Source organism: Flagellimonas rhodophyticola, from assembly GCF_049332665.1.
GTDB lineage: Bacteria > Bacteroidota > Bacteroidia > Flavobacteriales > Flavobacteriaceae > Flagellimonas.
In genome coordinates, this window is record NZ_CP186326.1 from 579,216 (window position 1) to 636,886 (window position 57,671).

The 57,671-nt window shown below is 39.2% G+C and carries 51 protein-coding genes (2 of these 51 cut by a window edge); 27 read left to right on the plus strand and 24 right to left on the minus strand.

From position 1 onward, the window contains the following. Together ACOKFG_RS02650 and ACOKFG_RS02655 are read right to left on the minus strand one after the other, a co-directional pair. Positions 1 to 176 carry the beginning of a helix-turn-helix domain-containing protein gene (locus tag ACOKFG_RS02650; protein ID WP_298792636.1) on the minus strand. 937 nt of this gene lie to the left of the window's left edge, so only the first 176 of its 1,113 coding nucleotides appear in the window; its start codon is at positions 174 to 176; the stop codon falls past the left edge of the window. 97 nt (positions 177 to 273) lie between these two features. After that, positions 274 to 1,386, minus strand: coding sequence for a helix-turn-helix domain-containing protein (locus tag ACOKFG_RS02655; protein ID WP_298792637.1), 1,113 nt, complete (start codon positions 1,384 to 1,386; stop codon positions 274 to 276). A gap of 271 nt (positions 1,387 to 1,657) precedes the next feature. Between ACOKFG_RS02655 and ACOKFG_RS02660 the strand changes: the two genes are divergently transcribed. After that, positions 1,658 to 3,250 (plus strand): arylsulfatase, encoded by a 1,593-nt coding sequence (locus ACOKFG_RS02660; protein WP_422861808.1) that lies wholly within the window; start codon positions 1,658 to 1,660, stop codon positions 3,248 to 3,250. Here the strand turns inward: ACOKFG_RS02660 and ACOKFG_RS02665 are convergent. From ACOKFG_RS02665 to ACOKFG_RS02675, 3 genes are read right to left on the minus strand one after another with little or no spacing between them, the layout of a single operon-like run. Beyond that, on the minus strand, positions 3,247 to 5,316 hold the full coding sequence (locus tag ACOKFG_RS02665) for a TonB-dependent receptor family protein (RefSeq protein ID WP_422861809.1): 2,070 nt from the start codon (positions 5,314 to 5,316) through the stop codon (positions 3,247 to 3,249). The two genes, ACOKFG_RS02660 and ACOKFG_RS02665, sit on opposite strands and share 4 nt — an antisense overlap. 33 nt (positions 5,317 to 5,349) lie before the next feature. Continuing rightward, positions 5,350 to 6,456 carry a Gfo/Idh/MocA family protein gene (locus ACOKFG_RS02670; protein ID WP_298792643.1) on the minus strand — a complete coding sequence of 369 codons (1,107 nt, stop codon included), beginning with the start codon at positions 6,454 to 6,456 and terminating at the stop codon, positions 5,350 to 5,352. 43 nt (positions 6,457 to 6,499) lie between these two features. Beyond that, entirely contained in the window at positions 6,500 to 7,054 is a 555-nt protein-coding gene (locus ACOKFG_RS02675; RefSeq protein WP_298792645.1) for a cysteine hydrolase family protein, read from the minus strand. A 98-nt stretch (positions 7,055 to 7,152) separates the two neighbouring features. On the opposite strand from ACOKFG_RS02675, the gene ACOKFG_RS02680 reads away from it, so the two are divergent. Both ACOKFG_RS02680 and ACOKFG_RS02685 read left to right on the plus strand, forming a co-directional pair. Further along, the gene (locus tag ACOKFG_RS02680) at positions 7,153 to 7,917 is read left to right on the plus strand and encodes an exodeoxyribonuclease III (protein ID WP_298792646.1); all 765 of its coding nucleotides are present in this window, start codon (positions 7,153 to 7,155) and stop codon (positions 7,915 to 7,917) included. Positions 7,918 to 7,980: 63 nt separating this feature from the next. Beyond that, complete coding sequence (locus ACOKFG_RS02685; RefSeq protein ID WP_298792648.1) at positions 7,981 to 9,021, plus strand: aldo/keto reductase; 1,041 nt, start codon at positions 7,981 to 7,983, stop codon at positions 9,019 to 9,021. A 2-nt stretch (positions 9,022 to 9,023) separates the two neighbouring features. On the opposite strand, the gene ACOKFG_RS02690 is transcribed toward ACOKFG_RS02685, so the two are convergent. Continuing rightward, a complete protein-coding gene (locus ACOKFG_RS02690) occupies positions 9,024 to 11,186 on the minus strand; it encodes a PQQ-binding-like beta-propeller repeat protein (protein WP_298792650.1) in 2,163 nt (720 codons plus the stop codon). A gap of 158 nt (positions 11,187 to 11,344) precedes the next feature. On the opposite strand from ACOKFG_RS02690, the gene ACOKFG_RS02695 reads away from it, so the two are divergent. After that, complete coding sequence (locus tag ACOKFG_RS02695; protein WP_298792652.1) at positions 11,345 to 12,799, plus strand: hypothetical protein; 1,455 nt, start codon at positions 11,345 to 11,347, stop codon at positions 12,797 to 12,799. Between the two features lie 3 nt (positions 12,800 to 12,802). On the opposite strand, the gene radA is transcribed toward ACOKFG_RS02695, so the two are convergent. The 5 genes from radA to panC are packed head-to-tail and all read right to left on the minus strand — an operon-like array spanning position 12,803 to position 17,558. Then, positions 12,803 to 14,164, minus strand: coding sequence for a DNA repair protein RadA (gene radA, locus ACOKFG_RS02700; protein WP_298792653.1), 1,362 nt, complete (start codon positions 14,162 to 14,164; stop codon positions 12,803 to 12,805). A gap of 43 nt (positions 14,165 to 14,207) precedes the next feature. Next, positions 14,208 to 15,350, minus strand: coding sequence for an alpha/beta hydrolase-fold protein (locus tag ACOKFG_RS02705; RefSeq protein WP_299170908.1), 1,143 nt, complete (start codon positions 15,348 to 15,350; stop codon positions 14,208 to 14,210). 27 nt (positions 15,351 to 15,377) lie between these two features. After that, positions 15,378 to 16,343: a lysylphosphatidylglycerol synthase transmembrane domain-containing protein gene (locus ACOKFG_RS02710; protein WP_299170910.1), complete on the minus strand. Its 966-nt coding sequence runs from the start codon at positions 16,341 to 16,343 to the stop codon at positions 15,378 to 15,380. Between the two features lie 2 nt (positions 16,344 to 16,345). Continuing rightward, a complete protein-coding gene (panD, locus tag ACOKFG_RS02715) occupies positions 16,346 to 16,696 on the minus strand; it encodes an aspartate 1-decarboxylase (protein WP_298792658.1) in 351 nt (116 codons plus the stop codon). 13 nt (positions 16,697 to 16,709) lie between these two features. Beyond that, the gene (panC, locus tag ACOKFG_RS02720) at positions 16,710 to 17,558 is read right to left on the minus strand and encodes a pantoate--beta-alanine ligase (protein ID WP_422861810.1); all 849 of its coding nucleotides are present in this window, start codon (positions 17,556 to 17,558) and stop codon (positions 16,710 to 16,712) included. A gap of 102 nt (positions 17,559 to 17,660) precedes the next feature. On the opposite strand from panC, the gene ACOKFG_RS02725 reads away from it, so the two are divergent. From ACOKFG_RS02725 to ACOKFG_RS02750, 6 genes are all read left to right on the plus strand, one after another. Next, positions 17,661 to 18,470 (plus strand): glycogen/starch synthase, encoded by an 810-nt coding sequence (locus tag ACOKFG_RS02725; RefSeq protein WP_298792661.1) that lies wholly within the window; start codon positions 17,661 to 17,663, stop codon positions 18,468 to 18,470. 5 nt (positions 18,471 to 18,475) lie between these two features. Next, positions 18,476 to 20,284, plus strand: coding sequence for a DUF4270 domain-containing protein (locus tag ACOKFG_RS02730; protein ID WP_298792663.1), 1,809 nt, complete (start codon positions 18,476 to 18,478; stop codon positions 20,282 to 20,284). A gap of 126 nt (positions 20,285 to 20,410) precedes the next feature. After that, complete coding sequence (gene glmS, locus ACOKFG_RS02735) at positions 20,411 to 22,258, plus strand: glutamine--fructose-6-phosphate transaminase (isomerizing) (protein WP_298792666.1); 1,848 nt, start codon at positions 20,411 to 20,413, stop codon at positions 22,256 to 22,258. Positions 22,259 to 22,464: 206 nt separating this feature from the next. Continuing rightward, a complete protein-coding gene (locus ACOKFG_RS02740) occupies positions 22,465 to 25,224 on the plus strand; it encodes a TonB-dependent receptor domain-containing protein (RefSeq protein WP_298792668.1) in 2,760 nt (919 codons plus the stop codon). Positions 25,225 to 25,387: 163 nt separating this feature from the next. Next, complete coding sequence (gene atpD, locus ACOKFG_RS02745) at positions 25,388 to 26,896, plus strand: F0F1 ATP synthase subunit beta (RefSeq protein ID WP_422861811.1); 1,509 nt, start codon at positions 25,388 to 25,390, stop codon at positions 26,894 to 26,896. A gap of 6 nt (positions 26,897 to 26,902) precedes the next feature. Further along, positions 26,903 to 27,181, plus strand: coding sequence for a FoF1 ATP synthase subunit delta/epsilon (locus ACOKFG_RS02750; protein WP_298792672.1), 279 nt, complete (start codon positions 26,903 to 26,905; stop codon positions 27,179 to 27,181). 47 nt (positions 27,182 to 27,228) lie between these two features. Here the strand turns inward: ACOKFG_RS02750 and ACOKFG_RS02755 are convergent, their stop codons facing one another. Beyond that, positions 27,229 to 27,759, minus strand: coding sequence for a GNAT family N-acetyltransferase (locus tag ACOKFG_RS02755; RefSeq protein ID WP_422861812.1), 531 nt, complete (start codon positions 27,757 to 27,759; stop codon positions 27,229 to 27,231). Further along, positions 27,760 to 29,556, minus strand: a complete 1,797-nt coding sequence (locus tag ACOKFG_RS02760; protein WP_422861813.1) for a M61 family metallopeptidase — start codon at positions 29,554 to 29,556, stop codon at positions 27,760 to 27,762. A 62-nt stretch (positions 29,557 to 29,618) separates the two neighbouring features. Here ACOKFG_RS02760 and ACOKFG_RS02765 point away from each other — a divergent pair, with 62 nt between their 5' ends. Genes ACOKFG_RS02765 through bioD form a run of 3 tightly spaced genes read left to right on the plus strand, consistent with a single transcriptional unit; the run spans position 29,619 to position 31,767 of the window. Then, positions 29,619 to 30,770, plus strand: a complete 1,152-nt coding sequence (locus ACOKFG_RS02765) for an 8-amino-7-oxononanoate synthase (RefSeq protein WP_298792678.1) — start codon at positions 29,619 to 29,621, stop codon at positions 30,768 to 30,770. Continuing rightward, positions 30,770 to 31,156, plus strand: coding sequence for a DUF2007 domain-containing protein (locus ACOKFG_RS02770; protein WP_422861814.1), 387 nt, complete (start codon positions 30,770 to 30,772; stop codon positions 31,154 to 31,156). Before ACOKFG_RS02765 ends, ACOKFG_RS02770 begins: the two co-directional genes overlap by 1 nt. Further along, on the plus strand, positions 31,153 to 31,767 hold the full coding sequence (bioD, locus tag ACOKFG_RS02775; protein ID WP_298792682.1) for a dethiobiotin synthase: 615 nt from the start codon (positions 31,153 to 31,155) through the stop codon (positions 31,765 to 31,767). The genes ACOKFG_RS02770 and bioD overlap by 4 nt, the downstream gene beginning before the upstream one ends. On the opposite strand, the gene ACOKFG_RS02780 is transcribed toward bioD, so the two are convergent. Beyond that, complete coding sequence (locus ACOKFG_RS02780) at positions 31,759 to 33,243, minus strand: ArnT family glycosyltransferase (RefSeq protein WP_422861815.1); 1,485 nt, start codon at positions 33,241 to 33,243, stop codon at positions 31,759 to 31,761. The two genes, bioD and ACOKFG_RS02780, sit on opposite strands and share 9 nt — an antisense overlap. A 52-nt stretch (positions 33,244 to 33,295) precedes the next feature. Between ACOKFG_RS02780 and bioA the strand changes: the two genes are divergently transcribed. The 6 genes from bioA to ACOKFG_RS02810 all read left to right on the plus strand — a co-directional run bounded on the left by bioA (position 33,296) and on the right by ACOKFG_RS02810 (position 39,991). After that, complete coding sequence (gene bioA / locus ACOKFG_RS02785) at positions 33,296 to 34,591, plus strand: adenosylmethionine--8-amino-7-oxononanoate transaminase (protein ID WP_422861816.1); 1,296 nt, start codon at positions 33,296 to 33,298, stop codon at positions 34,589 to 34,591. A 7-nt stretch (positions 34,592 to 34,598) separates the two neighbouring features. Beyond that, entirely contained in the window at positions 34,599 to 35,756 is a 1,158-nt protein-coding gene (locus ACOKFG_RS02790; RefSeq protein WP_298792687.1) for a beta-ketoacyl synthase N-terminal-like domain-containing protein, read from the plus strand. Positions 35,757 to 35,821: 65 nt separating this feature from the next. Then, positions 35,822 to 36,400 carry a hypothetical protein gene (locus tag ACOKFG_RS02795; protein WP_422861817.1) on the plus strand — a complete coding sequence of 193 codons (579 nt, stop codon included), beginning with the start codon at positions 35,822 to 35,824 and terminating at the stop codon, positions 36,398 to 36,400. Positions 36,401 to 36,404: 4 nt separating this feature from the next. Further along, on the plus strand, positions 36,405 to 37,838 hold the full coding sequence (locus ACOKFG_RS02800) for a flotillin family protein (protein WP_298792690.1): 1,434 nt from the start codon (positions 36,405 to 36,407) through the stop codon (positions 37,836 to 37,838). 120 nt (positions 37,839 to 37,958) lie between these two features. Next, entirely contained in the window at positions 37,959 to 39,059 is a 1,101-nt protein-coding gene (bioB, locus tag ACOKFG_RS02805; RefSeq protein WP_422861818.1) for a biotin synthase BioB, read from the plus strand. Positions 39,060 to 39,121: 62 nt separating this feature from the next. Beyond that, entirely contained in the window at positions 39,122 to 39,991 is an 870-nt protein-coding gene (locus ACOKFG_RS02810) for a cupin-like domain-containing protein (protein WP_299170938.1), read from the plus strand. A gap of 10 nt (positions 39,992 to 40,001) precedes the next feature. On the opposite strand, the gene ACOKFG_RS02815 is transcribed toward ACOKFG_RS02810, so the two are convergent. The 4 genes from ACOKFG_RS02815 to ACOKFG_RS02830 all read right to left on the minus strand — a co-directional run bounded on the left by ACOKFG_RS02815 (position 40,002) and on the right by ACOKFG_RS02830 (position 45,048). After that, a complete protein-coding gene (locus ACOKFG_RS02815) occupies positions 40,002 to 40,484 on the minus strand; it encodes a regulatory protein RecX (protein WP_422861819.1) in 483 nt (160 codons plus the stop codon). A gap of 1 nt (position 40,485) precedes the next feature. Beyond that, complete coding sequence (locus ACOKFG_RS02820) at positions 40,486 to 42,918, minus strand: glycogen debranching protein (RefSeq protein ID WP_422861820.1); 2,433 nt, start codon at positions 42,916 to 42,918, stop codon at positions 40,486 to 40,488. 18 nt (positions 42,919 to 42,936) lie between these two features. Continuing rightward, positions 42,937 to 44,484 (minus strand): ribonuclease E/G, encoded by a 1,548-nt coding sequence (locus ACOKFG_RS02825; protein WP_298792697.1) that lies wholly within the window; start codon positions 44,482 to 44,484, stop codon positions 42,937 to 42,939. A gap of 273 nt (positions 44,485 to 44,757) precedes the next feature. Then, positions 44,758 to 45,048, minus strand: coding sequence for an HU family DNA-binding protein (locus ACOKFG_RS02830; protein WP_036380395.1), 291 nt, complete (start codon positions 45,046 to 45,048; stop codon positions 44,758 to 44,760). A gap of 122 nt (positions 45,049 to 45,170) precedes the next feature. Between ACOKFG_RS02830 and mutY the strand changes: the two genes are divergently transcribed. From mutY to gldD, 4 genes are read left to right on the plus strand one after another with little or no spacing between them, the layout of a single operon-like run. After that, positions 45,171 to 46,208 carry an A/G-specific adenine glycosylase gene (gene mutY / locus ACOKFG_RS02835; RefSeq protein WP_298792709.1) on the plus strand — a complete coding sequence of 346 codons (1,038 nt, stop codon included), beginning with the start codon at positions 45,171 to 45,173 and terminating at the stop codon, positions 46,206 to 46,208. 23 nt (positions 46,209 to 46,231) lie between these two features. Beyond that, the gene (locus tag ACOKFG_RS02840; protein WP_298792712.1) at positions 46,232 to 46,687 is read left to right on the plus strand and encodes a single-stranded DNA-binding protein; all 456 of its coding nucleotides are present in this window, start codon (positions 46,232 to 46,234) and stop codon (positions 46,685 to 46,687) included. 24 nt (positions 46,688 to 46,711) lie between these two features. After that, positions 46,712 to 48,040 (plus strand): gliding motility-associated protein GldE, encoded by a 1,329-nt coding sequence (locus ACOKFG_RS02845; protein ID WP_299487076.1) that lies wholly within the window; start codon positions 46,712 to 46,714, stop codon positions 48,038 to 48,040. Next, a complete protein-coding gene (gene gldD / locus ACOKFG_RS02850) occupies positions 48,030 to 48,584 on the plus strand; it encodes a gliding motility lipoprotein GldD (protein WP_299487074.1) in 555 nt (184 codons plus the stop codon). Before ACOKFG_RS02845 ends, gldD begins: the two co-directional genes overlap by 11 nt. A gap of 5 nt (positions 48,585 to 48,589) precedes the next feature. On the opposite strand, the gene ACOKFG_RS02855 is transcribed toward gldD, so the two are convergent. The 6 genes from ACOKFG_RS02855 to ACOKFG_RS02880 all read right to left on the minus strand — a co-directional run bounded on the left by ACOKFG_RS02855 (position 48,590) and on the right by ACOKFG_RS02880 (position 54,744). Beyond that, positions 48,590 to 49,015, minus strand: coding sequence for a hypothetical protein (locus tag ACOKFG_RS02855; protein ID WP_299170950.1), 426 nt, complete (start codon positions 49,013 to 49,015; stop codon positions 48,590 to 48,592). Then, positions 49,012 to 49,749, minus strand: coding sequence for a PepSY domain-containing protein (locus tag ACOKFG_RS02860; RefSeq protein ID WP_299487072.1), 738 nt, complete (start codon positions 49,747 to 49,749; stop codon positions 49,012 to 49,014). Before ACOKFG_RS02860 ends, ACOKFG_RS02855 begins: the two co-directional genes overlap by 4 nt. Positions 49,750 to 49,797: 48 nt before the next feature. Next, positions 49,798 to 50,817: a transporter gene (locus ACOKFG_RS02865; RefSeq protein ID WP_299487070.1), complete on the minus strand. Its 1,020-nt coding sequence runs from the start codon at positions 50,815 to 50,817 to the stop codon at positions 49,798 to 49,800. A 76-nt stretch (positions 50,818 to 50,893) separates the two neighbouring features. Continuing rightward, positions 50,894 to 51,268: a hypothetical protein gene (locus ACOKFG_RS02870; RefSeq protein ID WP_298792725.1), complete on the minus strand. Its 375-nt coding sequence runs from the start codon at positions 51,266 to 51,268 to the stop codon at positions 50,894 to 50,896. Between the two features lie 79 nt (positions 51,269 to 51,347). Continuing rightward, positions 51,348 to 53,420 (minus strand): M16 family metallopeptidase, encoded by a 2,073-nt coding sequence (locus ACOKFG_RS02875; protein ID WP_422861821.1) that lies wholly within the window; start codon positions 53,418 to 53,420, stop codon positions 51,348 to 51,350. 1 nt (position 53,421) lies between these two features. Continuing rightward, positions 53,422 to 54,744 carry a M16 family metallopeptidase gene (locus ACOKFG_RS02880; RefSeq protein WP_422861822.1) on the minus strand — a complete coding sequence of 441 codons (1,323 nt, stop codon included), beginning with the start codon at positions 54,742 to 54,744 and terminating at the stop codon, positions 53,422 to 53,424. Between the two features lie 179 nt (positions 54,745 to 54,923). Between ACOKFG_RS02880 and ACOKFG_RS02885 the strand changes: the two genes are divergently transcribed. The 4 genes from ACOKFG_RS02885 to ACOKFG_RS02900 form a co-directional block, all read left to right on the plus strand. Further along, a complete protein-coding gene (locus tag ACOKFG_RS02885; protein WP_298792731.1) occupies positions 54,924 to 55,370 on the plus strand; it encodes a DUF4199 domain-containing protein in 447 nt (148 codons plus the stop codon). Positions 55,371 to 55,473: 103 nt separating this feature from the next. Continuing rightward, positions 55,474 to 56,019 (plus strand): 50S ribosomal protein L21, encoded by a 546-nt coding sequence (gene rplU, locus ACOKFG_RS02890; RefSeq protein WP_298792733.1) that lies wholly within the window; start codon positions 55,474 to 55,476, stop codon positions 56,017 to 56,019. A 22-nt stretch (positions 56,020 to 56,041) separates the two neighbouring features. Beyond that, a complete protein-coding gene (rpmA, locus tag ACOKFG_RS02895; RefSeq protein ID WP_298792735.1) occupies positions 56,042 to 56,302 on the plus strand; it encodes a 50S ribosomal protein L27 in 261 nt (86 codons plus the stop codon). Between the two features lie 180 nt (positions 56,303 to 56,482). Beyond that, positions 56,483 to 57,671, plus strand: the start of a protein-coding gene (locus ACOKFG_RS02900) for a TonB-dependent receptor (RefSeq protein WP_422861823.1). It continues 1,625 nt past the right edge of the window; 1,189 of the gene's 2,814 nt are visible here — the first part of the coding sequence; its start codon is at positions 56,483 to 56,485; its stop codon lies beyond the right edge, outside the window.

Genomic DNA, 57,671 nt, shown 5'->3' on the forward strand with positions numbered 1-57,671 from the left:
CTGTTATTATAGGTCCAATACAGCACATTATGAATAATGTCCAATCCGAACAATAATAAAAAAATGGCCCAAATTCTATTTGCTTTGCTGTTGTCGCTTTTTTTCGCAAATAGAAATGCAGCATACAAAATAGCTTGAAACGAAAAACACAATAAAACAATGCCCAATACCCTCATAAACTAGTTTGATACAGTTAAAAATACATAAATGGGGTGGCGGATTTTGTAAATATCCGTCGGAATTAACAATCTATTAAATCAGAAAGGGAATAAATTACGAAGCCAAGTTCTGGTTTCGAAACTCGGTTGGAGTGATCCCGATATTTTTTTTAAACGCATTGTAAAAAGAAATACGGTTGTTGAAACCAACCTGATATGCAATATCTGTAATGTTCATTTCGTGCTCCTTGTCATCAACAAGTAATCTTTCCGCTTCTTCAATTCGGTACTTATTGATAAACTCATAAAAGCTCATTTGAAAGCATTCGTTAATTATCTGCGAAGTATTGTGCCTGGAAAGATTCAACATTGAGGCCAAATCGGTAAGCTTCAGTTCGCTTTCCAAATAAAGAGATTTGGATTCCATAAGATTAAGAAGCTTCACCTTGTAATCGTTTAGAACACTTTTAGAAAGCCCCGATTTTTGATATTTTATTATTGGGAATATCTTCTTTAAAGCCTTCCCATTGAAAACACCACTGTGGTAAAAACCGAAATAGGAAGTGAGTCCAATAAACACCCCCATCATTATGGTAATCGAATAATCCTGAGATTGATTTATGAGCCCTGCCTGGAACAAAGTAAAATAGAAGAGCCAAGAAATGGCAAAAAAACCAAAGCCCACAGAAATTAGCTTTAACCATAATTTCATTTCCTTGTCATCAGCATATCTGTTCTTGTTAGTGAAATAGGATGCCAAGGCATAAAGAATGGTTGATGCTATTAAAAAATAGAAAACATTGTCCGCTGAGATAAAAATGTAATTATTGGGAGCAACCATCCCTTTTTCTATCATCAGTTTTATCTCCACGGAAAGTGTATAATAACGAATGAAATTTAACAATACCAAAACCGGAATTGTGATGTGGAAAAGTATTTCTGTGGCCTTCGGCCTTTTCTCAGAAACCAAAGTCTTGACATACATATAAAACAGCGGTCCATAAAGAGAGAATGGAACATAATAAAGCATATTTAATGCGCTTACCGTATCGTTGTCTCCATATAGCCAGAATGAAACATTGTATAAAATGTTTAGTCCAAAAAGGAAAAGGAAAATTGCCCAGATGGTATTTGCTTTTCTTACCCTGCTTTTTTTAAATAATAGAAAGCCCGCATAAACAAATGCTTGAAAGGCAAAACACACTAGTATGATTTCTAGAATTCTCATTACGTAGGTTAATTTACTTAAAGTTACGACTAAATTGACCTAGGGCTTGTTAAGGTTCGTCGGGATTAAGGTTAAAGATGTTCGGGAACAGAAAAAACTACAGTCTACTTCTTGAAACGCATAAAAAATAACTCTCCTATCAATATTGAGGAAAGTGACAAATCTGCATTTATCTTGAATTTTATTTTGAACGTTGATGCTTTACATGAGATATAAGAAAACCTTATCTTGAACAAGATGTAAACCACATCCAACTTATCTGATTGGAAGCATGAAAAAAATTTACAGGTCCATATGTCCTTTTAAAATAACCGCACTGCTGTTATTCTTTGCTCTCGGAGGATGCAAAGAAGGCGTCAATGAAACGGTTAGTATTAAAAAACCTAACATCATTTACATTTTGGCTGATGATCTAGGATATGGTGAATTGGGTGTTTATGGACAAGAAAAGATTGAAACTCCCAATATAGATGCCCTGGCACAAAGTGGAATGTTATTTACCCAGCATTATACAGGCGCACCTGTCTGCGCTCCCGCCCGGTATATGTTTCTAACTGGTAAGCATGCCGGCCACTCCTATATACGAGGGAATGACGAATGGAACGAGCGTGGTAACGTTTGGGATTACCGCGAAGTAATCCTCGACTCCACATTGGAAGGTCAACGGCCACTGCCAACCTCTACAGTTTTATTTCCGCAGTTATTAAAAAAAGAAGGTTACGCCACAGGTATGGCAGGTAAATGGGGTCTTGGAGCACCGCATACGAATTCTATTCCTACAAAAATGGGCTTCGATTTTTTTTATGGATACAATTGTCAAAGACAAGCCCATACCTATTATCCTGTTCACTTGTACAAAAATGAAAATAGGATCCACCTCAACAATGACACCATCCCTCCCCACACAAAACTATCCGAAGAAGCTGACCCGTATGACCCTTCCAATTATCAAAAATTCAATTTAAATGATTACGCTCCAGATTTGATATTTGATGAAATGATGGGGTTCATATCAGAGAACAAAGACAATCCCTTCTTTTTTTATTGGGCATCTCCCATTCCACATAACGCAATACAAGCACCTCAAAAATGGGTGGATTACTATAAGGAAAAATTTGGTGATGAAGAACCCTATTTGGGCCAAGCAGGATATTTTCCGCATCAAAATCCAAAAGCAGGATATGGCGCTATGATCTCATATTTCGATGAAAATGTAGGGAAATTAATGAGCTATTTAAAAGATAATGGACTCTATGAAAACACTCTAATAATGTTTACTTCGGACAACGGAGTAACTTTTACTGGCGGCACAGATGGAGAATTTTTCAATAGTTCTGGAATTTTTGGTGAAGAGCGAGGACGAGGTAAAGGCTTTGTTTACGAAGGAGGTATTAGGGTTCCCATGATTGCTTCTTGGCCCAATCATATTAAGGCAGGGAGCAAAACCGGCCATATATCCGCACATTATGATATAATGGCTACATTATTTGATATTATCAATTTAGAAAATCCGATAAAGACTGATGGCATCAGTTTTTTGCCCACACTATTAGGTCAAGAAGGTCAGACAGAGCATGATTTTCTATATTGGGAGTTCCCTGAATATGGAGGACAAGTAGCCATTCGAATGGGCGACTGGAAGGTAGTCAGGCAAAATCTTAAGAATCCGACAGAAGAGCCAACCCTGGAACTTTATAATCTTGTTCAAGATCCTGAAGAACTCAATAATATTGCGGATCAAAACCCTGAAATTATAGCAAAAGCAGCCGAAATTTTTGCCAAGGAGCACCGCGATGCTGAGGTGGAAAGGTTTAGAATACCTTTAATCGAGAAGGGATTGTTATCGGATATACAGAAAGACTAAAAGAGATACCCTATCTTAAGACCTCCGTAAAAATTTCTGTCGTTCCCCGGATAAAAGTATCGGGGCAATGCACCTCCAAAACCAACCGCATTGATTAAGACACTTTGGGCATATCTAGTGTCGAATACATTATTCACCCCTATATTCAATCCCAACGAAAAATGGTTAGAAATTTCCGTCCTATAACCTAATTTGGCATTGAACACATTAAAAGATTCGCTGTTTAGGCTATTAGCATCCGTGAGCGGGATTTCATCCACAAACTGGTGAATTAAATTTAGCTGCAATCCATTAGTGTGTTTTACATCCAACCCAGAACTAATTCGATTTTTGGGCACTCCAGTGAGTGGATTGCCTGAAAAATCATCGTCCTCATCTACAAAATCCACAAAACTATGGTCGCTCAAGGTATAATTTAGATAAGGATACATCTTTAAGTCTTTGCCAAGTGAGAGCCAAGACCTAATGCTTAGTTCCAAGCCTTGGTGTCGGGTTTCTCCGGCATTTCTACCGATAAATTGGTCCTCGCCAACGCGTTGGGCTACCAATAGATTATTAATGTTCATTCTGTAAAGCGACCCATCCAAAAATAAATGTCCCTTGAATAGGTTAATGTTTCCCCCTAGTTCGTAATTAGTTCCTGTTTCTTGGGCAATATCAGGATTGATTATCCCATCAGGCGTTAAAGTTTCCTCTAAACTTGGGTTGGAAAATCCTCGACTTACATTGGCAAACAGTTTTCCTCCCACGAAGAGATATTGCAATCCGAAGCTGGGTAGCAAAATGGCATCAAAATTTCGGTTGGCAGAAGTGTTTGCATCTCCTTGATTGAATAAATCCCGAAAATTGTAATTGGTCTTGTTCAGGTTAAGTCCTATCTGGGCAGAAAAACGTGATGTAAAAGTCTGCGTTAGTGTTCCGAACAAATTAAATTGTCTTCGAAATTCGCTATTATCACTTATGCGGTCACCTTGCAAACTACCATTGCCGTTGTTATCTCTAAAAAGATTCTGGAAGGTACCCCAATGGTATTCATCTTTGTACAGTTCTCCTCCGAAAGTATACTCTGTAGTTCCTGTAATGCCTTTAAATTGACTTCGAAAACCATATCCATTAGTGAACTCATCCAAAATATTGAAAGGACGAGGTTCATAATGATCCAGATAGGTGTAAAAAATACTTGTGGTGTTTTTGAAGGTGTGGTCAAACTCATACGTATGGTACAACCCGGCAAGCACATATTTGTTGGCTTCGAAACCTTGAGCGGCCAACCAATTGCCCGCAGCTCGTGTTGGGTCTTCGTCAAAGTCGGTCTGGTTCAATGAACTAGGAATCTGTGCCGTATAATCAATATAATTCACTAATAGACCTAAATCACTTTTTTTACCCAATGTAACATTGGTATTCAGCAAGAAACCATCTCGATCAAAACGATTGTTCTGCCGGTAACCATCAGTTTCAAAATGGTTGTAGCTAAAAGTGAGATTGAAATTTGCTTCGGAGTGTTGAAAGGATAGATTTTCCTTTAGCATATTATATGACCCCAAAGTGAACGCATTGGTTAATCTAGTTTCATTTGCTTCGGGACTTTTGGTGTCCAAAAGAAGAGCTCCTCCCAGGTTGGTGCCAAATGAGGTGCCTTTTGGGCCTTTTATGACTTCAATCTTACCTAGATTTTCCATATCAAAAGCTTCTATGGTCGAAGACCCTGTTCCATTAGTTACGGGAATTCCATTGAAATACATACGAAGCTTATCAGTTCCGAAAGGTGTACGCGCTCCAATCCCACGGATGGTAATTCGGTTAGTGTTGAGTGCACCTGAAAGTACATAAACACCAGGAATCTGATTTACTGCTGAAGAAATGTCAATCGGATTAAACTTTTCGAAGGTTTGTTCATTTACAATAGCATAAGGTGTAATTCCTGTGGCATTTCTCACAGTAATATCTTCAATCAGGATGATTTCATCCAATTGGTTTACTGAATCTTTATGCACTTCCTGAGCAAAAAATGAAACTGTAACAAATAAGAAAACACAGATGTAGGGAGCTTTTGAAAATGCCATTGATTTTGTAGCAGTTGAGATTAATTGATGAAATTATTTTGTCAAGGTAATTGTTTTACCATGTTTGGCACTCTCCCTTGCTGCGTCTAAGATTTCCATGACCACCAAATTGTTCTCCAAAGATGTAAGACTATAGGGCCGAAGCCGAATTTTATTCTTTATAACTGCGGCCATCATGCTAAAGGGATCGTTATGCGGAGATGGTCTTTCTTTTAACGTGAATTTTTCTTCATGATAACCGTCATAGCCCTCGGCTATCCGAAGGCGTAGCTCATTTCTATTGTCAGCGTAAAGGGCACCTGTCAATCCATACAGTTCCATGTCCTTGCGACCAATGGGCCAATTCCAAGAGGCTTGGATAATGGCTTGGGTATTATCATAAGTCAGGATTATAGTGGCCTCGTCATCCACTTTTGGGTTGTTCAGAGGCTGAAATTGTTGGGTAATTGCAGTAACCGAATTAGGCCGTTTCCCATTCATGAGCCATGTGGTCAAGTTAGCTCCATAACAACCAAAATCGGTAATAGCCCCGCCACCATTTGCCTCAGGGTCTTGCAACCAGTCTAAAAACTCTCTATTGACACCTATTTTTACGGGACCTTTATGTCCATCTCGAACAATCACCTTTCTGAGTCTACCTATTTTACCATGATTCAAAAATTGTTTGGCCATATGGTTTGTAGGGTACCATGTAGTTTCGTAATTGGTCAATAAATGGATGTCATGTTTTCTAGCAAGTGCAGCCATTTGTTTGGCGTGATCCAAACTTACTGCCAATGGCTTTTCAACCATTACATGAACACCTAAAGGTGCACAGGTCTCTACAACTTCCAAATGATCATAAATGGTTCCAAAAGCTGTCACCGCCTCGGGCTTGGTTGCATAGATCATTTCTTCCAATGTATTGAAGACCAAATCCATGGAAAACCCATGTTGCTCTGAATATCGCTGTGCCAATTCACGATTTGGTTCAACAATACCTACAATTTCAATATCCCCTATATCTTCTCTTCCCAAAATCCAGTGGACATGGGTGTGGGTAAGCCCAGCAACACCTACCCGTAAGGGTTTTTCTTGAGATAAACATGGGAGGATATTAAGTGCAAGACAAAAAACTAGGGTTACAATAGTGCGTAGCATAGGTTGTTTTGATACGTAACAGAATATCCTATAAAAATAAGAACTAATCCTGAAGCTGTTGTAATAAGGAGGCAGTATCTTTTATAGTGGCAAACTCGTCCTTAAGATTGGCTAGTTCAATCGTATGCACCAGTTCCGCTTCTATTTTCTGTCCGTCAATACCCGTTTTATTGAAAGCTGCGGTCGCATCGGAAATCAGGGTAACTATAAAACCTAAATTAGCGGCCATTCGAGTGGATGTTGAGATGCAATGCTCTGTGGTTAGGCCAACAATGACAACATTTGTAATGCGATTATGTTCAAGTTGTTCCTTTAAGTTGGTCCCAATAAATGCGCTGTTTACATTTTTTTGAATGATCGGCTCACCATTTCTTGGAGCAATTCCCGGATAAAAATCATGAGTAGGTTTCGTTGGATGCAAAGGTGATTCCAAGTTGGTTGAACAATGTTGTACATGATATACGGGCCAATTCTTTAGGCGGAAAGCCGTCAAGATTTTGGTGCAATTTTCTTCCGCTCCAGGATTGTTACGCTCGTCACCGTAATACCCAGTTTCTTGAATTCCCTTTTGTATATCTATTAATAAAAGTGCTTGCATCTTAAAGTAAGTCGAAAATAAGATTTTTATATGAGATGATTTGAGAACTTATTTTTTAAAGATTGAAGAGTTTCCATACTTTAGTCAAAAGCAATAAAATGAAAATTGTTACCTATAATGTAAACGGTATTCGAGCTGCCCTAAATAAAGGTTTTATTGAGTGGCTTACGGCTGTAGATCCAGATGTGGTTTGTATCCAAGAAACTAAAGCTATGAAAGAACAAGTTGATGTTTCTTTGTTTGAAGCAGCTGGGTATAAGCACCACTATTGGTTCAGTGCTCAAAAAAAGGGTTACAGCGGTGTGGCTTTACTCTGTAAGCAACAGCCTGACCATATAGAATATGGAACAGGCATCGACTATATGGATTTTGAAGGGCGAAACATACGAGCAGATTATGGAGATGTTTCAGTCATGAGCATGTATCTCCCATCAGGAACAAACATTGCTCGTTTGGAGCACAAGCTGAAGTATATGGCGGATTTTCAGAAGTATGCCGATGAACTTCGAAAAGAAAGACCGAACCTCATTGTTTGTGGGGATTATAACATTTGTCACGAGGCAATTGATATCCACGATCCTGTTCGTAACAAAAATGTCTCGGGTTTTTTACCTGTAGAACGCGAGTGGATCGGTAATTTTATTAAAAGTGGTTTTATAGATAGTTTTAGACACTTCAACAAAGACCCGCATAATTATACCTGGTGGAGTTACCGTGCCAATTCACGAGCAAACAATAAAGGATGGCGATTAGATTACGGTATGGTCAATGATTCTTTAAAAGATAGATTAAAACGTTCTGTAATTCTTGCCGATGCCAAGCATAGCGACCATTGTCCTGTTCTTCTAGAGATAGAAAAATAACAATTCCTTTAACAGACCGACATAAGGATTGAGTATTTTTGCCAGTTCAAAGTTAATACCTAGATGAAATATACCAGACTGCCGCACACCAATATCAAGGTCAGTAAAATCTGCTTGGGTACTATGACCTGGGGTAGACAGAATACCGAAGAGGAAGGTCATAAGCAAATGGACTATGCACTTGACCAAGGTGTAAACTTTTTTGATACGGCTGAACTATACCCCATACCTCCCAAGAAGGAGATTTATGCTGTAACCGAAGAAATCATAGGTAATTGGTTCAAAAAAACTGGAAATCGCGACAAAGTTGTGCTCGCCACAAAGATTGCAGGTAGAGCTGATTTCGCTAAATACATTCGAACAACTGGATTTAGTAAGGACTCCATTGTTAGTGCTGTGGAAGGTAGTTTAAAGCGCTTACAAACCGATTATATTGATTTGTACCAGTTGCATTGGCCTGAGCGTAATACCAACTATTTTGGACAAAGAGGATTCAATGCCCATTCCATTGATCCTTGGGAAGATAACATACACCAGGTATTGGAAACCTTAAGGGATTTGATTTCAGAAGGAAAGATCAGACATGTTGGACTTTCCAATGAAACACCTTGGGGAGCCATGCGCTATTTGGAAGAAAGCAAGGTGCACCAAAGTTTACCAAGAATGCTTACCATTCAGAATCCCTATAGTTTATTGAATCGCTTGTTCGAGGTTGGGCTTTCCGAAATTTCAATGCGAGAAGATATTGGCCTTTTAGCCTATTCTCCACTTGCTTTTGGTGTTTTAAGCGGAAAATATCTGGATGCCATTGCACCAAGAAAGGCCAGATTATCCTTGTTTCCACATTATGATCGCTATAGTGGAGAGACAGCAACAGCAGCAACTCAAAAATATAGTGAATTGGCAAGCTCGCATGGTATGAGTTTAGCACAAATGGCATTGGCATTTATAAACACGAGACCATTTATAACCAGCAATATCATAGGTGCAACAACTATGGAGCAGTTAGAGGAAAATATAGGCAGCATAGATATAGAGCTTTCCGATGAAGTATTAAAAGGGATTGAAGATATTCACAACTCTATTCCTAATCCAGCTCCTTGAGTTTACTCTAAAGCATACACCCTATATTCATCACCAGATGGAGTGCCCATTTTACCGCCCCCGCATGCAATGACCAAATATTGTTTGCCGTCAACTTCATATGTGGCTGGAGTGGCATAGCCCCCAGCCGGTAGTTTATCCTCCCATAACATTTCACCGGTTTTCATATTGAATGCACGGATTTTTTCATCTTTAGTAGCCGCTATAAACAGTAATCCCCCAGCTGTAATTACCGGACCTCCATAATTTTCGGTGCCTGAAACCTGAACTTCAGGGTCATTCAATGCATCCTCATGTCCAAGTGGAACTTTCCAAAGATATTCGCCTGTATTCAAATCAATCGCATTAAGTGTTCCCCAGGGCGGCTTTACCACAGGAAAACCACGGTCATCTTTAAACCGTCCAAATCCACCCACCGCATATGGGACTTCAATCTCGGTTTTTTCCGCGCGATGATCGGTCTCTCCCTCAATGCCCAAAAGGAAACTGGCAATTCCTGATATTTCCTTATCAGATAGGTTGGGCATCCCAGGCATAGCCCCTTTTCCATTTTTTATGATACTTGAAATGGAGTCCTTTGAAAATTTTTCCTCTAAGTTTTGAAGATTCGGAATGGCTCCTAACCCTTGGAACTCACCGCCATGACAACGCGCACAATGAATTTTTGCAGAAGTTGTTCCGAAGTTAGTCCCATCTCCGTTTTTACCGCCAACCTTCGACATCCGCACAATCCAAGCCATCTCATTTGAATTCACATACATTACTCCATTGTTTGGGTCTAGGGCAGCGCCACCCCACTCTGCTCCGCCATCTGCCCCTGGATATAAAATAACCCCTGTGGTGTCAATAGGAATGAACTGTCCGTTTGAGGTAATTTGTTCAAACTTTTGTAATACCGAAGGAGGGTCAATGTTTTGATCCTTGTCCACAAAATCATCAACAAAAGCTGCCCTTTCTGGCTCGTATAAATCCTCCTTTCTTAAGATTTGCCGCGCAAAAGGTTTCGGTTTCAAAGGTAAAGGTTGTGTTCTATGTGTTATCTCGCCTTCAAGTTTAGAGGCAGGATATTCCCTTTCTTCGATTGGGAAAAGTGATTCTCCTGTCAACCTGTTAAAAATAAAGACGTGCCCACTTTTGGTAACTTGGGCAACCGCCGGAATCTTTTTTCCACCTCTTTCCATTTCAAATAAATTTGGAGGAGCAGGTAAATCTCTATCCCACGTATCATGATGGACCATTTGAAAATGCCAAATACGTTCCCCAGTAGAAGCATCCAGAGCTAATAGCGTATTGGAAAATAAATTTTCTCCTTCACGGTCTCCACCATACCAATCAAAGGCTGCTGATCCTGTTGGAACATATGCGATCCCATTTTTTTCATCCAATGCAATCCCTGCCCAACTGTTTGAACCCCCAACTGTTTTATACACCTCTTCGGGCCAAGTATCATATCCGAATTCACCTGGTTGGGGAATGGTGTGGAAAATCCATTCTATTGCCCCAGTAACTACATTATAAGCTCTAATATGTCCGGGTGAAGAGCCAGGTCCTTCGCCAACACGGGTCCCCATAATGAGTAGATTCTTATAAATAGCCCCCGGGGTATTGGCCATGACCGATAGCTTTGCGGGGGCTCTCCCCAAACCATCTCTTAGGTCAATACTTCCATTTTCTCCGAAGGAAGAAATTACCTGACCCGTTTCAATATTCACAGCATACATCTTCGGTCCTGAAGAAAAGAATAATCTACTTTCTTCATTGGAATCCGATTCCCAAAAACTCAGTCCCCTATTTAACCCAAGTCCTGAATTATCAGAGGCGTTAGGCTTAAATTTCCAGATTTCATTACCTGTTCTTGCATTAAGGGCAAATAGTTCAATAGCCGCATTTACGCCATATAGCACATCTCCTATAATCAAAGGGTTTGTTTGAATTTGCGTAGTTCTGTCCTCTTCAATACCTCCGCTTTTATAGGTCCAAAGGAGTTTAAGTTTCTCAATGTTTGAAGTGTCAATTTGATTCAATGTCGAATAATGAGATCTTCCTGGGTCCCCCAGATAGTGTTGCCATGTGGTGTGATATTCTTTGACAAGCGTATCTTTTTTGGTTTCGCCACAGGATGAGAGAAGAAAAATCAGAAAAACAAAAGGTGCAAAGTTTTTCATGGAGATGTTTTTTTAAATATAGTTGATAAAACGCAACCTTGGAAATAGTTAAATAGGAGCATACTTTGACTTATCGCTCATTGAAAAGACCTGTTCCCTCATTTTGATTGGAATAATTATTGTGTTGAATTTAATATTGAACCATAAAGCCGATCATTATGAGAAATTTTATTTCTACCGTTCTACTGTTATCCTCCTTTTTTACATTTTCCCAAGAGTTCAAAACATATGAAAATGGACTGATTTATTCTCCGTATGCCATGAAGCAACTTAAAACTATGGTTGGAGAAAAAAACGAAGAATTTAGAGTATGTGACCTAACCAAGGAGTTCAAATCCCTGGAGCAGACAAAAGGAAGGGTGTTCGACCTAAACAAACCCGATCTGAAAAAATTGAAAGCAGATTTGACGAATAACATCTCCCTTGATGTATTTGTTGCGAAATATGGTACTTCTGATAATGTCGAATTGTTCTTGTTGACAAAAACGTATTATTCCAATCGCGATGGGGAAAAAGCCATTGGAATACGACAACAACCCGATGGCGGAAGACTGGAAGTCTTGGAGGAATCATTCGAAAGTTCCAAAAACGGTAACTGGATATGGGATTTTTCGAATCCTAAGTACGTGGATGTAGCCTACCTGGATAAGCCTTTTTACAGTAGAGCAATACCTGAAAGGTATTCACGAATGCTCATGTATTCTGAATGCTTAATCGATACCACCAGTCAAATTTTCAATGAAGGGGCGTCCAAAAAAAGATGGTTTTTACATAAAGACAAATCAAAAACGAAACAGAATAGGTTTGTTAAGTATATACAAACAAGGTACGGAAAGAAAAAACCACTTACGTACCCTTTGGAAAATTGGACAAGGGAACAGATGATGGCTAATATTGACAGCCTTAAGCATTGGGAAAAATCAAAAAAGGAATTTATTGACAATGTACTTTCCGAGGATGCCAAATTTCATGAGTTATTGAACGAAGCTTATTCCGAGGCTCTTCATAACAAGAATTCCAGTAACGAATTTGAGCAATATGTGACCAGATTTTTATCAACTGAAAAAGCACTTAAACTTAAGAGGAACAGGGTGGTTGTAGGACAATGCAGTATGGATAACAGCCCTAGAATTCATGCCATGAACATTGCTCAGCTTGCTGGAGAATCCTTGAATTGGGATATTTTTCTTCGGGCACACCTGAATGTATTGAACGATAAAGTAAGTAGGGTCTCAGATGGTAGTTGGGCATGGGAGGGCCGGCAAACCTATATAAAGGAACTCGAAGAATTGGATATCAATATTCCTGAATTGATTTTCGGAACTGCTTTTCGAAGTAAAAACGTAGCTGAAAACCACTATTTTGGAAGTATTGGCAGAATGGGAAGAGCGATAGCCGAAAGCAAGGATTTGGTAATTTTTGAAGATGAACTCCCCTTGATGATTTCCGATGAAAACTTGGATGACTATAACAGGTTACTTATGTTCTATTTGCTTGATAACTTGTACTATCAAAAAGATGCTACAAAAGACAAACTGGCCTATAAGAATAACCGTGAAAAAACACTTTCTTTTTTACCAAAACATCTTCAAAGTGGTATAATGGAAGATTAGGGTTTAAATAAAAAGCTTGCTAACCACATCCTCAATTTTCGACACCAAGTGCACTTGGATTGAGGTGTTTTTTAAACCAATCTTATTGTTTTTAGAAACATAGATGTCAGTGAATCCCAATTTTTCAGCCTCAAGAATTCGCTGGTCCACTCGTTGAACAGGCCTCACTTCTCCGGCCAATCCTATTTCTGCAGCAAAGCAGACTCCTTTTTCAATCGGGATATCTGCATTGCTAGAAAGAATTGCGGCCACAACGGCTAAATCTGTTGCAGGGTCATCCACCGAAATACCTCCGGTAATATTTAAAAAAACATCTTTAGCTCCCAACTTAAATCCAGCCCTCTTTTCCAAAACAGCCAAAAGCATGTTCAACCGTTTTGCATTGAATCCGGTTGCTGAACGCTGGGGAGTACCATAAACCGCTGTACTTACCAAGGCTTGAATTTCAATAAGTAATGGGCGCATTCCTTCAACGGTTGCGGCAATTGCGGTTCCACTTAGGTCTTCTTGATTTTTGGAAATCAACACCTCAGAAGGATTATTTACTTCACGCAATCCACTTCCTTGCATTTCGTAAATACCCAGTTCCGCGGTAGAACCGAAACGATTTTTTAAAGAGCGAAGGATTCTATATACATAGTTCCTATCACCCTCAAATTGCAAAACCGTATCGACCATGTGCTCCAAAATCTTTGGTCCAGCAATTGTGCCATCTTTTGTAATATGGCCTACTAGAATTACCGGAGTATGGCTCTGTTTAGCAAATTTGATGAGTTCAGCTGTACATTCTCGAATTTGTGAAATGCTCCCGGCAGCGGATTCGATATAATCAGTATGCAAGGTTTGGATGGAATCAATCACAAGAATATCTGGATCCAACTTTGCAATTTGCTGAAAGATATTTTGTGTTTTGGTTTCGGTAAGGATATAGCAGTTTTCACTGTCGGGATGAATGCGGTCTGCCCGCATCTTAATTTGTTTCTGGCTTTCCTCTCCCGAAACATATAAAGTCTTGTAAGATAGCTTTAAGGCTATCTGCAATAGTAGTGTGCTTTTTCCTATTCCCGGTTCTCCCCCTAATAGCGTTAACGACCCTGGAACCAAACCACCTCCTAAAACTCTATTAAACTCCTGGTCTTTTGTGTCTAACCGCAGCTCTTTTTCATTGGTAATTTCAGAAACTCGAAGAGGAACAGACGCTTTTTTGGGGGCGTTGGAACTACTTTTCCAATCGCGCTTTTCTTCTTTTTGAACTACTTCTTCCACAATGGTATTCCATTGTTTGCACGAAGAACATTGCCCTATCCATTTCGGATGTTGGGAACCACAGTTTTGACAAAAAAAAGCAGTTTTGGTTTTGGCCATTCGTTTTTTAAGAAGAGCCTAAAGATATGCAATATCAAACTATCTAATATCCGAAGTCAGCTTTTAGGGCATCGATTTTTTCCAGTGCCATATCCTTGGTCAGAAAGTCGATTTCCTCCATTTGAAATGCCTTTTCGAAAGTCTTGAATGCTTTTTTGGGTTCTCCCAACTGTTCGTAATATTCTCCTTCAAAATAGAAGCCCATCATCGTGTCGGGGAACTGCTTTTTACAAACCTCAGCAAGTGGTTTTAGGGATTCAAAATCTTCTTTTTTCAGCGAGGCTGCATAGATTGCCATGATATCATTAAGTTCCACAGGTTTTCTAAAACCAAGCAAACTCTCAATCATATCGTATCGATCTTGTAGATATTTAAATACAGGTTCGTCCGAAGCAAGAATTTCCGTTTTGTATTCTTTCGGCGTAATCGGTCTAAAAATCTTAAAAACATTGTCAAATGCTTTACTTATTCCATACGCTGCAATGGAAACATGATCCGCGTCCTTATATTCATCAAAAAAGTAATGCAACGATTCTTTATCGATAGACTTAATTGCGTTATTCATCTGCAGAATTCGTTGCCTTTCTTCTGTGGGTTCTTTTTCCAACACCACATTGTAAAAAATTTGTTGATCTAAATCTGACAGCCTTGCAGGCACCCTGCTTTCCATTTCTGTGGCAAGCACCGGCGATATGGATAGGTATGAATTGAACAACGATTTGTCTTTGAACAAAAAGTAGTTTCCAAAATTGGCAGTTATGTCATATCCTATGAACATTTTAAAGGGAGCGACATTATATTGTGTTTCCAAATAAGGTATAAGCTCTGTCCCCAAAAATTCATAAAACAGAGCACCTTTTTCTGTTGGTAATCCCGAGGTCTGATCAAAGTCGCAATCTTCCCATCGCAAATCGTTCTCAGCTTGATCAACACCAACAATTATGGCTTCGGGCATTCTATGGTGCCTACTGTAAAATTTGGCATTGGCCACAACAATATCAAAAAGATATTCTGCATCTAGCACAACCAAAAGCGGATATTTTTTATCCTCAGAATAGTCTTCAGGAAAATAATAGGAAACATCCCTTCTTTCTTGAAGCTTAAAGGACTCGAAGATTTCTTTTTTCACTTGGGCTCCCAGATTGAAGCACAGTAAGCCTATTAAAACAAATAGACATTTTTTCATTTTGGTAAAGTTTTATGTGGTCGGGGTCTACCGATTTCTATTCAATAACGGCAAGATGATAAAGGATATTGTCCCAAAAACAACCACCATTAAGGTCTGGGCGGTCCACATAATCCAGCCATAAGCATCACCTGATGTTTTACTAACACCGTAAACAGATAATGCTGCTGTAACCACTATCGGAAACAGTCCCAAGCCACCGTTGGTTGTGGCCATTGCAAATGCTCCAGCAACAAATGCTACCAAAAATGCGCCAAGAGGAAGTTCGGTGGTTTCGGGGACGGTGAATTTTATCACCCAAAACATAGCTATATAGCATGCCCAGATAAAGAAAGTGTGAAAGATAAAAGCTCCTCTTCGCTTCATTTTGAAAATACTGAGGACTCCATCCAAAAGGCCACTTAGAAAGGTTTTTATTTTCACTGCTAGTTTGGAGGACGACTTTTTAATGAGTCGGATGGAGATAAAAAGTCCTAAAACCCCTACTAGAAGTAATATTAGCGAGCCAGCAAGGCCAATTCCATTTTCCTCTAAAATGCCCAATATTACATCGGTTTGTACCAAAAGTGCCGCAGTTATTATTAGCAACAGCATTATTACATCGATAATTCGCTCTGTAACAATGGTGCCAAAACCTTTTTCAAACGGGACGTCTTCGTAGGTATTTAATGCAGTAGCCCGAAGAAATTCACCAGATCGCAGTACAAGGGTATTTGCAAAATAACTGGTAAGGATAATGAGTACATTGTTGACTAACTTTGGTCTGTATCCCATTGGAGCCAAAAGGTAATTCCAACGTATAGCTCTCGAAATGTGACTTAGTACGCCAATAAATATGGATAAAAATACCCAAAGAGGGTTTGCATTTTTAATTGCTTCGAGAATTCTAGCCCTTTCTTCGGGTGTAGTTGAAGTGTAGGAATAAAAAACAAGTCCCAAACCAATAAGGATTGGGATTAGAATTTTAAGTGTCTTTTTTAGAGAACTGCTCAAAACTAGTTTAGAAGATTGGTTTCCTCATTTGGGAATACCAATGCCGGATTGAATGATTTGGCTTCTTCAATATCCATCAATGCATAGGTAATAAGAATAAGAACATCGCCTACCGCGACTTTGCGCGCAGCTGCTCCATTTAGGGTGAGTTCGCCTGAACCTCTTGGTCCAGGAATAGCGTAAGTTTCCAAACGCTCTCCGTTGTTGTTGTTCACAATCTGTACTTTTTCACCTCGGATTATATTTGCCGCATCCATTAAATCTTCATCAATGGTAATACTACCAATATAATTGAGGTCGGCCCCTGTGACCTTTACTCGGTGAACTTTAGATTTTACAACTTCTACTTGCATGGTGCAAAATTAGTTAATTCAGTCTTAGATTGTCTATAAGCCTTACGCCTTCGGCATAAACGGCAATAAACGCTCTATATTTTTTGTTCTTGTCTTTTCTTGAGATTGGAGATAAGGTTTTTTCATCTGAAATCATAAAATACTCCAACTCAAATGTTTCTTTTTCAGTGAATTGGGCAATAGCCCAATCCGTTATATCATTAGCACTTTCCGTGCCAAATTTGATTTTGGCAGTCTGAAGGATTTTGTAAATAAACCCTGCCTCTTTTCTTGTCATTTCAGACAACCGTTCGTTACGCGAACTCATGGCCAATCCATGGGGCTCACGTTCTATAGGACATGGCACAATTTCATAAGGTAAATCCTTTAGTTGAACCATTTTTCTAACGATTTGAAGTTGTTGAAAATCTTTCTCCCCAAAATACACCCTGTCCGGTGATACGGCTCCCAATAAAAGCCCTACAATTGTGCCTACACCATCAAAATGTCCTTCTCGATATTTTCCTTCCATCACTTTATCCAATCCGTCAAATTCATAGGATTCGGATTTAACCGTGCCATCATAAATTTCATCCGCAGATGGATTAAATACTAGAATGCTTTTTGAAACACTATTTAAACGTTTGACGTCGTCATCAAGATTCCTTGGATATTTTTCGAGATCATCCTTTTTATCAAACTGTGTGGGATTCACAAAAATGCTCACAACCACAACCTCATTTTGTTCAAGTGCCAACTTTACCAGTGAAAGATGCCCTTGATGCAAAGCTCCCATAGTGGGGACCAACCCTACACTCTGATTTTTATCTTTTTGGGTAGAGAGGAATGAAATTAAATCCTTTTTTTGATGAAATACTTGCATACTGCGATTCAAAAGCGTGCAAAAATACTATAAATACTGCTAATCGGCATAATTTTTGTACTTTTGCAGCTACGTTTTTCAGATAAGCAAAAGAAAGTGTTTATGAATGGTAAAAAGATATTGTTTGTATCTTCTGAATTAGTGCCCTATCTCCCAGAGAACCCAGTTTCCTTAATGTCATACGAAGCACCTAGAATGGTCAACAGCAACGGTGGCCAGATTCGCATTTTTATGCCAAGATATGGAAACATCAATGAAAGAAGACATCAATTGCATGAGGTAATTCGATTGTCGGGGATGAACTTGGTGATCAATGATATGGATATGCCACTTATTATTAAAGTAGCTTCTATTCCTAGGGAACGCATTCAGGTTTATTTTATTGATAACGAAGAATATTTTAAGCGGAAGGCCACATTTGAGGATGCCGACGGGAATTTGTTTCCAGACAATGATGAGCGAGCTATCTTCTTTGCAAAAGGAGTAGTTGAAACTGTAAAAAAGCTGAACTGGTCCCCTGATATTATCCATGTGCATGGCTGGATGGCATCATTGCTTCCCCTTTACCTGCGCAAATATTATGCTGATGAACCTTTGTTTGTGGATAGTAAAATTGTAACATCTATCTATGATAGAGGATACGATGGAGAGCTTGATGGAGGTATGATTGATAAAATTGCTTTTGATGGCATTGACAAGGAAAGTATTTCTTCCCTTTCAAGCCCTGACTATAATAATTTGTTAAAAGTTGCCGCCGATTATTCCGATGCCATTATTTTAGCCTCGGAAGAGGTGTCGGAGGACTTGAAAAATCATATTGCAAATCTTTCCAAACCAGTATTGCCCTATGTCTCTCTTCAAGAGGCAGAGGAAGCATACACAAATTTCTATCAAACAGAAGTTTTAAAATAAATTGCATGAAATTTTCTAGGATTTTAAAAGTTTCGACTTTGTTTGGAGCTTTATTTCTGATCATTACTTCTTGTGAGGAAGAGTTGGGTACAATCGGGGAAGGTGTTGTAGGTGGTGAGCCTTTCACCACAGGAAAGCAGTCATTTGATGTTTTCGCATTCAACAAAGGTATAGCGACGGTACAGACCAATCAACTACCATTATATCAGTTGGGAACATTTAATGATCCCGTTTATGGTAGAAGAAATGCATCTATAGTTACACAAGTTACGTTGCCTAACAACGGGCAAGGAAATCCAACTTTTGGTGATTCTTCGCAGGAAACTGAAGATAATGCTGATAGTGATGGTTTGGAAAGCACAATTCCAGAAAATGAAACTGTAAAGACAGTTCGTCTGTATCTCCCGTTTCAGTTGCCTCCTGCATCCTTGCGGGATAGTGATGGTGATGGTGTGGAGAATATGTTTGATGACGACTCTACCGATCCAAACACCGATGAAGATGGTGATGGTGTTAGCGACAACGACGAACGTATTATTGGTTCCAACCCATTTGATCCGAATGAAGATGGAACTGGAGATGATTTTGTAGCGAATACTTTCCCCAAAAGATTCGATTTAGATAGTATTTATGGAGACCGACTACAAGAATTCAATTTAAGGGTCGCTCAAAATACATTTTTCTTAAGGGACCTGGACCCAAATACAAATTTTGAGGAAGCCCAAGAATTTTTTTCCAACCATGATTTTACCTCTTTTGAAGGAGAGGTGTTTTTTGAGGGTCCAATCACCATCAGTGATGAGGAGATACTATTTTTTAATGAGGATGATCCCGAAACAGACGATGTGGATGAATCAACCACTGTTAGTACCCGTCTTAACCCAGGGATTTGGGTTGAGTTGAATCCCGATTTTTTCCAAACAAATATTTTGGACAAAGAAGGTCAGTCAGAGCTGTTGAGCCAAGCAAATTTTAGAGACTTTTTTAGAGGGTTACGTATATCGGGGCAATCAGATATGGAAGAGCTTATGTTCTTATTTGATTTGACGCAGGCCAATATCACAATAACCTATGAGTTCCAAGATTTTAATACAGCCGATGACGTAATAGAAACGGTTGAAAGAGATTTTGTGCTTAATTTTCTGGTAAACGTCAATGGTAATATTCAGGGCAATGCGGTAAACTCCTTTGTTAATGATTCTTTTCCTCCTGAAATAATCAGTGCTTTGGACAATGGAGAAAATGCCTCGAGAATATATATGAAAGGAGCTGGGACTATTGCAGAGATACGATTGTTTGAAGATGTTGAGAATGGAGGTGCAGATATTATTAATCAAATACGTTCCAATAACTGGATAATTAACGAAGCCAATTTGGTGTTTTATGTGGACTCCGAAGCAGGTGTTGTTGAAGAGCCCCCGCGTCTCTATTTGTATAATGGTGAGACAAATCAGGTTATATTTAATCCGGCCACTGAGAATAGTGTAACTAATGAGCCTTTAGGATTGTTCCTTGATTATGATGGTATCTTGGAAGAAGAAAATAATCAAAGTAAGTATACTGTTCGTATAACTGATCATATCAATAATATAATTGTTAGAGACTCAACGAATGCCAAGTTGGCGCTTGCCTTAACCTCAAATATTGGTGATGGAACGGTATCTGAAGCTGTCGGAACAGGGGAACCAGTTCTAGATGTTCCTATTCTGTCAAATATAAACCCTTTAGGGACAGTGCTTTTTGGGAGCAATGTTGCTCTGGCTGACGAGGATAAAAAGCTAAAGCTGGAGATTTTCTTTACCCAGGCTAACTAACCATACACTATTTACTACCATTTACAGAATTTTTCTGCATTAGAACCCTTGAGATACTAATTATCTCAATTGTCGTGCTAAATTTGCAGATAACTCAAACTATTACAACTACTTAAAATTATTCTTATGTGTGGAATTGTTGGATATATAGGCCATAGAGATGCATATCCCGTTATTATAAAAGGGCTACAACGTCTAGAGTACCGTGGCTATGACAGTGCTGGTATAGTATTGTTCGATGGAAATGAAACCCATCTTTCCAAAACCAAAGGCAAGGTTGAAGACCTAAAGAAAAAATCGGAGGCCACTATAGATACCAACGGAAAGCTAGGGCTTGGACACACGCGTTGGGCGACTCATGGTGTTCCAAACGACACAAACTCCCATCCACATTATTCCAATTCCGGAGATCTTGTTATCATTCACAACGGTATCATTGAGAACTACGAGTCCATTAAAAAAGCTCTTATAGAACGTGGATATACCTTTGAATCAGATACAGACACTGAAGTACTGGTTAATCTTATCGAAGAAGTAAAGAAAAAAGAAGATGTCAAATTAGGTAAAGCGGTACAAATTGCATTGAACCAGGTTGTAGGAGCATACGCCATTGCCGTTTTTGACAAGAACAAGCCAGATGAAATCGTAGTTGCAAAATTGGGAAGCCCATTGGCAATAGGAATTGGAGAAAATGAATACTTCATCGCTTCAGATGCTTCACCATTCATAGAATTTACGAATAATGCCGTGTATTTGGAAGATGAGGAAATGGCAATTGTCCGTATCGGAAAAGAAATCAAATTGCGCAAGATAAAGGACGATGCGATTGCTTATCCTAACATCCTCGAACTTCAGTTAAACCTTGAAGAAATCGAAAAAGGAGGTTACGATCATTTCATGCTCAAGGAAATCTATGAACAGCCAAGAGCAATTTTAGATACCTATAGAGGAAGATTGTTGGCTGATCAAGGCATCATCAAGATGGCTGGAATTGACCAAAATTTGGAAAAATTCCTGAACGCTAATAGAATTATAATAGTTGCCTGTGGAACCTCCTGGCATGCCGGTCTTGTGGCTGAGTATATTTTTGAAGACTTGGCAAGAATTCCTGTTGAAGTAGAGTACGCTTCTGAATTCCGATATCGAAACCCTGTTATTAACGAGAACGATGTCCTAATTGCAATTTCCCAGTCTGGAGAAACTGCAGATACATTGGCTGCTATTAAACTGGCAAAAGAAAAAGGTGCATTCGTTTTTGGTGTTTGCAATGTAGTAGGTTCTTCCATTGCACGGGAAACCCAAGCTGGGGCTTATACCCATGCTGGACCGGAAATAGGTGTTGCTTCAACCAAAGCATTTACCACACAGATTACGGTGCTTACCCTAATAGCATTGAAATTGGCACATGAAAAAGGTGTTTTTTCTGAATCAAAATATCATGAATATCTAGCAGAATTGGAAAGTGTTCCCGCCAAAGTGGAAAAAATGCTGGAATCCAATAATGTTGTTGAAGACATTGCGAAGATATATAAAGACTCAACCAACTGCCTTTATTTAGGTCGTGGTTATAATTTCCCTGTTGCATTGGAGGGAGCGCTGAAGTTAAAGGAAATCAGTTACATACATGCAGAGGGATATCCCGCCGCAGAAATGAAGCACGGACCCATTGCATTGATCGATGAGCAAATGCCAGTCATTGTAATTGCTACCAAAAAAGGACATTATGAAAAGGTAGTGAGCAACATCCAAGAAATAAAATCCAGAAGTGGTAAGATTATTGCCATAGTTACCGAAGGAGATGTATCCGTAAAGGAACTGGCAGATCACGTAATCGAGGTGCCCGAGACTTCTGAAAGTCTATCACCACTATTGACAACGATCCCATTACAATTGCTTTCCTATCATATCGCTGTGATGAGGGGCTGTAATGTGGACCAACCTCGTAACCTAGCTAAATCGGTTACCGTAGAGTGACTTGGTTTAATCAATATAATTAAGAAAAGGCGTCGAAATCGACGCCTTTTTTGTTAAAACCACAGATAAACCACGTTTTTTTTAGCAAAAAATTACTATGCATGCATAATTTTTTTCAATTTTCTGGTAACCAAATGAAAAAAAATGTATCTTCCGACCTCCAATACTTAGCAGATCTTTAACTAATTAACTCTAATATATAACTGATGAGAAGATTAATGATTATTTCCCTCATGCTGTTTGGTGTTATCGCTTATGCACAAACCACAGTACAGGGAAAAGTAGTTGATGAAAATAACGAACCAATACCAGGAGCAAATGTTGTCTTGGTAGGAAAGGCAGAAGGAACCACTACAGATTTCGATGGAAATTTCACCTTCAACACTTCTGAACAACCCCCCTTTCAACTACGATTTACCGCAATTGGATTTTCTGATTTCCTTGCTAGTGTAACATCGAATAATCAAACGCTTTCCATAACCCTTTCTGAAGCATCCACCCTTTTGGATGAAATTGTAATTTCTGCTTCCAGAACACCAGAACGTATTTTTGAATCTCCCGTTTCCGTGGAGAGATTTGGATTAAAGGAAATAAAAAATACAACTGCTGAGTCTTTCTATGGAGGGTTACAGAATCTAAAGGGAGTTGACATCAACACGAACAGTTTAACTTTCCAATCAATAAACACTAGAGGTTTTGCCACTTTCGCAAACAATAGGTTTTTGCAATTGGTTGATGGAATGGACAACTCCGCGCCAGGTCTAAACTTCGTTTTAGGAAACTTGGTAGGTATGTCAGAGCTTGAAGTACAGAGTGTGGAAATTCTGCCAGGAGCATCATCGGCTCTGTATGGAGCTGGAGCTTTTAACGGTATTCTTTTCATGAACAGTAAAAGCCCATTTGATTTCCAAGGAATAAGTGCTTATGGAAAAACAGGAATTACTTCTCAAGATGCGGCAGGAGACAACAATTACTATGATTTTGGAATTCGTGTAGCCCACGCTTTCAGTGATAAACTGGCTTTGAAAGCGAACCTTTCCTTTTTAAAAGGAGAAGATTGGCATGCCGTAAACACCCTCGATCTAAACAATCCAGGTGCCGATAGAACAGATCCAAACTATAATGGTTTAAATATATATGGTGATGAAGTTACAACCTTATTGAACTTTGATGCTGCTGCAGGACTGCCTACTGGAACCGTAGGTACAGCTAATGTTTCTAGAACAGGTTATGCTGAAAATCAATTACTTGATTATGATGCTGAAAGTGTTAAAACAGATTTTTCAATTTTCTACAGACCTTTTGCAGATGACTTTGAAATCATATATAATGGAAGAGTTGGACGTGGAAATACAATTTATCAAGGTGCAAACAGATATTCTGTAAAGAATTTCATTCTTCAACAGCACAAAATTGAATTTAGAAATAAAAACTTTTTCCTTAGAGGATATATAACTACGGAGAACGCCGGTGACTCATACGATACTCGTTTTACAGCAATTAATGTGAACAGAGCTTGGAAAGGAGACACGCAATGGTTTACCGAATATGCTCAAACCTACATACCAACTTTCTTAGGTGGAGTTCAACAAGGAGGATTGACCAGGGAGCAGGCATCTGTAGCAGCCCATGCAGCAGCTAGACAAGCTGCCGATACCGGAAGGCTTGTGCCTGGAACTGCTGCATTCCAAAGTGCATTTAATAGAGTAACCAGTGATGGTGATCTAACAACGGGTGCCAAGTTTATTGACAACACCAAGTTTCGACATATTAATGGTAATTATAATTTGGCACACCTCATTGATGATTGGGCAGATTTACAAATAGGGGGGTCATATAGACAGTACGAATTGAATTCAGGGGGAACTATTTTCACAGATTTCGATGGTCCAATCGAGTATGATGAATACGGAGCTTATGTTCAACTTCAAAAAAAGCTATTGGATGATCGATTGAAGTTTACAGGTTCAGCTCGTTATGATAAAAATGAGTTTTTTGACGGATTTGTTTCTCCAAGAATTTCGTTTGGATACACGGCGGGGGAAAACAGAAATCACAATATTAGGATATCAGCTCAGCAAGGTTTTAGAAATCCAACTACCCAAGATTTGTTTATTGGGTTGAATGCGGGCTCGGCTATTTTAGTCGGATCAGCACCAGCAAACCTAGATAGAGATGTCAGAACTTTTAATGTTAGCCAGAGCGGCCAAGGAGTAATAGGCCAATCTACTGTAGATATAGTAGGCAGAGCTGCTTATGAAAATGCATACTCCCTTAGTTCTGTGCTTAATGGAGCTCCAGAGGCTGTCAATACATCAATAATCAAACCTGAAGAAATCACTGCCTTGGAAGCAGGTTATAGAGGTCAAATAGGAAAATTTACAATAGATTTGAGTGGGTATTACAATAGCTACAAAGATTTCATAGCCAATGTAACCGTATTAGTGCCATTTTACGGTACAGCTGGTGATGGAGGACTTTCGTTACTTGCGCTTCAAAATGGAGATAGGCAACCCTATCAAACATACACCAATTCAACTACCGATATAAATTCTTATGGAGGTACTATCGGCGTTGACACTAAACTTGGTGATTTCGATTTAGGTGTCAATTATACCTATGCGGAATTGGATTTTGATGAAGCAAGATTTCCAGACTTTCGAACAAATTTCAATACGCCAAAACATAAAGTAAAAGCATCATTCGGAAACACCGAGCTTTTCAAAAACTTTGGTTTCAATGTAAACTACAGATGGAGCGATAGCTATTTCTGGGAAGCGTCATTCGCTGACGGAGATGTGCCAGCTTACACAGTACTTGATGCTCAGATCAACTACTCAGTGCCTAGTATTAAGTCAATTTTTAAAGCAGGAGGGTCAAACCTTTTGGGAGATGAATACTTCACCGCCGTAGGTACTGGTAACATTGGTTCCATCTACTATGTTTCTTGGACGATTAATCCTTAAGATCAAAGCAAATAGAATTAAAAAAGGCATCGAAAAATTCGATGCCTTTTTGTTTCTAAAAAAACAAATTTTAAGTTTCTTATTACAACAGGAATAGTATATCTTTGCAGCCGGAAAAAAAGCAGTTTTTTCCTAACGTATTCAATTAAAAATAAACACAGTAATGTCTAAAGTTACAGGTAAAGTTGCCCAGATAATTGGCCCGGTCATTGACGTTGAATTTGAATCGGGAGTTGAAATCCCTAAAATTTATGATTCCCTTGAAATCAATAAAGCTGATGGCAGTAAGTTAGTTTTAGAGGTTCAATCTCATATTGGTGAAAACACGGTAAGAACAATTTCTATGGATTCTACCGATGGTTTGAGCAGAGGAGTTAAGGCCCATGCTACTGGAAATGCAATTCAAATGCCAATTGGAGAGGATGTTTACGGACGACTTTTCAATGTAATTGGAGACGCTATTGATGGTATGGAAAACCTTCCAAAAACTGGTGACAACGGATTGCCAATCCACAGAGAAGCTCCAAAATTTGAGGATCTTTCAACTTCTACAGAAGTATTATTTACCGGAATCAAGGTTATCGATTTGATTGAGCCTTACGCTAAAGGTGGTAAAATTGGGTTATTTGGTGGTGCTGGTGTTGGTAAAACCGTATTGATTCAGGAATTGATTAACAACATTGCAAAAGGACACGGTGGTCTTTCCGTATTCGCAGGTGTTGGAGAAAGAACACGTGAAGGAAATGACTTGCTTCGTGAAATGTTGGAATCCGGTATTATCAAATACGGAGACGATTTCTTGCATTCTATGGAAGAAGGCGGATGGGATTTATCCAAAGTAGATAAAAAAGCTATGAAAGAGTCCAAAGCGACTTTCGTTTTCGGACAGATGAACGAACCTCCTGGTGCTCGTGCTAGGGTGGCCCTTTCTGGATTGACAATTGCTGAATATTTCCGTGATGGTGCTGGAGATGGACAGGGAAAAGACGTTCTTTTCTTCGTAGATAACATCTTCCGTTTTACACAAGCTGGTTCAGAGGTTTCGGCACTTTTGGGTCGTATGCCTTCAGCGGTAGGTTACCAGCCTACTTTGGCAACAGAGATGGGTGCCATGCAGGAAAGAATTACATCAACAAAAAGAGGCTCCATTACATCTGTACAGGCGGTTTACGTTCCTGCGGATGACTTGACGGACCCTGCTCCTGCAACTACGTTTGCCCACTTGGATGCAACTACCGTACTTTCACGTAAAATTGCCGAGCTGGGTATTTATCCTGCTGTGGATCCATTGGATTCTACTTCAAGAATTTTAACTGCCGAAATTTTAGGAAATGATCATTATGCATGTGCACAACGGGTAAAAGAGTTGTTGCAACGCTATAAGGAACTTCAAGATATTATTGCTATCCTTGGTATGGAAGAACTTTCCGAAGAGGATAAATTAGCAGTAGGTAGAGCAAGAAGGGTACAACGTTTCTTGTCGCAACCGTTCCATGTTGCTGAGCAGTTTACAGGTATCCCTGGTGTATTGGTTGATATCAAAGACACCATCAAAGGATTTAACATGATTATGGATGGTGAACTTGATCACTTGCCGGAATCTGCATTCAACCTTAAAGGTAGCATCCAAGATGCTATTGAAGCAGGAGAGAAAATGTTAGCTGAAGCATAAGAGCATATGTATTTAGAAATTGTATCACCAGAAGCCACTTTGTTTGCCGGAGAAGTAACCTCGGTTACCGTTCCTGGTATCAATGGCGAATTTCAAATGTTGCAAAACCACGCACCCATAGTTTCCTTATTACAAAAAGGAGATGTTAAAGTGCAAGGCGATATCACTATCGAGGAAGATTTTCAAAGTAAGTTTTCCACAGGCGCTAATGGAGAAACCGTTTTATCCATTTCCAGCGGCACCATTGAAATGAAGGATAACAAAGTTATTGTATTGGCAGATTAAGCCATTTCGAGAAAATAGAATAAAAGCCACTCAATTGAGTGGCTTTTTTATTTTAAAATTATAAGCGACCATACTTTTCCATCAGCCTTATATCTTTTGATTTCAGAAAATCCAATAGCCTTATGCGCATTGACAGATCTTTGATTCTTGGCATCCACCTCGGTAATAATAGTATCAAAACCTTCAGGTAATTTTTCTTTCATGGTTTCGTAGAGCTTCCGAAATATCCCTTGACCCCTATTGGTCTTGGCTACACAAATTTGCCCCATGACCATATAGTTCTTTTTGCCCTTTACAATTTGGTTGATTTCTTGGAACATGGGTTTAAGCACTTCAATGCTTTCGGCAAATTTAGGATGCATACAAAGCGCGTAGGCAACAACCTTTCCATTTTCAAGTGCAATGATATGCCCACATTCATCATTCATTGCCTTGAGCACTTCAAAAGAATGCTCTACCGTCAAAAAACCTTCTCTTTCCTTTTCCTTATCCGTAAGGTTTTTCGGGAGATTTTGTTGTTGCAACAAAAGTATTTGCTCAAGATGATCAATCGTCGAGGCCTGCGTATAGGTTATCATCTATTCATTTTTCAGCCATTCCTTTCTTGCTTTTAGCATGTCGTCAGAAGGTTCCTGTTCTAAGTCTTCCATAAGATTAATCGAATAATTTGGGTTAGGTTCCATGGTTAACGCAACATTCTTTTCGTTCCCAAATCGAGAGAACTTAACTTGCAGCGAATCCCCAATTGCAAACTGTTCCAGATAATCACCAAATTTTTGTCCAGCCTCAAAAGGAATATTGTTGATGTTCTTGATTGCATCTCCTTTGGTCAATCCAGATGTGTATGCTGGACTCCCTTTCTTTGGGTTTCTAGTGATTGTTCCTTTCATAGTTTCGTCATTAGTTGATACTGAAGCTCCAAAATAAGGCTTGTCTTTCTTTTGTTGCAGCTCCACTCCCACGAATTCGAAAAGCTTATTATAATTCGGCATTCCACTTTTATAGATATACTCGTTAAAAAAGTCATCCCCAAAGGACTTTCCGGCGTAGTCGTTTAGCAATTCGTGCAGGTTTTTGATACTATATGGAATTTCTTCTTTTCCCAAGCGCTGCCAAACTAACTTCATAAAATCATCAAGATTCAATTCTTTCTGTCTCAAAGACAAATCGAGTGCCAATCCTAAAACACTACCATAAGAATAATAGGAAATAAAGGTGTTCTCCCTATTTACAGGGTCAACTGAAGTTGCAGCATCCACAAAAGGAGCCTGATAACTCATCTCGATTGGATTAAAGAACTGTCTTGCCGGTGATGTCCAAACATAATTGAAAGCCCCAGTAAGCCCTTCAATATATTCCTTTGGAGAAATAAGTCCCGCTCTACAGAGAATTAAGTTGGTGTAATAGCTTGTGAAGCCTTCAGCAAACCAAAGTGCCCCGCTCATATCGGCAGCTTCAAAATCAAAAGGCTCCAGACTTTTGGGCCGAATACGTTCTACATTCCAAGCATGAAAAAACTCATGGGACACTGTTCCCAAATTGCGCCTCATACCTCCGTTTGCCAAACTTCGAGTGCTGGTTAAGATTGTCGAGTTTCGATGCTCCATCCCATCACCTGATGCATTTGGAATATAACATGCCAAAAAAGTATAAGTGCCAAAATCAAAGTTGGGAAGTTCGCCAAACACTTCTTTTTCAGCTAAAACAATTTTTGCTACTCGTTCAAAGTACTCATCGGCTTCAGCTTCAGTTCCATTATGGTGCAGCGCCAACTGAATGGTTTGTCCACCCACGTCAAAAGATTTTAAAGTAAAATCGCTGATTTCCGTTGGGCTATCCATAAAATAATACAGGTTTGGCGCAGTATATGTTGTGCCGGAAACCAAAGGCATTTGGGTAGCGACTCTCCAGTTCAAATCTTCCCGAACATCAAAATCCACTTCAATTTTACGCTCCCCCAATGCCGCGATATACATAAATGTTGCCGGAATATTAAGATGCGCATGTGTTTCATCAATTTGTGAGTATGTGCCATCTCCTCGATTTGCAAATAGGATGTAACTTATTTTCACAGTTCCATCGTGCCCCACAACTTTCCATTCATAAGGGTTTGGTCTAAATACTTCCAACGGATTTCCTTTGCCGTCCGTAGCTTTGAATCCATATACATTTTTAGCAAACTCATGCAAGGCATACCTCCCTGGTGATGTTCTGCTCATTCGCAATGAAATTGTATCCATATCCAAATCTGGAAAGGTTGCCTTAATCACCGCTTCATGGTGCACAGCGTTCTCAAATGAAATTTCATAGGTGTTCGTTTGGCCTATTGACAGACAAGAACAGAGTAGAACTAAAAAAGTAACTGGAGTTTTCATATTCCAATGGTTTATTAGTGACGAATATAATGTTTAAGGATAGTAAATGCTAAATTTGATGTATGGCAAAACTTCCCAAGAAGCTTGAGCAAAAATTGGAAAAAAGACGATTGGAAAATGCGTTGAGAACACTTCCCAATACACAAGCTCTTGTTGATTTTTCCTCGAATGATTATTTAGGCCTGGCCCGAAAGGAGGAGTTGATTGACGACACCCTAAAATTTCTAAAGACGAAAAAAACAACCTCCATGGGGTCCACGGGTTCTAGGCTGCTGACCGGAAATCACATTTTGTATGAGGAGTTGGAAGATTTTTTGGCAGATTATCATAATTCGGAATCGGCATTGGTCTTTAATTCAGGGTACGATGCCAATATTGGTTTCTTTTCATCCGTACCTCAGCGGGGAGATTTCATTTTTTATGATGAATTGGCACATGCCAGCATTCGGGATGGTATTCAAATGAACAATGCCAAAAGTTACAAGTTTGCCCATAATAACTTAAATGATTTACGCAGTCTTATAGGTCGTAATCAAAATACAGACGAAAATTCGGAGATTTATATTGTAACGGAGTCCGTTTTTTCAATGGATGGGGATTCTCCTGATTTAGTGTCCTTAGTGGACTTTTGCTCACATGGGAACTATCATTTGATTGTTGATGAAGCCCATGCCGTTGGGGTTTTTGGAGAAGGCAAAGGGATGATATCCCAATTGGGGATAGAAGACAAGGTGTTTGCCCGAGTAGTGACTTTTGGGAAAGCCTTGGGTAATCATGGAGCGGCTATTCTGGGTGGAGAAGCGTTAAGAACTTACCTCCTTAATTTTGCGAGAAGTTTGATTTATACCACCGCTCTTTCACCTCATAGCATAGCCTCAATCTTGACAACATATCACTATTTACAGGAGCATGTAAAAGAAGAGCGCACCAACCTCTTGGCAAACATCACATACTTTAAACAACAGATACAGTCTTTGAGCTTGGAAAATAATTTCATTGTGAGCAACTCTGCCATCCACTGTTTAATCGTATCAGGAAATCAAATGGCAAAGGATTTGTCCAGAAATCTAAAAGACGCAGGATTTGATGTAAGGCCTATTCTTTCCCCAACTGTTAAAGCGGGTGAGGAGCGACTTCGATTTTGTTTACATTCATACAATACAAAAGAAGAAATATCACGAGTTTTGTCATTGGTAAAAAATGAAATCGTTTAATGGAATCTGAGTTTCACACATTGGGGTCGTTTGAGTTTCCCGCAGATGTTCAAATTATCAAAGGAAAACTTGAGTCCGAAGGAATAATGGTTTTTTTGAGGGATGAAACTACTATAAATTCTGACCCCTTGATTAGTACAGCAATTGGAGGAGTAAAACTTCAAGTGTATACCAAAGACAAAGAACGGGCCAAGGAAATTTTTGATGAGATTAGAAATTATGCGACCGATTCGGAAGGCAAACCCATTATTTGTCCAAACTGCAAAGCGACCAAATCTGAAGTATATTATTCAAGGAAAAGTATTTTTTATAAACTTTTCCCGTTTTTTGAACCCAAAAAATATCGATGTACTCAGTGTAACTTTATCACCAAGCCATCGCAATGAAAATTTTTGTAACGGGAATATCCACAGAAGTTGGTAAGACTATAACTTCAGCAATTATAGTTGAGGCTCTTGAAGCAGACTATTGGAAACCTGTGCAAGCGGGAGATTTAGATAATTCTGATAGTCATAAAATAAAAGACCTCATTTCGAATGACCGCACCAAAATTCACAAGAACAGCTATGCGCTTAACTCTCCGATGAGCCCACATGCCGCTGCTGAAATTGATGGCATAACCCTCAATTTGGACAAAATATCTCCCCCTGAAACCGATAACCATTTGGTTATTGAGGGTGCCGGCGGATTATTGGTCCCATTGAACGACAAAGACACCATTTTAGATCTAATTCAACCTGATTACAAAGTCATAGTGGTATCTCGACACTACTTGGGAAGTATTAACCATTCGCTTTTGACCATTGAAAAACTCCAGGAGAAAAACCTCAAAATCGGAATCATTTTTAGCGGAGACGAACATCCCACAACAGAGAGCATTATCCTAAAAAAAACAGGAGTGACTTTTCTCGGACGAATAAACGAGGAAACACATTTTAATAAGCATGTGGTAAAAAAGTATGCTGCCCTGTTTAAAGAAGCATTGGGGTCATTCTAGGCGTTGATAAATCAGTCCTCTGTCAATAGTCGCAATCAGCGTATAATTTTCTGCCAGGTAAGCATCGATATACGCATTAAATTCTAGGAGTTTCTTATCAAAAATGCGTTTGCCTTTTCGAGCAACTACGGTTTTTGGACGCACTTCCTCTAAAATATACTTCAGTTCTTGCATTCCCGTGTGCCTAGGGTTCTGCATATAAGGAAAAAGCTCTTCTCGCGTAATACTGCTAGGGTGTGTTGCAGCTTTCGTAGGAGGGTGCTCCCCTAACACCCAATATCCAATGTGATATTCTGTGAAAAAGATATTGTTTGTTTCAATATTATTTTCAACAATATATCTTGGGACATCAATTCCTTCACCGTTAAAATAGGTGCCCTTTTCCATCTTGTTCGAAACTATATTACCATACTCCAAATAAGCTTCCATCGGAAGCAATGCAAGGAGGAACGCAATCGGGAGTGTATACTTTTTGTTTACCGCTGGGAGTTTGCTCAATGCCATTCCGAGTAGAACCAAAATAAAAGGATATAACTGAATCAAATAATGCCCATTTACCTTACCTGTTTGCATAAAAGAAAGCAAGACACCAATAATAATGGCGGTGAGCAATTGAAGAGTTTCGGATTTGAAATCTACAATCTTCAATCTGAACAAGGTATATAACACTCCAGCAATAATAAACACAAAGGGAAGTGTTTTAATGAAGGAATGTTGTTTGGACCCGGCGTATGCCAAAGGCGCCTCAAAAATAGATTCCCACCATACTTGTAGTTCACCCTGCAGGTAATATGGAACTCCAGTCAAAACAAGGACCAAGGCAAATCCCAGCCCCATAAGAACAAGACATTGGAACTCTTGCCAAAGCCGTTTTTTCACCCATGAACTCCAGATTATATAGATTACAAGCGTAAGTAAAGGGTAGGCCATATTTAATTTGGACATCACGGACAACCCAAAAAGAACACCGACAACCAAATACCAACCATTACTTTCCTTGGAAAGTAAAAGATATGCGCCAACAACAAAGAACAAAGTACATATGTGTTCCGACATTACCCCTTGCAAGCTTCCAAATAAACTCAATAGGAATACTGCGAAAACCCCGCACCAAAAACTGACCTTTTGAGTTGTTACCCGTCTTCCAATCCCATAAGTGAACAAGCCTGTAAGAGCAACCAAAATCACCCCAAAGAATCTAATTGCCATAAAGCTTTTTCCAAAGGCCTTAATGACTAAAGCAAAAAATAAGAACGTGACAGGGGGCTTTAAATCCCAAAGGTGAGTATAGGGTAGGTGTCCATCTGCCCACGATTGCGCCATAATAATAAATGTGCTTTCATCGCGATCAACATAATCCCTAAAAAAGAATGGGAATCGGATAAAAAATGCAATCAAAAACAGAATTAAGAAAACTGTTTTCCAATTTAAGGTTTGATAATTTGGAGTTAAAAATGAGATTGCTTTTTTAAACACGGCTGGCTGGGAGTTTTTTGCGTTTTATTAGCATCTTTGCAAGATAGATAAATTGAAGCGTTTGACTAATCCAGTTGCATTGGAAAAATTATCAGAAAGGGACAAAAAGTATCTATGGCACCCCTTAACCCAACATAAAACAGCGGAACCTCCTATTGGTATTGTAAAAGCCAAAGGCGCTTTGCTTTGGGACGAAGATGGTAAAACATACATAGATGGCATTGCTTCTTGGTACACGGCAATGTATGGGCATTGTAACGAGGTTATTACATCAGCCATTACTGAACAAATGAAGCAATTGGACTTTGTAATGTTCAGTGGTTTTACGCATACCCCAGCAGTTGAGCTTTCCGAACAGCTGATGGCAATATTACCGAACAACCAAGCTAAAATTTTCTTTAATGATAACGGCTCTACCGCCGTGGAGGCCGCCATAAAAATGGCCTTGCAGTTTTATCATAATAAAGGAGAAAAAAGAGATACACTTATCGCTTTCGAAGGAGGTTTTCATGGAGATACTTTCGGGGCAATGAGTGCATCTGGACTCTCTTCTTATAACGGTCCTTTTGAGGATTTTCTTTTGAAAGTAGAACGCATTCCTGTTCCTACAGAAGAAAATATTGAGAAGGTTTTGGGGCTGTTGGAGTCAATTTGTCGTGAAAACAAATGTGCCGCATTTGTCTTTGAGCCTCTGGTTCAAGGCGCTGCGGGAATGAAATTTCACTCGGCAAAAGGCTTGGATAGGCTAATTGAAAAATGTCATGATTCCGACATTCTATGTATTGCTGATGAGATTATGACCGGTTTTGGTAAAACGGGCAAAAACTTTGCCTCCGATTATCTAGAGCATAACCCGGACATCATTTGTTTGAGCAAAGCACTGACTGCCGGAATGTTTCCTTTGAGCATTACCAGTTGCTCCCAAAACGTTTTTGATGCATTCTTAAGCGATGAGGTAAGCAAAGGCTTTTTTCATGCCCATACGTTTAGTGCCCATCCCATTGGATGTGCAGCGGCGCTTGCGGGGATAAACTTGCTGTCTTCAAACGAAATTTTGGAAAGAAGGGGATATATAGAGCTTGAGCACAAAAAATTTGTGGCTTCCATAGAAAATCATTCAAAAGTCAAGAGTGCGAGAAGTATGGGAGTAATTCTGGCCGTTGATTTGAACGTTGAAATGGACCGATATGGCAAGTTGCGAGATGATTTATATCATTTCTTTATGGATAATGGTGTAAACCTTCGCCCGCTCGGAAATACAATATATGCACTTCCTCCTTACGTAATTACGGATGAACAATTACAAAAGATATACGATTCTATCCGGCAAGTACTAGCAAAATTTTAGTCGTAGTATGCTAAAAGAACCTATTTCCATAACAGCTTTATCCTCTATTTCTGCTTTAGGAAGCACCTCTGAAGAGGTTTGGAACTCCTATTCGGATAAGGACCACTTCTTGTCGGAAATCGAAATCGGGGATCAAAACGTTTGGAGTTCTCAGTTGTCAAGTGAAATACAATCTTCCTTGCAAGAGCTTCGAAATTCCGATTCCAAATACAGAGACCTCGATGAAACTGTGCTTTATGCAATCTATTCAGCCAGGGAAGCAATTAAAAAAGCTGGTTGGAGCAATTCCGACAATTTTGGTGTGAATATCGGGTCTTCCAGAGGAGCTACAGCGCTTTTTGAGCATTATCACAAGGAATTTCTAACTCAAGGAAAATCCTCAACCCTGTCATCTCCGACAACTACCTTGGGAAATATTTCCTCTTGGGTAGCTCACGATTTAAAAACCAGAGGACCAGAAATATCGCATTCTATTACCTGTTCCACCGCTCTGCATGCTATTTTGAATGGTATCGCCTGGATTCAAGGCGGGATGTCCGATAAATTTTTAGTTGGAGGTAGCGAGGCACCACTAACTCCTTTTACTATTGCACAAATGCAGGCCTTAAAAATATATGCTAAGCAAACAGGAGAATTCCCTTGCAGGGCTCTTGATCTTGAAAAGAAACAAAACACCATGGTTCTTGGAGAAGGAGCCGGAATGGCGTGTTTGGAAAAAGGTAAAAAAGATAATGCTTTAGCTTTGGTGACAGGTATCGGGTTTGCTACGGAACCCTTGGAACATAATATTTCGATTTCGACCGATGCCCAATGCTTTCAAGATTCCATGAAAATGGCTTTGGGTTCATTGTCCCCTGATGACATCGATGCTATTGTAATGCATGCTCCTGGCACAATTAAAGGGGATTTGTCAGAATTTAAGGCCATTGAAAATGTATTTTGTAACAAAATTCCATTTTTGACAACAAATAAATGGAAAGTAGGTCACACCTTTGGCGCCTCAGGAATTTTGAGTGTTGAAATGGCATTGCTAATGTTACAACACAAAAGCTATATTGAAACCCCATTCTTTAAACCGAGCCCAAGAAACAGACCTCCACAAAAAGTGCTTGTCAATGCCGTAGGATTTGGTGGAAATGCAGTTTCTATCTTACTTTCCAAATAAGACAGATATATTCATATAAAGTCTTATCTTTTTTCATCTAAATAATAACCTAAAAACTGTTGATTATGGAAGAATGGTTCGCTGCGCTTACATTGTTTGAAAAAGTCTACTGGATAACAGCAATAGCTGGTTCCCTTGTGTTGCTGATTTTGGTTGTTTTAACCTTCGTCGGCGGGGATGTTGAAGATGTAAGTGGGGATATTGATGCCGATATTGACGGGGATAGTGGAATAGGATTTCAATTCCTCTCCTTTAAAAACCTGATGGGCTTTTTTACCATTTTTGGATGGTCGGGCATTTCATACATAGATAGTGGACTTTCTACCGGTGTCACCATATTGGTTTCTACCGTATGCGGATTATTAATGATGTTGGCCATGGCATCGCTTTTCTATTACTTAAGCAAAATGCAGAGCAGTGGAACATTGAAACTTCAAAATGCCTTAGATCAAATAGGAGAAGTATATCTAACCATTGGTGCAAATAGATCCCGTATTGGAAAAGTAAGTATTAATGTCCAAGGAACGCTTCGAGAACTGGAAGCATTGACCGATGAAGACGTTGACCTTAAGCAAGGCAACGTTGTAAAGGTGAATAAAGTTACCGATAACGGAATATTGATTGTTAAACTCCTAAATAAATAACCATATGCTATTAATTCCCTTACAATTGGGCGGAGGCGCTTCGCTCTTAACCATTGGCTTCGCCATACTGTTCTTTTTCATTATCATCATTTCCTTTATACGGAGGTATAAGCGATGTCCCTCTGATCGTATTCTAGTTGTATACGGAAAAGTAGGTACAGGAAATTCAGCTAAATGTATCCATGGTGGTGCCGCTTTTATTTGGCCCGTTATTCAAGATTATGAGTTTTTGGATTTAACACCGATTTCTATCGAAGTGGATTTGGCCAATGCCTTGAGTAGGCAGAACATTAGGGTAAACGTACCTTCCCGATTTACAATTGGTATTTCTACAGAACCTGGAGTGATGCAAAATGCCGCAGAGAGGTTATTGGGGTTAGGAATGCAGGAGGTGCAAGATTTGGCCAAGGAAATTATTTTTGGTCAATTACGTTTGGTAGTGGCTTCTATGGATATTGAAGAAATCAACTCCGACAGAGATAAATTCTTAACCAATATTTCACAGAGTGTAGAATCGGAATTAAAGAAAGTAGGTTTAAAGCTTATTAATGTAAACATCACGGACATTGTTGATGAATCTGGTTATATTGAAGCTTTGGGCAAAGAGGCGGCTGCTCATGCCATTAATGCCGCTCGTAAATCCGTAGCAGAAAAAAACAGAGATGGCTCTATTGGTGAGGCAAATGCAGTACAGGACGAAAGAACTCAGGTAGCTGCAGCCAACGCAAAAGCGGTAGAAGGGGAAAACATCGCAAAAATTGACGTTGCAAATTCTGATTCATTACGAAGACAACGTGAGGCAGAGGCAGAAAGAACTGCCATTGCAGCTGAAAAAGTACAAACGGCCAAAGCATTGGAAGAATCCTACGCAGCTGAAAAAGATGCAGAGATTGCCAGGGCAGAACGAGAGCGTAGTTCTCAAATGGCGGATATTGTTGTACCAGCTGAAATAGATAAAAAGAAAGTAGAAATTGATGCTGAAGCTGAAGCTGAAATGATTCGTAGAAAAGCCAAGGGTGAGGCAGATGCCATTCTTTTTAAAGCACAGGCAGAAGCACAAGGAATCTTGGAAGTATTGACCAAACAGGCCGAAGGTCTTGATAGAATTGTGAAAGCTGCAGGGGATAGCCCTAAAGATGCCGTACTACTATTGGTTGCTGATAAATTACCTGAATTGGTCAAGACTCAAGCCGACGCTATTAAAAACATTAAAATTGATAAAGTTACCGTTTGGGATTCTGGAGCAAAGACTGAAGATGGGAAAAACTCCACGGCTAATTTTATCTCAGGGATGTACAAATCTGTCCCTCCTTTGCAAGAGATGTTTAACATGGCAGGGATGCAACTTCCTGAATATCTAAAGGGTAAAGAAGTACCCGATTCTAGTGACAAGAAAGAAAGTGGAGATACTCTTAAAGAGAATAAGAATTCAGACTAAACTCTTAATCCTTTAAAAAAAGGCCATGACAATTATCATGGCCTTTTTCTTTTTACAGTGATATTATTACAGCATTTTGGGAATAAGGGCTATTTTTGACCTTGAAAATCGATTTAACCCATGACTGTAGCACGACATAACTGGACCAAAGAAGAGATTTTGGATATCTATAACAAACCGTTAATGGAATTGTTATATGAAGCAGCCACAATACATAGACAACATCACGATCCAAATACAGTTCAGGTTTCGACCTTACTATCTATTAAAACTGGAGGCTGTCCCGAGGATTGTGGGTATTGTCCGCAGGCAGCTAGATACCATACCGACATTGAGGGGAATGATTTAATGAGTGTGCCCCATGTAAAAGCGCAAGCGCTTCGTGCAAAAGCATCAGGAAGTTCCAGGGTTTGTATGGGAGCCGCATGGCGAAATGTAAAAGATGGACCAGAATTTGATCAAGTTCTGGAGATGGTTAGGACCATCAATAAATTGGATATGGAGGTATGCTGTACTTTGGGCATGCTCACAGAAAATCAAGCTAAACGACTAGCAGAGGCAGGACTTTATGCCTACAACCATAATTTGGATACTTCTGAGGATTATTATAAAGATGTGATTTCCACTCGGGCTTTTGAAGATCGATTGGATACCATAGATAATGTCCGTAAGAGTAATGTTACCGTTTGTAGCGGTGGAATTATTGGTATGGGAGAAGCTTTGGAGGACCGTGCTGGAATGTTAGTGGCCCTGACTTCGCTCAATCCACAACCAGAATCAGTTCCAATAAATGCCTTGGTAGCTGTTGAAGGTACTCCCATGGAAGATATCGAGCCTGTTTCAATCTGGGAGATGATCAGAATGGTTGCCACAACGAGAATTGTGATGCCGGAAACTCAAGTTAGGCTTTCTGCGGGAAGAACTGAGATGAGTCGTGAAGGGCAAGCAATGTGCTTTTTCGCTGGGGCAAATTCCATTTTTGCGGGCGATAAATTATTGACTACCCCCAATCCAGATGTGAATGAGGATATGGAAATGTTCAAGCTTCTTGGCTTGAATCCACAAAAACCATTTACTAAAATTTCCCAGCCAAAAACAGTGGAAGCTGAAGATTCAGAACTACAACCCCTCGGTGAAAAACCAAAATGGACAAGGCCAGAACATACTATAGACCGCAACGAGCTTGCCAAGCAAAAGGCAAAACTGGTCTCTAAAGAATAGGGGGGTATAAAAACTGTTTAAAAACCTTTTATTATTTTAGTTGTTTCAAAATCATTGAAATTTTGGAACTTAACCTTGACCAAATTCCTCGAGAAAAAACACTTTCCAAGAAAGAGTTTATCCGAAAATATTTTAGACCTCAAAGACCGGTTGTCATTGAACACTTTATTGAGGATTGGCCCGCATATTCCAAGTGGAACCTTGATTATATGAAGGAAATTGCAGGCGATAAAACCGTTCCGCTGTATGATGATAGACCTGTAAAGCATGATGAGGGATTTAATGAGCCCCATGCTAAAATGAAGATGCGGGATTATGTTGATCTTTTAAAAAAAGAGCCCACCAAGTATCGCATATTTCTATGGAATGTATTGAAGGAGGTCCCAAAGCTTCAAAGGGACTTTAAGTACCCCGATTTTGGCCTTCGGTTGATGAAAGGGTTGCCCATGTTATTCTTTGGTGGAAGCAATTCACACACCTTTATGCATTATGATATTGATTTGGCCAATATCTTCCATTTTCATTTTGAAGGAAAAAAACAATGTATACTTTTTTCACAATCCGAGACGAAGTTCCTGTACAAGATTCCCCACTCCTTGATTACAAGGGAGGACATCGATTTTGCCAATCCTGATTTGGAAAAATGGCCGGCGTTAAAACACGCCAAAGGACATGTTGCACAATTAGAACATGGAAATGTGCTTTATATACCTGAAGGGTATTGGCATCACATGAAATACATTTCGCCTGGATTCTCTATGAGTTTAAGAGCAATCCCCAGAAAGCCCAAAAATCTGGGAAAGGCTGTTTATAACATCTTTTTTATGCGATATTTTGACAACCTTATGCGTAGACTTAAAGGCCAAAAGTGGATAGATTGGAAGAATAAAAAAGCGGTAACCCGTACACATGATTTTTTGTACGGTAAATAACGCATAGGATTTAGGTCAATTCTTTTAGTTTTTCATAGACCAAATGACTTTCCCACCCCCTATAAAGTAAATAATCGGCCAGTTTTTTCCTTTTCTTTTGTATGTTGGATTCATTGAGCTGTCCCAATCGCTTAAGAGCTAATTCATTTAGGGTGTTGCGGTAGTCTTCTTCTTCGATTTCTTTTAATGCGCTCTTTATATTGAATGTTGAAATTTGACGTTGTTTCAATTCGTTCACAATGCGATTCTTTCCCCACTTTTTAATGGAAAATTTACCTCTGGCAAAGCTTTTGGCGAAGCGTTCCTCGTTCAAATAGTTTTCCTGTATTAGATGAGCCATAATTTGATCGATTGCTTCAGGAATCATTCGCAAGTCTACCAACTTTTGTAGCACTTCCTTGTGACATCTATCCTGATAAGCACAGTAACCCTCCATTTTCCTTTTGGCCTCTTGAACCGAAGTGTGTTTATGGCCTGAGTTTTGCCTTTGCATGCTACTTACTTTTTCCAACTACAAGTCTTTCTCCCATAGATGTAAATACAGATTTGGAGCCTTTAGATGTAGTTTCAGCCTCCCCTTCAATTATCTCGTACATATCTCTAGGCAGTTCCAGTTGAATTATCCAGGTGGAATTTGTTTGTCGAACTTCTATTCTTTCTTTTGCGTAAAAGATGGAAACTGAATTATCTCCAACTTTCACATTTTCAAGTGAAGCTCCTTCCTCCCAACTACTGGGCATTTGAGGTTTGATTACTGTCTTTTTTTGCTGTGCTATCGGTTGTATTCCAAAAAATTGTTGAACAATCGGAATAGCATAGCTATAAATATTCCAAGCTTGGGTTATCATCCCATAATCGGGAGAAACTTCATATATGCTTCCTGGAAAGGCATAACTAAATGTTCGTGTCATGCGTTGCAGATAATCAAGGGCTTCATCAGGTCTTCCATAATTGTTTTCTGCAATAGCCTGAACACCTGTTGGCAGGGTCATCACGGCCCCTGTATATGAAAAGATCTTGCTTCCTTTGAAAGAGCCAAAATCCTTGCCCGCCGAGTCGTCCCTGTCGATTCCTGTTACGAACACACCAAATGGGTTGGTGAATTTTTTAGCGGTATTCAAAGCTGAAATGGCTTTGGAAGAATCAGAAATTCCCATTTCCATTGGCGTATTTACAACCCAGTTATGGTGAAGTACAAAAGGCTTAAGCTCTTTGGACGGATTTTTTAAAACTTGCTGTTTTGTGGCTTCCAGTTCTTCAATTGCCCAAGGTTTGTTCAAAGTGTCTGCACGCACAATAGCATCTTCAATCAAATGAATGGCTTGCTCGTCAGTTCCTAAAAAATCGGCATAAGAATGGAATTCCTCAGACCAAAGAACATCATTGATTTTATCTTTTAATTTGGTGGCCAAGGCGCTATATTCCTTTGACAATTCAGGTTTATTAAGTTCTAAGGCCATTTTAGTGGCATCAACAAAAGCTCTTTGGGTATACGCTGCAACATCGATCATTTCGCTATCAAGCCCATGAATTTCCATCATTCCAAATCCATCCGGGAAAAGATTTTTGTTGCTGTCATTTTCATTCATTAGCCAGGCAAGGCCTTTTTGCGCGGTTGGAAAATATTTTTCCAAGAATTGTCTGTCCCCGGTCCAATTGTAAATCTCCCAAATTAAGGAAGCAAATTGAGGTGTTTCATTGATATTTCCAGGATTAAAGACGTGTCCGTTGGTGGACATTTCATGAAGTATTTTTCCATTTCCATTAACCTCCATTGAAACACTGTCCAATAATTGGATGGTCTGATTGACAATATCATCTTGACCAATAGCTATATATCCCTTTAAGGCATATTCACTGTCGACGCCAAACCACCAAGGATAATCAGGAATGCCAGCCCCGATTCCCGTTCCTATTTCGGGAACTGTTCGCACCAACCAATCACAATTATATTTAAGCCATTCGAATGTTTGTTGAAGAGTTTTGTCAGGAATTGTCAATTTGGATTGAGCCGCCAACCTTTTATATCGTTCTCTTTTCTGGTCGGCCAAGGTATAGTAGTCCTTTTGAATTGCATCGTAGGTTTTTAATGCATCTTCTTTTGAAGTATAAGAACCCGCAATTACGAAAGTTAAAACAGTCGGGGCCTGATCATTCAATTCTATTGCATAAGTTAATGCACTAGAAATAGCATTGCCTTTTTGATCTAATGACTTGTGTCCTTCAGCTTTTTGATCGGCACCAAAAATATTGAACCAGGTATTATTCTCATCTTTAACCACCCATTTTTCATTTTCGAAAGCCGCGGAATCCTTTGAATCTACCATTTGAGTTTGTTCGCCAAGCCATGTTGGCCGTAAATCGGTATGGCCAACAAAATTAAACTTCGCAGCCCTTAAGTTTTGCTCGGATTTGATGATGTATTGTACCAAAACACCTTGTTCTCCATCAGGTACAAACTGCCATCTTTCAACCGTAATATTTTTGGAAGGCCATGAAAAGCTATGCATATTGGCCATGGGATAGTTTACAAATTCTGAAGCTTTATTCAACTGCAAAGTATCTGATTCGATAATCATATGGGCATCAAACCCATCCATTAGTTTAATGGGATGGTTCCAGATGCCCCCCATTTCACCTTTTATATGCCACCCCAAATCCGGAAAGCTTCCATCCTGATGACCAACCATATAAACACGATCACCGGCAGTGACAAATGGAGATTCCAAATAGTCTGGTTTTCCTGAAATTGAGGCTGAATCAATCAATACATCAGCTATCGTCCTTTGCTTGTCTACTGAGCAGTTGGCTAACAGCAGCGCTAAAAAAAAAGTGTAAATGATTTTCATGGTCTCAAAATAGGATGGTGAATTATTCAAAAATACCATATTGTTGCCAAATCCATAAAACAAAAAAAGCGACCCCATTGCTGAGGTCGCTTTGTATTATCTAATTGTTTTACCGTCTTTATTTTTAAAACGATATTCAAGGTATGTATAGGCATCCCTCGGTTGGATTTTTATCCACTTTTTATACTCCAAAAACCATTTGAAGCGTTGCGATGGAAATCCTTGGTTTAGGTAGGCCGCAATAAATGGATGAATGTTCAAAATAACACCATTATCCTTATAGTTGCCTTTCATGATTCGCTCTAGATCGAGATTGATCTTATCTATTAAAAGAATTGGAGCTTCCACTTCGGTACCTGATCCATTAGGGTTTTCCTCACTTGTTTTGATATTCATTTCGGGACGGACGCGCTGTCTTGTAATTTGTACCAATCCAAACTTACTTGGAGGTAAAATTTTGTGTTTTGCGCGATCTTCCTTCATTTCATCTCTTAGATGATCAAAAAGCTTTCGTCTATGATCGCCTTTGGTCATATCAATAAAATCCACAACAATGATTCCCCCCATATCGCGAAGCCTAAGCTGACGTGCTATTTCTGAGGCAGCTAACATGTTTACCTCTAAAGCGGTGTCTTCCTGATTCTTGGCCTTGTTGGAACGGTTACCACTGTTTACATCTATAACGTGCAATGCTTCGGTATGTTCAATTACAAGGTAAGCTCCTTTACTCATGGAGGCCGTTCGGCCAAAAGAGGTTTTTATTTGACGTTCTATGCCGAACTTTTCAAAAATTGGAGCTACTCCAGAGTAATGTTTAACTATGGATTCTTTTTGGGGTGCGATCTCATGCAAATAATCCTTGATTTGATTAAATAAGGTCTCATCGTCTACATGAATTCCTGTAAAGGAATCGTTGAAAACATCCCTTAATATTGATGAAGCTCTGTTGAGTTCTATCAATACCTTAGATGGATGAGGTGCCTTCTGCAGTCTCCTGCACATCTTCATCCATTTGGATGATAAATTTTGAAGATCTTTGTCTAATTCTGCAACTTTCTTGCCTTCTGCAACGGTACGTATTATTACCCCAAATCCTTTGGGCTTAATACTTTTTACAAGTCGTATTAACCTATCTTTTTCTTCTTTGCTTCCTATTTTTTGTGATACGGAAACGCGGTCAGAAAATGGAACCATGACCAAATAACGTCCTGCTAACGAAAGCTCGGAACTTATTCGTGGTCCCTTGGTGGAAATGGGTTCTTTTACAATCTGTACCAATAATGACTGATTGGCTTTAATAACTTCGTTAATACTGCCATTCTTGTCTATATCTTTTTCAAATGGAAAATCTTTCAGAGAATAATCTTTTAACTTCCCTGTTCTAACTTTCTTTATGAATTGCAACATGGAGGACAATTGCGGACCAAGGTCATGATAGTGCAGGAACGCATCTTTTTCATAACCAACATTTACGAATGCCGCATTTAGACCGGTGACTGGCTTTCTGATTTTAGCCAGGAAAATATCACCGACAGAAAAATTGTTGTCATCCTCGTCTTTGTGTAATTCAATTAGTTTTCCATCCTTTAGTAAGGCAAAATCGACTGCATCAGTGCTAGATCTAACGATTAATTCTCTATTCACCTGAATCGATTTTTATTTATTCCACTATTATTTAGCTGGAATAAATGATTAAACAATATATAGAATCGGTTTTTATACAACCGATTGAAATTCTTTACTTGAATCTCTATGTCAAAGAACGTAGGTGTGTAAAATGAAAAAGTAGTTGTTACAACTACTTTTTCTTGTGTCGGTTAGCTCTTCTGCGTTTTTTACGCTTGTGGGTAGCTACCTTATGTCTTTTTCTTTTTTTACCACTCGGCATATGGCTCTTCCTTTAGTGTTAGTTATATTTTATTTTACTTGAACGTTGCTTTTTACACCTTCCACAAAAACCTTTGCAGGTTTAAACGCTGGAATATTGTGTGCTGGAATTTTGATGGTAGTGTTCTTTGAAATGTTTCTACCAGTTTTTTCCGCTCTTGTCTTTATGATAAAGCTTCCGAAACCTCTTAAATATACATTATCACCATTCTCCAAGGACGATTTTACCTCCTCCATAAAAGATTCAACTGTCGCTTGTACATCTCCTTTTTCTATACCTAGTTTTTCTGAGATTCTAGTTACAATATCTGCTTTCGTCATTTCGTATTATTATTTTCTTATTTTTTAGGCTTGCAAATATAAAAATTAAAATTAATCTTTTGTTTAAACCCTTTAATTTTAAGTATATAAACTGATACATTTGGTCCTTAGTATTTTCTTGTATGACTTTTTCCGAGCATATTCTAAAATGGTATGGCCAAAACAAGCGTGCTCTTCCTTGGAGAGAGACCAAAGACCCTTATAAAATTTGGCTTTCTGAAATTATGCTGCAACAAACCCGAGTTGCACAGGGAATGCCCTATTATCACAAGTTTTTAGAAGCTTTTCCAACTGTTTTCAAATTGGCAAATGCAAATGAAGAACAAGTTTTGAAGCTATGGCAAGGTTTGGGTTACTATTCCAGGGCCAGAAACCTTCATACAACTGCCAAAATGGTGGTGGAAGAATATGATGGCAAATTCCCGAACACCTATAAACAACTAAAAAGTCTAAAAGGTGTTGGAGATTACACTGCAAGTGCCATTGCCTCCATTTGTTTTGATATCCCCGAACCCGTTGTTGATGGTAATGTCTATCGCGTACTTGCTCGTTATTTTGGAGTTGATCTACCCATTAACAGTACTGAGGGAATAAAATACTTCAAAGAATTGGCCAGAGAAGTAATGCACACCGGTAATATTAGAGATTACAATCAGGGTATAATGGAATTTGGTGCAATTCAATGTGCGCCTAAAAAACCATATTGCTTGCATTGCCCTCTAAATGAAAGTTGCATAGCACTTAAGGAAAATAAGGTTGCTAGCCTTCCTGTAAAAATCAACAAAACCAAAATAAGAGTCCGACACTTCAATTATCTAGTCTTTATTGATTCCGAAAGAAACACTAGGTTGGAACAAAGAAAGGGAAAGGGTATTTGGCAAAACCTCTATCAATTTCCATTATTGGAATCCGAAAAGACTCTGGACGAAAAAGATTTGAGAATTGAATTGAAGACAACAAAGGACTTCCAAAAATATAAGACCATCAGGCTATATAACAATGAATTCATTATTCATAAGTTGTCCCATCAGCATTTACATACTAAATTTTGGATATTGGAAGTTGAACAACCATTTTTGGACGGGGTTCCATGGCAAAATATAAGCTCATTTCCCGTTCCTGTTTTGATTGCGGACTTCATCAAGACATTTAAAATTTAGTACTTTTGATTAATTAAAGAATTATGAGCGGAACATTAAACAAAGTAATGCTGATCGGGCATTTGGGAGACGAAGTAAAAACACACTATTTTGAAGGGGGAGGATGTATTGGTCGTTTTCCATTGGCTACCAATGAAACCTACACCAGTAGGCAAACAGGAGAGAAAGTTACCAATACAGATTGGCACAATATTGTGGTAAGAAACAAAGCCGCCGAAATTTGCGAAAAATACCTCAGTAAAGGTGACAAAGTCTATGTGGAGGGTCGTTTAAAGAACAGACAATGGCAAGGTGAAGACGGTAATACCAGGTACACCACAGAAGTACATGTTCAAGATTTTACATTTTTATCTACCAAAAAGGAAAGTATGGCCAATGCCCAGCAAGTGCCCGCAGCTACACCGCAGCATGAACCAGCAAAGCCTTCCGGTCCCGAATCGGTTGAACAGGTGGAACAAGATGATGATCTTCCGTTCTAAAAAATAAGTATAAAACATACGAATTTGGATCCCGAACCCTATTGTTTGGCATTTTTCTTCACTGCTTTCAGCGGTATCTTTACCATAAAGGTGATTGTTCTTTTGCTTCTTTTGATTTGCTCTGCCTTGATTTCTGGAGCAGAGGTAGCGTTGTTCGGGTTGTCCCAAACCGATTTGAATGAACTTGAGGAAAAAGATTCCCCAAGAGGGCGACTCATAGTTCAATTGCTCAACAAGCCAAAAAAGCTTTTGGCAACAATACTAATAGCTAACAATACAATAAATATTGGGATTGTACTATTGTTCAGCACCATTGGCAACACACTATTCTCAGAAGTTAACCAAACACTTTTTGGTGTTGTTTCAGTCAGATTTTTGCTGGAAGTTATTGTGGCCACCTTCTTGATTTTAATGTTTGGTGAAATACTTCCGAAGATTTATGCCAACCGCAACAAAATCCAGTTTTCACATTTTATGTCGATTCCCCTTAAAATATTGAATGTGCTTTTAACCCCTTTAAGCTCTCCCATGAGTTCTGCAACGGGTTTTCTTCAGGAGAAGTTGGGAAGGCAGAAATCCAATTTAAGTGTGGACCATTTATCACAAGCCTTAGAACTGGCCTCTGAAGGTGACACCACCAAAGAGGAACAGAAAATTTTAGAAGGAATCGTCACCTTTGGTAACACAGACACTAAGCAAGTCATGCGTCCACGTATTGACATATTCGCTCTCAATGAAGAGATGAAATTTCTAGAGGTAATGGAGGAAATCAAGAAAAATGGTTATTCCCGAATTCCTGTTTTTTCCGAGAATATGGACAATGTTCTTGGAGTGCTTTATGTGAAGGACTTATTACCCTATATTGACAGAAAAAGTTTTAATTGGATGTCACTGATTCGAGAACCCTATTTTGTTCCTGAGAACAAAAAACTGGACGACTTGCTCCTGGAATTTCAAGATAAAAAGAATCATTTGGCTGTAGTTGTTGATGAATATGGTGGAACATCTGGCATTGTAACCTTAGAAGATATTATTGAAGAGATTGTTGGAGATATAAGTGATGAGTTTGACGACGAAGACCTTGTTTTTTCCAAATTGGATGACTACAATTACGTTTTTGATGGAAAAACAACGTTAAAAGATTTTTATAGAGTTGTAAAAATCGAAGATGAAGATGAGTTTGAGGAGCAAAAAGGAGAATCTGAGACTATAGCCGGTTTTGTTCTGGAAATTTCCGGAAGTTTCCCCAAACGTGGAGAAAAAGTCGGGTTCAAAAACTATCTGTTTGTTGTAGAAAGCCTTGATAAAAAGAGACTAAAACGTATAAAAGTCACACTACCCCATGAAGCATAGATTTATTGTTTATTCAATTTCGGCATTACTTCTTTTAGGGTGTAAAAATGATGTTTTGCCCAAACCCAATGCGATGTTAAGGCTGGACTATCCTCAAGCCAAATACAAAGAAATCAATGAGAACTGTGCGTATACTTTTGAAATCAACACCTTAGCTTCGGTAAAAGAAAATAAGGATTGCTCTCTGGTTTTAGATTACCCAATGATGAAGGGCTCCGTTTTTCTTACCTACAAAAAGGTGGAAGGCAATATCAAGGAATTGTTGATTGACGCCCAAAAACTCACCTATGAACATGTAGTGAAAGCCGATGGTATTGCGCCTAAGGAATACCTCAACCAAGACGCGCAAGTATATGGAATGTTCTATGAGGTTAGTGGAAATGCCGCTTCGCAATCCCAATTCTATGTCACCGATAGCACAAATCATTTCGTAACCGGGTCCTTGTATTTTTATGCAAAGCCGAATTTCGACTCCATACTACCGGCAGCGGCCTACCTACAAAATGATATCCTAAGAATTATGGAAACATTGCGTTGGAAATAATAAATCTACTCTTCGCTTAGCAATGCTTCTGCTTTTGCAATACTTGAGTTGATCTGTTCGCGAAGCGCTTCTACTTTAACTTCTTCTTCATTTAACCATTGCTGTTTTTCTTCGGTAAGTTCTTTTCCGTCAAGTATCTCATCCGAATCAAAACGATTCCCAAAGTTCATCATCCATTCCATCATGGAGTTGTTGGCTTCTTGAAGTTCTTTCATGGCACTTTCGTACTCCTGTCCCAAAGCAGTAGTGTCCACCTTGCTCTTAAGTTCTCCAACGAGTTTTCCTAGTTTTCCCATTTTGGGCATTACCTCATCATGAACTGCCATAACCTCTTCCATTTGGGTGGGTCCTTCCTCCATCTTCTTTTGTTCCTTGCATGAATAGGATAGTACTAAAACGAATGTGGTTAATATTGAAAGTGCTTTTTTCATTTTGATGTTTTTTTTCTAAAAATTCTTGATGTAAAAATATATAAACTAAAGCCTGAAAGTATGGTGAACAGGCCGAAAATTGCAAAGGCCCTCAGCAAAATATTGTTAAAGTTGTCTCTGCCTTCATAATCCATGGTATGAAGCATCCAAAGAAAGTCAAACGCCCTCCATTTATTGCTTCTGAAGGTTTGAATGTCTCCGTAGTTTTCAGATACATATATCGTGGTGTTCGCAGGTTTTGCGAAAGTCACAGCATATGCCGGTAACGGACGGCCTCGATATTCATGGTGTTTGTGGGTGTTTTTTAGGTATTCAACTTCAGTGACGGCAGCACTTACATTTAACCCTTCCATTGCGACCGAAGTCGCTTCTTTTTCGCTCAAAGGAGCTCTCGGTAGACCAGTCAAGGCATCAAATAGTCTGGAAATGTTTCCTGTTTTTGATGTATAAATTACACGATAGGTAGGTTGATTTAAAATGGTTATCACCTCTATCGAAACAATCCCATCTGATGAAATGATTCCAGGGTTTAGAAACGAAGATGGAGAAACCAAATCTTGTTGAGGAAGCGAAACAAATGACTTCTTTTTTAAATAATCTCCTCGAATTTCATCAATATTTGTCCAACTAAAATATAGTCCCCCTAAAGTCCACAATAAAAATTGGATTCCAAGGACAACCCCTAGATACCGATGCCATTTGCGGTTGTATTGAATCAATTGTCTTTTGGTCATATGCAAATTGTTTTATCCCTGGAAGCTACGCTTCCAGGGATTTTAGAATTAAAATGAATACTGGGTTCCTAAAGTTAGGGTTTCCTTGTTCTTCAGCTGGATGCCATTTAGATCCTGATAGAAAGGTGTGGCAAACTCAAATCCGAAACGCAAATTTTTAAGTGCCCCTTTTGAAGCATAGATATTAAATCCGAAGCCTCCATTCAAAAAAGTGCCCCCAGAATTGCCAGTATCGGCTGTTATGACCATCGTTGGGTTCAAGTTTGGGTCTGCGCCTCCCAATTCTCCAACAATAAGCCCTTCCAATCTAGTTGAAAAACTAATCCAATCTGTGGCCTTAACCGCAAACCAGTTATTAAAGGTATATCTATTTCCATATCGGAAGTCTCTATTGTTTTCTCCAAGACGAAAAACTCCTTTTATCTGGCTCCCCCAGGAAACTGAATTGGATTGACCTAGGTAGGTAACAGCAACTAAAGGGTCAAAAGTACCGGTTCCTAGCTGCATAGGATATGGCAGTTCCGTTTCATTAGGAGTAGATGCTGGTGTAACATCACTTTCCGTAATACTTCCGGTAGGAATAGAAAATCCTATTTGACCATGAAGACTTTGCCTGTTTTTATTGAAAAATTGATATAGTAAGGATAATTTAATGTCTCCCAATCCGCTGGACTCCGTAGTAAATGTCCCCCCTATTCTAGTAAGATGGTCCATTTCCATAGAAACGTAATTGAACATGGCCATTAGTGTCACTTTATCACTTGGTGCAAACATAGTTCCCAACATATGCATTTGCATGGGCATTGCTGTTGGAGTTACCATATAATTTGCCAATGCATTGTCATAAGATGCATTATCACTTCCTTGTTTAAGATCCTCCATATTCATGTACATATATCTGTACGAAAACATCCATTCATTTTTGCCGTGCATATGATCTCCCATTACAGCAATGGGGGCATGTCCATCAGGTCTTCCGGCAGACCATTTTTCTATATTATCGTTGGTTTCTTGTGCGCATAGCGCTAGTGAGGCCATTAAAGCAATAGCCGATATAAATTTTTTCATTCGGTTTTAAATATTGAAGGTTAGGGTAATCCTTTGTATACGTAGATTACCTTAAATAAATTATGGGTCGCAGAATTTAGATAAGAGTATTGGGAGGATGAAAGTTAGAAGCCAAGAATAAAAAAGCGTAGGAATTGCTATAATTGAATTCATTTTTGGATTCAATCCGCAGCTGCTCTTTGGTGAGGTTATCCATTAATTCGACAAAACCTATCGGGTATTCTTCCAATACAATTTTGGGAAGGTTCTGCTGTTTTTGTTCGTTTTGCTCGGAAAGACGCTGCATAAGATAGCACTTTCCATTACACTCCAGCTCCGCTTTGTCTTTATTGATACAAAGAAATTCAGCTATATAGTCTTCATAAACTATGTACTCTATCAAGGGTAATACTGGCCTTGTCATTGCCAGAAGATAAAGGAGCACAAAACTATAAGCGGCAAATCGTTTCAATTAACTTTTGATTTCGATTGCAAAAATAAAAAGGCTTTCTTTAAAGAAAGCCTTTCTTAGCACTTATTTTGGTCTCTCTTTATTCAAAGTCTGAAGGGCTAACTCCTTCGTTAACTTTAATTTCTTTTACCACAAATTCAAAGCTCTGGGGGCCCATGGTTTGTGTGAGCTTAAATGGAAATTTAATGCCCGATACTTCCTGATAGTCATCCAGTCCAACCGTATTGTTCATCTGCTGACCTTGCACCTCCTCAATACTTATTTCTTGAAGCTTTAATCCCGTTTCTATGTCGTAAAAGGCCGATTTTTTATCAGTGATTTTTAGCTTATAGGCCTTTTTATCCCCAACAGCTTCAATACCGTCTAGCGTAATGTTTCCGGCCGCCAAATAATTAAGTTCTGGAAAAGCAGCAGATTCTTCTTTTATGCGCTCAATCTCCTCTGCGGAAAGGTCTTTACGCTGTCCTTGAGCAACCATATATCCTTTGTCTCCATCCAAGACTTGTTTTTGCATGGAGTTCCCCATCACTTTCACGTCCTGCATAAACTGGTCCTTGGTAGTTTTTTTCAACTCCAATTCCAATTTCATCCCTTGCATTTCGGCTTCGGCGGACATTGCATAAGACTCTACACCTTCCAGTTTTTCTTGACCACCAATGGCCATGATATATTTCTGAAGGATAGATTCCACCGTTATCCCTTCAGGCACAGCAGCATCATAATTTGGTTTTTCTGTCTTGCCGGCGTGCTTGTCGTAAAACAAAACGGGAACTTTTTTGCCATTAAAGTCAACCTTTTCCAGGTTTTCCAATACTTCGCTTCCTTTTCCTGTAACCACTATCCTTGCATTCTTTGTGGTAAAGTATTTTTGGGCTGCTTTTTGGACATCTTCAATAGTAACTGCATCAATACGTTCTAAATACGTTTTATAAAAGTCTTTGGACAGTCCTTCAGTTTCAATATTTAATGCATAATTGGCAATTGTTGAAGGGCTTTCAAGAGCCATAACAAAGCTACCTGCATACTTAGCCTTTGCGTTGGTTAGCTCTTCTTCGGTAACCGGCTGAGAAATAATCTTGTCTATTTCACTTAAAATTTCAACCACAGAACTATCGGTGACCACGTTCCTAACTTGTGCCTCTGCACTGAAACGCATGGGGCTATATTTATTATCTCGAATTCCAGAATAGGAACCATAGGTATAACCTTTGTCCTCCCTTAAATTCTTGAATAATCTGGCTTGTGAGCCGCCACCCAAAATTCGATTGGCTAAAAGCGCATTTAAATAATCTTCATCCTTCATTTTAAGATTGGTAATGTTCTCCACAACAACTTCCGACTGTACGGCATTTGGAACATCCACAAAATTAATTTGGGTATACTGCACATCCTTTGGTTGAGAATAGCTAAAGGAAGGAGGGGCTGCCTTAGACCAAGGTGTGAAGTGTGTTGTCACCAACTCCTGGGCATTTGCAAAATCTACATCCCCTATAATCACCAAATAGGCATTGGCCGGAACGAAGTAGTCACGGTAATGCTTTTCAACATCCGCTAAAGTGACATTATTTACCGTTTCTTCAGATGTAATCTCTCCAAACGGATGACCTTTTCCATAGGCCAAAGCCAATTGCACTCTTGTGGCAATAGCCGAAACATCTTTTTCTTGAGATTTGATACCAGTTAATATGATATCCTTTTCTTTATCAAATTCTTCTTGAGTAAAGTTTGGATTTAATGCGGCATCTGCCATTAATTCCAGAATTCTGGGGAAGTACTTGGAAAGGGAGCTCGCTGACGCACTTTGGTCCGTGAAACTGATATTGGCACCCAAAAAGTCGACCTCTTCATAGAAATCGTCCTTTGAAATCGATTTTGACCCCTTTCCCAACAACGCAGAGGTTAAATCTGCTACCCCTGCTTTCTGACCTTGTAAAATTGGAGGATTGTCTATTGTGAGGGTAATGGAAACTCTAGGGAGTTTGTGGTTTTCAACCACCATTACCTTAAGCCCATTATTGAGTTCAAACCGCGCAGGCTCTTGCAAATTAATTTCCGGAGCAGGGCCTGGTGTAGGTTGTTTGCTTCTGTCTATTTGTGCTTGTGAAACTGTCATAAAAAATGACAGTAGGGAAAATATAATATACTTTTTCATCTTAATTAGCTTCTTTTTGTTCTGGTAAATATTCTAATTCCACCCTTTGGTTCACTTTCAAGTATTTTTTGGCCACTTCTCTAATTTCCTCTCGTGTGATTGAGCGATAAATGTCAATTTCAGTGTTGATCAGGTTCGTATCGTCCCGCAACATATAGTTTTCGGCCAGGGAGTTGGCTATGCCCGAAATACTGCTGTTGGCGTTTACAAAGTTGTTTTCAAATTTATTCTGAAGCTTTTGATAATCCTTTTCGGAGATTAAATCGGTCTGTACTTTTAAAATCTCGGCGTCGATTTCATTTTTGATATCCTGAATGGAATTTTCACCAACAGGAAGTCCACCAACAACATAGGAGCTATAATCCTCCGCACTGATAGGCACTGAAAATATTTGCAGGGCGATTTTTTTCTCATCTACCAACTTCTTATATAGCTTGGAACTTTCTCCATCACTTAAATACGTTGAGATCATATCAATTACATAAGCATCTCTTTCTGCTTGACCAGGAGTTCTATAGGCCAATAAGATAGCCGGGATTTGAATGTTGGGGTCGTAATAGTTAGTTTGTATTGTATTTACAATTGGATCTTCATCCACTTGGTTCCTTTGGATATCAGCTCCCCGCGGAATTGGTCCAAAATAGTCTGAGATCATTTTCTTTGTTTTGGCAACCTCTATATCACCCGCTACGACCAAAACACCATTGTTGGGAACATAATACGTTTTGTTGAAGTTTTTAAAATCATCAAGGGTTGCACTTGCCAAATGGTCAAGAGATCCAATAACACCCCATCGATATGGATGCTTTTTATAAAGGTTTTTCAAAAGAACTTCAAAGAAAGCTCCATAAGGTGAGTTATCTACACGAAGTCTCCTTTCTTCTTGTACCACCTCTTTTTGAGTATCCACCCCCACCTGTCCGATAATTGGGTGTAATAACCGTTCTGATTCCATCCAAAGCCCCACTTCCAAGCTATTTGATGGGAATGTCTCATAATAGTACGTTCTATCTAAAAAGGTATTTGCATTTCCGCTACCTCCATTGGATGCCACAATCTGATCCCACTCCCCCCGCTTAATGTTTTTGGTGCCTTCAAATAATAAGTGCTCGAAAAAATGGGCAAACCCCGTCTTCTCAGGGTCTTCATCCTTGGAGCCCACATGGTACATAACCGCTGTGGTTACTACAGGAGCAGTATTGTCTTGGTGTAAAATTACGTGGAGCCCGTTGTCCAAATCGTACTCTTCAAAGGCAACTTCCTGGGCATTGGTAATATGGCCCATCGCCATGATGAAAAGTATAGATAGTAGAAATCTTTTCATGGTCATATGTTTTATAATCAGTTAACAATTAGAATTAGTATCGATATTAGAGTCGATGTTACATTAAATAGGGTCAAAAAATAAAAGATCTGTCCATTATAAGGTAAGTCTTTAACAAGAATTTGTAGCATAATTCCTCAACATTCAGTAAATTAAACATCATCCAAAATTTTAGCGCAATGAAAAACTTATCCCTTCCAATCCGTTTTGGCATTGTTACCAGTGCTGTTCTAATGGCGTATTTTTTGATTTTGGCGCTTATGGGAAAGCATACCAATGTTTTTTATAGTCTGTTCAATGGTATAATCACGGGTCTTGGAATTTACGAGACCATTAAATACACCAAACTGCGAATGGGAAAAGGTTTTGATTATGGAAAAGGCTTTATGGCTGGCATAACTACAGGATTTGTTGCCACCTTATTGTTCACTATTTTCTTTGCTTTCTATGCGACGGAACTGGATTCAAGTTTCTTGGACCGACTTTCAGATGTTTGGGCCAAAGATTACAACAATTTTCAAGGGATTGTGTTCTTTACAGTGGCCATTATGGGATTTGCCACAACCTTGGTTTTAACATTATCATTCATGCAGCTCTTTAAAACTTCGAACAATCCTAAAAAATAATACCTTGAAAAGCTTTGATTGTGCTTGTGCATTAAGGAATTAGCAGTATATTTGCACCCGCTTATTTTAATAAAACGACAAATACAAATTTAATTAACGCATTATGTACGCAATTGTAGAGATGGCAGGGCAGCAGTTTAAAGTTGCAAAAGACCAGAAGGTGTACGTTCATCGTTTACAGACAGAAGAAGGGAAAAAAGTCACTTTTGACAAAGTACTTCTTTTGGAAGACGGAGGAAACGTTACCATCGGCGCCCCAGTCATAGAAGGTGCGGCTGTAGAAGCCAAAGTTGTTAAGCACCTAAAAGGTGATAAAGTAATCGTCTTTAAAAAGAAGAGACGTAAAGGTTACAGAGTTAAAAATGGTCACAGACAATCTTTAACCGAGATTGTTGTTGAAGGTATTGTAGCTAAAGGTGCTAAGAAAGCAGCTCCTGCAAAGGCAAAAGCCGAGAAGCCAGCTGCTGAAGCTAAAAAAGCGGCTCCTGCTAAAAAAGAAGCTCCAAAGAAAGCGGCTCCCAAAAAGGCTGCAGTTGAAGACTTGAGCGGAAAAACAGTAGCTGAGTTGAAAGAAATGGCCAAAGCAAAAGGTATTTCCGGTATTTCTTCTATGAAGAAAGCAGACCTTATTGAAGCTCTTAACAAATAAAACGAACTAAAATTTATATATCATGGCACATAAGAAAGGTGTAGGTAGTTCAAAAAACGGTAGAGAATCAGAATCGAAACGCCTTGGCGTTAAGATTTTTGGTGGACAGGCTGCTGTAGCTGGAAACATCATTGTTAGACAGCGTGGTACAAAGCACAATCCAGGTGAAAATGTTTACGCGGGAAAAGATCATACTTTACACGCTAAAGTTGATGGTCTTGTAAAGTTTCAAAAGAAAGCCGGTGGAAAATCATTTGTTTCCATTGAGCCTTTTGAAGCATAGTATAAAATTACTTCTATAAAACAGCCCTCACTGCAAAGTGGGGGTTTTTTGTTACTTCATTGTTAAGCTATCTTAAATAACGCAGAAAACTACATTTAATATCACATAATCTTAAAAATCATCTAACCCCCTTTTTTTTATATAACAATTTCTTTGTGGTCAAATAACAACCACTTAGAAATGAAAAAATATTTAAACCTCTTTATCCTTATTTTTATACCAGTTTCTTTTATGGCTCAAACTGGTAATGTACAGGGAACCATTTCCGATGAAAACGGAATCTATGTCCCGGGAGCCAATGTTATAATTTCAGAATTGTCGAAAGGGGCAATCACTGATTTTGATGGAAGATTTACATTGCTGAACATTCCTGAGGGAAGCCACACCATCCAAATATCCTATTTAGGGTATGCAACCACGGAACAAATTATTACTGTTTCGGCCAACGAAACTGCTGTGATTTCAATAACCATGAATCCCCAGAGCGTTGAGCTGAATGAAGTCCAGGTTTCGGCATATGGATTAAGCGGCCAAGCGAAGGCGCTCAATACCCAAAAAACAAACCAAAACATCACCAACGTTGTATCAACTGATCAAATCGGAAAGTTTCCCGATGCCAATATAGGTGATGCCGTAAAACGAATCCCTGGAATAACTATGCAAGTGGATCAAGGTGAGGCAAGAAATGTAATTGTAAGAGGGCTTGCTCCGCAATTAAACTCTGTCACCTTAAATGGCAGTCGAATCCCATCCGCTGAAGGGGATAATCGAAACATTCAAATGGATTTGATTCCATCGGATATGATTCAGACCATTGAAGTAAACAAGGCCATTACTCCAGACATGGATGGCGACGCACTGGGAGGCTCTGTGAATTTGATAACACGTTCCTCACCTCAAAGCTTTCGTCTATCCACTACCTTGGGTTCAGGAGTAAGTTTTATAAACGATGAGCCCATTTATAATATGGGATTTTTGCTAGGAGACCGAACAAAAAATGGAAAATTTGGCTGGATGTTGGCCACGTCCTATAATAATGTTGATTTTGGTTCCGACAACGTGGAAGCAGAATGGGTCAATGAAGCGGAAAGTCCACTAACCGAAGAAGATATTGAGGTGAATCCATTTGTGGAGGAATCCGATATAAGAACTTATCTGGTTCAACGAATCAGAAGAAGTTTTTCCGCCAATATGGATTATGTATTTGATGCCAACAATACAATTTTCCTAAAAACCATGTACAATTGGCGTGATGATCGGGAAAATAGGTTTCGACTACGATTCAGAAGTATTGAGCCCGTATTTGCCGATGGAACAGAGAATGTTGTTGGGTATGAAGGTGAGATTCGCAGACAGACCAAAGGAGGGA

Excerpts from the sequence above, each read along its gene's own strand:
- ACOKFG_RS02655 (WP_298792637.1), bottom strand. The coding sequence starts at position 1,386 with ATGAGAATTCTAGAAATCATACTAGTGTGTTTTGCCTTTCAAGCATTT.
- ACOKFG_RS02660 (WP_422861808.1), top strand. The coding sequence starts at position 1,658 with ATGAAAAAAATTTACAGGTCCATATGTCCTTTTAAAATAACCGCACTG.
- ACOKFG_RS02665 (WP_422861809.1), bottom strand. The coding sequence starts at position 5,316 with ATGGCATTTTCAAAAGCTCCCTACATCTGTGTTTTCTTATTTGTTACA.
- ACOKFG_RS02670 (WP_298792643.1), bottom strand. The coding sequence starts at position 6,456 with ATGCTACGCACTATTGTAACCCTAGTTTTTTGTCTTGCACTTAATATC.
- ACOKFG_RS02675 (WP_298792645.1), bottom strand. The coding sequence starts at position 7,054 with ATGCAAGCACTTTTATTAATAGATATACAAAAGGGAATTCAAGAAACT.
- ACOKFG_RS02680 (WP_298792646.1), top strand. The coding sequence starts at position 7,153 with ATGAAAATTGTTACCTATAATGTAAACGGTATTCGAGCTGCCCTAAAT.
- ACOKFG_RS02685 (WP_298792648.1), top strand. The coding sequence starts at position 7,981 with ATGAAATATACCAGACTGCCGCACACCAATATCAAGGTCAGTAAAATC.
- ACOKFG_RS02690 (WP_298792650.1), bottom strand. The coding sequence starts at position 11,186 with ATGAAAAACTTTGCACCTTTTGTTTTTCTGATTTTTCTTCTCTCATCC.
- ACOKFG_RS02695 (WP_298792652.1), top strand. The coding sequence starts at position 11,345 with ATGAGAAATTTTATTTCTACCGTTCTACTGTTATCCTCCTTTTTTACA.
- radA (WP_298792653.1), bottom strand. The coding sequence starts at position 14,164 with ATGGCCAAAACCAAAACTGCTTTTTTTTGTCAAAACTGTGGTTCCCAA.
- ACOKFG_RS02705 (WP_299170908.1), bottom strand. The coding sequence starts at position 15,350 with ATGAAAAAATGTCTATTTGTTTTAATAGGCTTACTGTGCTTCAATCTG.
- panD (WP_298792658.1), bottom strand. The coding sequence starts at position 16,696 with ATGCAAGTAGAAGTTGTAAAATCTAAAGTTCACCGAGTAAAGGTCACA.
- panC (WP_422861810.1), bottom strand. The coding sequence starts at position 17,558 with ATGCAAGTATTTCATCAAAAAAAGGATTTAATTTCATTCCTCTCTACC.
- ACOKFG_RS02725 (WP_298792661.1), top strand. The coding sequence starts at position 17,661 with ATGAATGGTAAAAAGATATTGTTTGTATCTTCTGAATTAGTGCCCTAT.
- ACOKFG_RS02730 (WP_298792663.1), top strand. The coding sequence starts at position 18,476 with ATGAAATTTTCTAGGATTTTAAAAGTTTCGACTTTGTTTGGAGCTTTA.
- glmS (WP_298792666.1), top strand. The coding sequence starts at position 20,411 with ATGTGTGGAATTGTTGGATATATAGGCCATAGAGATGCATATCCCGTT.
- ACOKFG_RS02740 (WP_298792668.1), top strand. The coding sequence starts at position 22,465 with ATGAGAAGATTAATGATTATTTCCCTCATGCTGTTTGGTGTTATCGCT.
- atpD (WP_422861811.1), top strand. The coding sequence starts at position 25,388 with ATGTCTAAAGTTACAGGTAAAGTTGCCCAGATAATTGGCCCGGTCATT.
- ACOKFG_RS02750 (WP_298792672.1), top strand. The coding sequence starts at position 26,903 with ATGTATTTAGAAATTGTATCACCAGAAGCCACTTTGTTTGCCGGAGAA.
- ACOKFG_RS02755 (WP_422861812.1), bottom strand. The coding sequence starts at position 27,759 with ATGATAACCTATACGCAGGCCTCGACGATTGATCATCTTGAGCAAATA.
- ACOKFG_RS02760 (WP_422861813.1), bottom strand. The coding sequence starts at position 29,556 with ATGAAAACTCCAGTTACTTTTTTAGTTCTACTCTGTTCTTGTCTGTCA.
- ACOKFG_RS02765 (WP_298792678.1), top strand. The coding sequence starts at position 29,619 with ATGGCAAAACTTCCCAAGAAGCTTGAGCAAAAATTGGAAAAAAGACGA.
- ACOKFG_RS02770 (WP_422861814.1), top strand. The coding sequence starts at position 30,770 with ATGGAATCTGAGTTTCACACATTGGGGTCGTTTGAGTTTCCCGCAGAT.
- bioD (WP_298792682.1), top strand. The coding sequence starts at position 31,153 with ATGAAAATTTTTGTAACGGGAATATCCACAGAAGTTGGTAAGACTATA.
- ACOKFG_RS02790 (WP_298792687.1), top strand. The coding sequence starts at position 34,599 with ATGCTAAAAGAACCTATTTCCATAACAGCTTTATCCTCTATTTCTGCT.
- ACOKFG_RS02795 (WP_422861817.1), top strand. The coding sequence starts at position 35,822 with ATGGAAGAATGGTTCGCTGCGCTTACATTGTTTGAAAAAGTCTACTGG.
- ACOKFG_RS02800 (WP_298792690.1), top strand. The coding sequence starts at position 36,405 with ATGCTATTAATTCCCTTACAATTGGGCGGAGGCGCTTCGCTCTTAACC.
- bioB (WP_422861818.1), top strand. The coding sequence starts at position 37,959 with ATGACTGTAGCACGACATAACTGGACCAAAGAAGAGATTTTGGATATC.
- ACOKFG_RS02815 (WP_422861819.1), bottom strand. The coding sequence starts at position 40,484 with ATGCAAAGGCAAAACTCAGGCCATAAACACACTTCGGTTCAAGAGGCC.
- ACOKFG_RS02820 (WP_422861820.1), bottom strand. The coding sequence starts at position 42,918 with ATGGGGTCGCTTTTTTTGTTTTATGGATTTGGCAACAATATGGTATTT.
- ACOKFG_RS02830 (WP_036380395.1), bottom strand. The coding sequence starts at position 45,048 with ATGACGAAAGCAGATATTGTAACTAGAATCTCAGAAAAACTAGGTATA.
- mutY (WP_298792709.1), top strand. The coding sequence starts at position 45,171 with ATGACTTTTTCCGAGCATATTCTAAAATGGTATGGCCAAAACAAGCGT.
- ACOKFG_RS02840 (WP_298792712.1), top strand. The coding sequence starts at position 46,232 with ATGAGCGGAACATTAAACAAAGTAATGCTGATCGGGCATTTGGGAGAC.
- gldD (WP_299487074.1), top strand. The coding sequence starts at position 48,030 with ATGAAGCATAGATTTATTGTTTATTCAATTTCGGCATTACTTCTTTTA.
- ACOKFG_RS02855 (WP_299170950.1), bottom strand. The coding sequence starts at position 49,015 with ATGAAAAAAGCACTTTCAATATTAACCACATTCGTTTTAGTACTATCC.
- ACOKFG_RS02860 (WP_299487072.1), bottom strand. The coding sequence starts at position 49,749 with ATGACCAAAAGACAATTGATTCAATACAACCGCAAATGGCATCGGTAT.
- ACOKFG_RS02865 (WP_299487070.1), bottom strand. The coding sequence starts at position 50,817 with ATGAAAAAATTTATATCGGCTATTGCTTTAATGGCCTCACTAGCGCTA.
- ACOKFG_RS02875 (WP_422861821.1), bottom strand. The coding sequence starts at position 53,420 with ATGAAAAAGTATATTATATTTTCCCTACTGTCATTTTTTATGACAGTT.
- ACOKFG_RS02880 (WP_422861822.1), bottom strand. The coding sequence starts at position 54,744 with ATGAAAAGATTTCTACTATCTATACTTTTCATCATGGCGATGGGCCAT.
- ACOKFG_RS02885 (WP_298792731.1), top strand. The coding sequence starts at position 54,924 with ATGAAAAACTTATCCCTTCCAATCCGTTTTGGCATTGTTACCAGTGCT.
- rplU (WP_298792733.1), top strand. The coding sequence starts at position 55,474 with ATGTACGCAATTGTAGAGATGGCAGGGCAGCAGTTTAAAGTTGCAAAA.
- rpmA (WP_298792735.1), top strand. The coding sequence starts at position 56,042 with ATGGCACATAAGAAAGGTGTAGGTAGTTCAAAAAACGGTAGAGAATCA.